This is a genomic window from Ruminococcus sp. D54t1_190329_F1, from assembly GCF_015551645.1.
GTDB lineage: Bacteria > Bacillota > Clostridia > Lachnospirales > Lachnospiraceae > Blautia_A > Blautia_A faecis.
Map to the genome: position 1 here is coordinate 1 of NZ_JADNDC010000022.1, position 57,528 is coordinate 57,528.

The window sequence follows — 57,528 nt, forward strand, 5'->3', positions numbered from 1 at the left end:
AAAAATATAATGGTACAATAGAATTTTTGGATCTAGGTGACTCCTTTGAAGTAAGTGCTGTTCTTTATGGTATTTTAAGTGAAGTTGAATTATAACCGTTTTAAATGAATATATCAACTTAGTAATATGAAGACATAAATAGGAGAATTTATAGATGCAAAATATTTTTCCAGAACATAAATCTGAAATTGTATTAGGAAATGGTAAATTTCAACTTGATCCCATGTCATATACTGTTATTTATGAAGAAAAAGAAATCAGCTTAGCTCCCAGGGAATTTGAAGTTCTGTATCTTTTAGCACAAAGACCAAATTGGGTTATTCCAAAGAAGAATATCTATTGTTCGGTCTGGGAGAGTAATTATTATGATGATCAGATTCCGTACAAAACAGTGGAACACGTAGTATGGAAGATACGAAAAAAGATGGGGCATGATATTATAGAAACATTGATCAATGTAGGGTATAGACTAAAAAAGATGTAAAGGCAGGATAGTGTGAGTAAAAGTTTGTATATTCTGATTGAATTTTTGGGAGATACGCCATATAATATTGGCAACTATAAGAAGGCGCGTACATACGTCATTTGACTAAATATCACGTTGTAACTAGAAATTGAGATAAACTCTTACAGAGCTTTTGTGGACTATCCAAAGAAAAAGGAGGCTGACTATGAACGTATATGAAGAAATAGATCAGGAAACAATGATGTTGCTTTTAGATTTCTTGTGTAAACGGACAGTGGAAGGAAAACAGATATGGGAAAATATGGAGTATAATCCTATTTCCTTTTTACAAAAAGATATTTATGAAAAAGAAGGTACCTGTATATCACAAATGTTTGAAGCAACGACAGTATTCAATGGTATTGAATATGAATTAGAGCTTTCAGAGTCAATCGAACTTCCGTCTGGCAAGGGAGATATTTTTGGAACCATTTCTTATGAAACAGAAGACGGAAAAGAGAATACGTATGATTTCTCTTTATTTTTTGATGTAGAGAAATATGATGATGCGAATGCGGAAGAATTGCAGGGTATTTTTGGAAACTCAATCATTGTACAGTTTACAGATGCAATGGTGGGAGTATTTGAAAATTCAGATGCGGTAGCGGAGGGATTTGCTTATGCAAGATACTTTCATCAAACAGGAATTAATCCGGAATGGGAAACCAATCCTCTTGTGAAATTGGGTGAGAAACTGATGCAAGAGCACGCAATGTTGGATTTTCATAAAATAGTATTGGATACAGATTATAGAAAAAGTTTATGGAAACGACCATGAACCTTCTATAACAGGATACAAATTTTGGGGAAACCATTGATATTTCTTAGGATATCACATATAATATAGTTAAGCCAAAAGGTTTCGTGTAGCGGCACGTAAAAGCTGTACTGCGTCTAGGCAGGGTAAATATTGGGACTATTTTATACTCGAAAGAGTATTACGCCCACACCAGGGAGATACGGTGAGTCCGCACCGGGGACTGAATGATACCGGCGACATTTCAGACATTCGGAAGGGTGTCGCGGCTGACAGCCAGCATAAAACCGCTTTTTAGAACAAAGAGAATGATAAGAGAAGAGGAGGTGCTTTTATATGGCTACATCAAGTATTCTTACCAATGTTGTAATTGAAGATCCGAAAAAAGCAGAAGCATTTGTAGATGCACTTGAAAAGTCCAGTCAAGATCCAGTATGGAAACCTTCTGCACCGTCTATTCCAATATTAGATAGTGTAGAAGAATTACGCAGATTCCTGGGTAGGAAAAGGAACTAAGAGAGATGTATTATGCAGTTGTAAATATTTTAGATTATATAGAACTTATAGGAGAGGAGTCAGTAGTTGATGTCCTCTCCGGTTTTTCGTGTCCGAAGAATAAAGAAATAGAAAATTTTGTCCGGAATAATGCGGTAGAGTTCGCAAAACGGAAGATGTCCATTACTTATCTTTTGTTAGATGAGTATAGCAGGGTTTTGGCAATTTTTGCAATCACACATAAAGCAGTGCAAATCTGGGGAAAAAATCTTTCTTCTACGTTGCAAAAAAAGATACAGCGGTATGCACAAAAAAATGAGAAGACAGATGAATATGCTCTTTCTGCTTTTCTGATCGGTCAGTTTGGAAAAAATTATCAGCATAAAGACGCACCCGTTCCAGATGGCGGAAAGATGATGGAAGCGGTATTGACCATTCTTAAACATGTACAGCGTGAAATTGGCGGTGGCGTTGTGTACTTAGAGTGTGAGGAAAAGCCGGAGCTATTGAATTTCTATCAGAACGAGAAAAACAGATTCCGGAAATTCGGAGAACGTTTATCAGAAAAAGAAAATGTGAATTATATTCAGATGCTACGAATTTTATAAAAAAAGAATAAGGATACATAAGGTGCAGGTGATTCTAAAATAGAGGAGTCACCTGTATTTTTTATGCCTAAATGAAGAGATAATGCAGTGCTTTTTCGTAAATAGTGCAAAAATCGTTTTCAAGGCGTTCAGATATAATAAATCTCTAAAACAAAAAAAGGAAAGAAATGGTAATGAAACAGGGAAATCTTGCCTCCATAGTCCATTACCAGGGAAAGGATTTGTAATTATAATAGAGCCTGTAATCAACGAGGAGATAAAAGAATGCAGAATGAACTTTATATTGTAGCAGATGCCATAAAAGCCTTGCGGGAAGCCAGAGGACTGACTCAGGAGCAGCTTGCAGAGAAAGCGGATATTTCTGTATCACATCTGGCAAAGATTGAAACACATGCCAGACTTATGGGGATGAAAACCTATATCCGTCTGCTGGAAGCTATGGACATTCCCATAAAAGAACACTTCATACACATGGGGACAGCAAAAAAAGATATGATGTTGAAGGAGAAGATCTGGTATCTGGTACAGGATTGTAATGAATGGGAAACCAGCCTTTTGATTTATTCCATAGAGGGAATTAAGAAGGGGCTAAAGGAATATCAGCAAGACAGCAGGAAGTGAGAATACAAACGGGGAGGAAAAGGGAAATGTTATCAAGAGAAAAGGTGGAAGCAGTATTATTTAAAATGGGAATGCCAGCCAATGTAAAAGGATTTGGTTATATCGTAGACTGTGTTCTGATCCTGGAGAAAGACAGCAAGATCAAAACGACATATCTGTACTTTAAGGTAGCTCAGCAAAATGGTACGACAGGGCAGCGGGTAGAACGGGCAATCCGTCATGCGTTTGATATTGTCCGAAGCTGCAGAGGTGATTATGATGTGGTGAACCATTATATCGGTTTTATTAACTGTGCCAATTCCCCTTCCTTATCCATGCTTACGATGAAAATACGGGAAGAAGCACTGGAAGTACAGGAACCAAAACCGGAAAAGAAAGAAGAAAATGTAATTACAGGAATTACCGAAGCCCGGCTTCTGGAGTTAATGCGGCAGGCATACACAGAATTCTGGGCAGATATGATTATCCGGTTAAAGAAATAAAGAGAAATGCAGACAGAAAACAGTCTGCCAAAACACATCAGGGTTATGGTGTCTTTTGGCAGGCTGATGTTTTCAGCCGGAGAGAACCTTGAAAACTGAATATCGGTATGGTGATATTTTTTTGAAACAAACGTGTCATTTCTGACGCTAAAATATAGAAATATCTTAAAGGACACAAAACATTTCGGCACATTCTATTTTGTGTGATGCAGGGTCATGAGCTGTGCGAAGATACATTTGTCCGCAGTGGCAGCAGGTAAGGCAGAAAAGAAGCGGATCAAACAAGGAATCGTAGAAGATGAAGGAAAAGTGTGAGCAGCGCCCAGACATAGGCTGTTGGTGGCAGGCAGCCTGAAAGCCGGATGATAATGATACCTTTGCATAAAAACACTGCAACCAGGGTAGCGTCTGGGACATGCTGCAGCGGGAAAGGGGGCTGCAGGGTGTCAGGCGGCCAGCCGGGCCGGTTCTACATGCTCCCGTTCACACCGGGGTGAGAAAATAAAAAAATCATGCTGGCAGGGAAAGCCCTGCCGGTATGGTGTGTGAAACAGGTTCATTTTAGGGCTATGGGGAAACAACAGGTTTCCTCATAGTCCTGGAATGAAAACAGGAGCAAAAGAAAGAGGAGGCAGAGCAATGAAGAGAGAGAGGTTACAGAAACTGTTTTCAGAAGATAAAGAGATCTTTCATGGAGGAATGCTGTTTCCTACATGGATCTGCAAAGGAAAAGAAGAGATAGAAAATAGGAATATTCCCCAGCGTGCAGCAGTGTATCTGGATATTCCCATTCCCTGTGCCGGGCTTTTGTATTATGAAAAAGAAAAAAGCCTGCATTACTGTGAACAGCAGACATACCATGTAGTTACGATCCTGGAAGGTGTAGGGTGTGGTAATTCCATAGAAAAAGAAAACTGGCAGAGGCTGGCAGTGCTTGCAGGAAAAGGCATGATTGACGTGATTGTGGTATCCGGGCTTAGCAGGTTATCCTATTGTCCGGAGGAAATTTTACAGACTATGGAACTGCTCCAGGCTTTCCAGGTGCAGATAGACTGTATCGGTTATGGGATTTTAGATTATGCCAGACTGAAACAATATTTAATGCACACCTGGGAGAAACAGGAACAATTTGAGCAGGACTTAGATGCGTATCTGTGCAGTTGCTGTACCAGGGAAGGGATATAATGTTCTCGCGGGAAGAACTGCTGAAGATGCGGGAAATGACGTTTGAGGACATTGACCCGAAAGAGATACAAGATGTAGAGAAACTGAAGATTGATGTAAAAAAAAGCAAACCGGAGAAGGTCCGGGAAATCCTGGAGTCCGGAAAGAACCCTTATTTTCTGAAATATAAAGGGATCACCATAAAGATTGGGTTTGCTTCTACCAACCGTACCATAGAGGAAGCCATGCAAAGCCTTGTGCAGATGAAATGGTAAAGCTACGACAGGGATAGGGAAGAAAGCGGATTGTTGGCAGATTACAGGGTGGACAAACCTTCTGGACTATGGTAGGATGATGGCAAGGACCCAGTAGCCTCTATCATTTAGGGAATCGGCTGACGAATCTAAATGATAGGAGCGAATACAATGAAGAATCAAATACTTAAAAAAATCTATCGTGCGGTTGTTTACCTACGCCTTTCTGACGAAGATGGTGATAACAGGGAAAGCGACAGCATATCAAACCAGAGGATACTAATCCATAGCTTCTTAAAGAGCCACCCTGAAATTCAGGTGGTAAAAGAATGTGTAGATGATGGATATACCGGCACAAACTTTGTTGAGGTAAGATAACGTAACCTTTTTTGCAGAGGGTGTTATCTTACCTCTTTTTGATGTATGTTAGATAGCATAACTCTTTACGTCGGCTCCAATCTGTCTGAAATAGGAGATACTTTCAGTAGGCTTGTCGCCTGTATCAACTCTGCCGACAAAGCTATAAAAGATTTCGATTTTGCGGGTGTTCGTTTCCTTATCCAGTTCGTGAATAAGAATGCGGTCAATAAATTCATGGACGTTTTCGTAGGTCAGTTCGGTAATGGCGGTGTATTTGCGTACCAGTGCGACAAACCTTTTCACGTCCGCGCTGCGCTCGGTGGCGTTGTCAATTTCCTGTGACAGTTCCGCAATCCTCCGGGTCAGCGTCTTTTTTTCTTCGTCATAGCCGGAAGTCAGAAAAGCAAATTGTTCATCTGAAAGTTTCCCTAAAGCGTTGTCCTCATAGAGCTTGCGGAACAAGATATTCAGCTCGCTAATCCGGCTCTGCGCCTTGTCAAGCTCTTTCCGTTGCTGCGTCAGCGTCTTTTGTACTGCCTTTGCGCTGCACTCGTTGGCGGTTTCGATAAACTCCTGTTCATGCTCTTTCACATAGGACAATACCCTTTGTAAATCGGCAAGGACAAGTTCTTTAAGGACGCTCTTTCGGATATAATGGGTAGTGCAAAGCTCGCCAGTCCTTATCCTGTTTCGATACTTGCCGCAAGTGTAGGCGTGTTTGCGTTCCAGTGTCCCGGCTCCCTGTTGCAGATACATTTTATAGCCGCAGTCCCCGCAAAAGAGAAGCCCCGAAAAAATGTCAATTTCATCAACCTTTGTAGGGCGGTGTTTGGTGGCAATCCGTTTCTGTGCAAGCTCAAAGGTTTCTTCATCAATCAAGGGTTCGTGTGTGTTGGGGAAGAAGTAACGCTTTTCCTCCGGGTTCTTCTTCGTCTTTTTCGATTTGTAAGATACCTTATAGCTCTTGCCTGTAATGGTATGCCCCAAATACTCTTTACGCGCCAGAATGTCATAGAGCGTCTTATCCGGCCAGTTGTAAATACAATTCGGGTGTGGGCGGGGGTGCCTGTGGCTTCCTGTGCGCCTGTACTGCAATTCTGCAACAGTCAATACCTCATGTTCCCGTAGCCAGTTCTGGATTTCGCAGATACGGTCGCCGCGCACATACATAGCGAAAATCTGTTTTACAATGTGCGCCGTTTCCGGGTCGGGCAATAGATGATTGCGGTCGTTGGGGTCAGCTATGTACCCATAAGGCACTTGCCCGTTGACGCGCTCGCCTTTCTGCGCCTTTGCCTGTTTGACAGCCCGGATTTTCTTTGAAGTGTCGCGGGCGTAAAACTCGTTGAACCAGTTCCGCAGAGGGGTAAACTCGTTATCTTCCCTTGCTGTGTCTACACCGTCGTTAATGGCAATGTAGCGCACTTCATATTCGGGAAAAACAATCTCTATCAGCTCCCCGGTTTTCAGATAATTACGTCCCAGACGGGAGAGGTCTTTTGTTATGACGGTCGCCACGTTCCCGGCTTCAACTTCGTGCAGCATGGCTTGAAGCCCCTCACGCTCAAAGCTCACGCCGGAAAATCCGTCGTCTACGAAAAAGCGCGTGTTGAAAAAGTGGTGTTCGTCAGCATACTTTTGTAAAATCATCTTTTGGTTCTGTATGCTCTCGCTTTCCCCGGCCTGCATATCTTCCTGGCTCAATCTGCAATATAAAGCGGTAATCTTGTCTGTCTGTAACATTTTGTCCTCCTTTCCGACGACAGACAAGCATGGCATTTGTACTGTCTATATTATACCACATACCGCTGCCTGTGTCATGTATAAAATGTGAAGAAACGCCCTATTTCCGGGCGTTTGCGGGGTTCAGTTCCATGTCTTTGCGAATGAGTTTTTTTATCTTTTTATCCAGTGTGTCCGTTGCGCGTTCACTTGCGGACGAACATACAAGGTAAGTAACTTTTCCTATTTTATGCTCCGTTGTGGTAACGGGCGTTTGGTTTTGCGTCAAAGAAAATCCCCCTTTCTTTCGCAAACATATAATACAGTCTATGAATAGCAGCAAGTCCACTATTCAATAAAACAAAGGCTTTAATCGGACGGTTATTAGCATAACCTCATGGGAATTTCACCCCGGCATGGTTCTCATGCAGCCCTACCCATTGCCTGCGACGCTCTTAACGCTCGGACTGTGGCTGTAAGGAAGTATCATTGTATATTCTGCGTGTCGTCGCCCGCAAGCCGCTACACTTGCTTTCCGGCGCGGTGTTGGTCGCTCGGCTGTCCGGGCGGGGATAACCTCACCCGGATAGCGTCATGGCGCACCCGCCGTATGGCTCGGCGCAAAAGGAACGTATCCGATTTGCCCTATGCTGCGCCGCCGTTATCTTGCGCCGCTTTCTTTGTCAAGGTTCAGAATGGCTTTGCTGCCGCGTCAGCAGCGGAACGGAAAAGGGGGAGAGAGAAAGCGTCCCGCCGCCGCTGCGGTTTATTCCTCTGCCTTAAAGGTGAGGACAGCCATCATCAGTTTTGCTTGCAGCCGTTCCCGAATGTCGTGGTCTACGCCGAAATAGACATTCCCGCGCTCGTCGTACAGCTTCCGCATGGAGAGGCGGGCTATGTAGCCGCTGAAATGCTGCAAGACAATCTTCATAGCGTCCGGGTCGCCCTTTGTCGCTACCACAATGACAGGATAGGGAACAAGGGCATTTTCCGGGTAGCCGGGTTCGTTACCATTCGTCCCATTCATCAGCATTTTCCTCCAGATATTTTCTTAATCTCTCAAAAGAGCTTGTCCGCCTGTACTGTATCGTGCTTCTCGACGTATTGAACAGTTCCGCAATCTCGGTATCGTTCATTCCCTCGAAGTAATACAGCAGTATGGCTTTGCGCTTTTCTTCCGGCAAAGTACGGATTGCTTCAAGAAGCAGCTTTGGCGTGATTTTCTTCCCGGCTTTCTCAAAGACGGTTTCAACAGTTTCCCGTTTGAAATATTCATCAAACGTATGAAGCTGTCGCGCTTCGTCTAAGGTCATGTCGGAAAAGGTCACTTCCTTTGCCCTGTGTCTGCGAAGCTCTCTATGAGTGTCGCACGCTTCATTGTGAAGTACCGTATTACAAAACTTCTGAAAAGCACACTGTTTGTAAAACTCCCTGCTGTTAGGTTCCACATTCTCACCTCCTTTCTCGTTGGAAAGTTGGTGGTGCTTCCCCCTTTTCGCGGGGCAATACGGCGGTTTTCAAAAACGCCGAAGATTTTTTGAAATTTCTTCAAAAAATTTTTTGAGCAGCAAAATGCGCCTGTCCGAAAAGCCCGGACAGGCGCATTGGTATTGTGAGTAGTATTTAGATGATTAGACAGTTCATATATACAAGCGTAATTTCCCCCGGTGGTGGTCGGGCTTTTTTTGATGTGTCAATGACCGTCGGATTTTGTCGATATGGTATGTGCTTCATGGCGGCTACCTCCTTTAGCCGCCGCTTTTAACAGTGATACCGCGTCATTTCTTGAGAAGATAAAAAGAAACGGCGGCTTTGATTTTTCAAAGCTGCTGCGGAAATCAAAGAACGACAAGCAACAGTTCTGATTTTGCTCCAATATGGTTATTGGGGGCACAAATTAAATCAAAAAAGAGCCGATAACAGCAGTATTTCAAACTGCATATTATCGGCTCTGCGTCTGTGCGTCTGGCTCTTTTAATTAAATTATTTTTGTTGTTTTTTGGCTTTATTATATGTATTAGCTAACTGTCCACAAGCTGCTTTAATCTCTCTACCATGAGAAACTCTCATGGTAACTTCAAGTCCTGTTTGCTCTAATTGATGTTTGAACGCAACCATTTCTTGTTTTTGTGGTGCTCTAATTTTTGAATTACTCGTCGGGTTGTATTGCAGCACGTTAATCATAACATTTTTGCCCTTAAACCATTTTGCAAGTTGCCTTATATCTGAGGAACGGTCATTTATACCTGGTAAAAGCAAATACGCAAATACCACTTTTCGATTATGCCTTTGTGAATAGGACAATGCTTGCTTAACAACATCTTCAATAGCGTACATGTGCATATGAGGAATGATACAGTTTCTCACAGCCTGTGTTGCTGCATGTAAAGATATTGTCAACTGAATTTTTAGATGTTCTTCGCGCAATTTTTTTAATTGATTAACTGGACCAACTGTTGATATGGTAATGCCGTCGGTTGGAAAGTTAAGTCCATTTCTATCTCGAAGAATATGGATTGCTGCAATCAAGTTGTCGTAATTGAATAAAGGTTCTCCCATTCCCATAAAAACGATACGATTTACTTTTTGACGTATCAATATGACCTGCTGCACAATTTCAGACGGTGTTAGATTACGAACGAAACCATTGCGTCCGGACTCACAAAAAATACAGCCAACAGAACAACCAACTTGCGTACTTACGCAAACAGTCCCACCATCTCGCCGTTTAATAAAAACCGTTTCGATATACCTGTTGTCTTTCAATTCATAAACATACTTTTCAGTATCGCTACTTTTATAGACTTTTTTTGTTGATATTGATAGATTTTTTTTGTGAAATGGCTGTTTATACAATTTCGCATATAAGGCTCTTGCTTTATCCTCTCCAATTACTTCCGACATTTCTTTGTAAGTAAATCCGTATGGGTCATTCAATATTTCCGTAGGTGTACTTTTAGGTAAGTGTTTCATTTAATATCCTTCCTTTTCAAAATTAAAAAGTTTGTTTTTCAGAGTTTTTGATTATGATTTCTAATTTTTCAACATCAACGATATGTGTTAATTTACATTTAGGGCAGAAAAGAGGAAAATTTCTTAATACCGTATTATAAAATACTTGAACCCTCGTCTTTCCGTTACAAATTGGACATTTTATCCAATATTTTTCAAGCATAATATTTCTCCTTTTGCGCAAAAAAATACAGGTCAATTCTCAACATGAGCATTGACCTGCATTTATACATATAACACTACAACAAAATTAAGGCATAGTTTTTATACTATGTCTATACATCGTTAGTTTTGTTGTATAGCATACGCAAAATAAGCATGACAAAAAAGCCCATATTGAAAATGGGAAAAATCTTTTTTAATTTCAATGCTTATCGAATACGCATGCTATGTAACATAAACATTTCCCCCCTTTTAATAATACTATACAAAAAAAGCGGCTAGTTGTCAACATATACATATGAATTATTTTAGTCAACTGATAGAACAGTGTAGACATATCCAAGAGGAAAGGTGAACAGTAAAATGTAATAGGGTGAATAATTATGGCAAAAAGACCAGTACCGAAATACGACTTCAAGGCTTTTGGGGCAGCGATAAAGGCGGCGCGGACAGGGCGCAAGGAGAGCCGCAAGAAAGTAAGCGACGAAATGTTTATCTCGCCGCGTTACCTTGCGAACATTGAGAACAAGGGGCAGCACCCAAGTTTACAGATTTTCTTTGAGCTTATGCTCCGCTACAATATATCCGTAGACCAGTTCCTTTTGGAAACGCCGCCGGAGAAGAACACGCAGCGGCGGCAGCTCGACGCGCTTCTTGACGGTATGAGCGATACAGGCATACGGATTGTGACCGCAACGGCAAAAGAGATTTCCGAAGTCGAAAAAGAGGGCGAATAGGAATGTCCGGCTTAAAACTGAACAGGATTTAGAAAGCGTTGCAATCTTTTTTGAATTGCAGCGTTTTTCTTTTGCGGAAGTTTGGCAAAATAGCTTTTTCTCCGTAGTAAGGGATAAGGGCATAAGGGATAAAAACATTCGTAGCAAGCATAGGAAGCGGGTACCCACTTCCGTATTTTCGCCCTCCCGCGCTGCGGCGCGTCGGTTGAAAATGGCTTGTTGGGAAGTGTCCCAAACCCTCGGAACGGAAAGGAAAGGAGCGAAGCAATGGACGGACGGAAAAGGACGGTGCAAATCAAATTCAGAGTGACGGAAGCGGAACGGGATTTAATACTGGAAAAAATGAAGCTCGTACCCACCCGGAACATGGCGGCGTATCTGCGGAAGATTGCCATTGACGGGTATATCATTCAGATAGACCACGCCGATATAAAGGCAATGACCGCAGAGATACAGAAAATCGGTGTCAACGTCAACCAGATAGCCCGCCGCGTGAACGCGGCGGGGAACGCATACCAAGAGGACATAGAGGAAATAAAGGGGGTGCTTGCGGAGATATGGCGGTTACAAAGATTAAGCCTGTTAAAAGCACCCTAAGCAAAGCCCTTGACTATATCGAAAACCCGGACAAGACGGACGGGAAAATGCTCATATCCTCTTTCGGCTGCTCCTATGAAACGGCAGACATTGAGTTCGGCTATACCCTCTCGCAAGCACTGGATAAGGGCAGCAATTTAGCCTTTCACTTGATACAGTCCTTTGCGCCGGGGGAAGTGGACTATGAGAAAGCCCACGAAATCGGGAAGCAGCTTGCCGACGCGGTGACAAAGGGGCAGCATGAATATGTTGTGACGACGCACATTGACAAGGGGCATATCCATAACCACGTCATTTTTTGCGCGGTGAATTTTGTAGACCATCACAAATACAATTCCAACAAAAGGAGCTATTACGGCATACGGAACATGAGCGACAAGCTGTGCCGGGAAAATGGCTTGTCCGTCGTCGTCCCCGGCAAGGGCAGCAAGGGAAAGAGCTATGCGGAGTACCAGGCAGAAAAGACGGGTACAAGTTGGAAAGGCAAGCTAAAGATTGCCGTTGACGCGCTTATCCCCCAAGTTTCCAGTTTTGAGGAATTGCTAACGCGGTTACAGGCGGCGGGCTATGAGATAAAGCCGGGGAAATATGTTTCATGCCGCGCCCCCGGACAGGAACGCTTCACCCGCCTAAAAACCCTCGGCGCAGACTATACAGAGGAAGCCATAAGGGAACGGATAGCGGGCAGACGGGCAAAGGCGGCGAAAGCCCCCAGAGAGCAGCGCGACGTTTCGCTGCTTATCGACATTGAGAACAGTATCAAGGCGGCGCAGAGTAAGGGCTATGAACAGTGGGCGAAAATCCACAATCTGAAACAGGCAGCTAAAACCATGAATTTCTTGACGGAACACAAGATTGAACAGTACGCGGATTTAGTCAGCCGGATTGAGGAAATGTCAGCGGAAAGCGGACAGGCGGCAGACGCATTGAAGAACGCGGAAAAGCGGCTTGCGGACATGGCGGTGCTTATCAAGAATGTTTCCACCTACCAAAAGACAAAGCCCGTCTATGACGCATACCGCAAGGCAAGGAACAGGGAGAAGTACCGCGCCGGACAGGAACAGGCGATTATCCTACATGAAGCCGCCGCAAGGTCGTTGAAAGCGGCGGGCATTGCAAAGCTCCCGAACCTTGCCGCGCTGCAATCGGAGTATGAAGCCCTCCAAGCGCAGAAAGAAGCCCTTTACGCCGACTATGGGAAGCTGAAAAAGAAAGTCCGGGAATATGATATTATCAAGCAGAACATTGACAGCATTTTACAGGCAGACAGGCAGCCGGAACGTGAAAAGGGAACAGAGCGCGGATAAGGATAGCAAAATCCCCGCCGCTGTGCTATGATAAGGCTATCAAATACAGACAGGAGCGTTGAAGCATGGAAAACCAGAAAATGCCGGAATATGAAACCATACGCGCCGCCGTTGCCGGGGAAAAATGGGCGGTGGAGAAAGTCGTGGAGTGCTACAAGGACGAAATCGACAGGCTATCGACGGTAGCGGTCAGACAGCCGGACGGAAGCACGAAACAGGAAATCAACGAAGATATGCGCCAGTCTATCACAAAGAAGCTGATAGAAGCCCTCCCGCAGTTCCCACTTGAAGAAATGGAAAAGGGAAATGTCAGATAGGCAAAAAAAGAACAGGACGCGGAAGCCGGTATATGACTTCCGCGCCCTGTCTTTTTATGGGTGCTGTTTTCGTGAATGTTACGCAGTAGAACGCCATTTTCGGGGATAAAGGTATAAAGTATCGCCTATCCGATTTTCACGCCCGGAAAGCCCTGTAAATCAAGGGATTTTCCGCGCCTACTGCGTAACAGGGGTGCGTCTTTTCCTCATGCGCTCGGCGGCTTGTCTGCGGGTGATACGCTTCCGGCAGACGGGGCAGTATTTGACACTGTTAGAGGTTGACGCAAAGAACGCGCCGCACTCGGTACATTTCTTCTTATCCCCTGTCTGGTAAAGCTCCGCATAGAGCAGCCTGTCGGCGGGAAGCACCGCAACCCGGAACCACTTGCAGAGAAGCGAATAGGAAATGAGCTGCGGACATACGCATTCGTCTCCGTCGTCCAGTAAGATACAGTTCCCGTTATCATAGTTGCAGCACGTCCGGCGCACAAGGGCGTTGACTTTCCGGCTCTGGGGCGGCGTCAGCCGCTTAACCCCGTTCATACTTCATCAGCGGCGTAAATGGGAAGCTCTGCAAATTCCGCTTCGGTCAAAGCGTCCACTTTGGAAAGGGTGCGCTTTGCAAGCTCCCGCATATCCGCGTCCATGTAGGGCAGCGCGGCGTTGACATTCTCAATCAAAGCCCGCTTGCCGCCCTCGTTGTAAATGCTCAAAAGGTTTGTTTCTTCAACAGTCAGTCTAATCATGCTCATACCTCCATATCGTGATTTTTTGTTTTTGCCGCCGCCTTTTTCGGGGCGGTCTTTGCCTTGTCTGCTTTAAGCTGCGCCCGGATAGAGGGGCGGGGCTTCCTTATCTCCCTGTCCCGGTTCTCCCCCTTGTCAATCAGCGCATACGTCCCATGTCTGCCCTCGATTTTGGAAAAGGAAAGAGTCTTATAGGGCAGCATGGAGAAAAGGCGGTCAGTGTCCTTTGTGGCTGCAAGCCGCATGAACGCCGGGGAAAGCTCTGCCATGAAATGGGTCTTGTTCGGGCTATTCGGCTCATAGTGCCGCTTCATTTCCCGCACAATGCGCCGCGCTTCCGTTTCAATCAGCCCGTCCCGCAAGGCTGTGATATGCGCCTTGAAGTCCCCCGGTGGAAGCTGCTCCCGGCTGCGCCGTTCTTCCTGTAAGAGTGATTGCAGCGCGTCCGGGTCGTCGGGTAGGGCTTCAAAGCGTTCAAACTTCCCAAGCTGCGGGTCTGGGTTGCCGTTGAAGAACCGTCCGGCGGGTATCTCCCTTTCCCCTCGCTCATAAATCAGCTTCACCGTATCGGCGGGCAGTTCCTTTTCCTTGACGCGCTCATAATGTTTAGCGTAGTCCAGTTCGTACAGATTGCCCTTAATTTTCCCGCGCTCCTTTCCCGTCAGCTCGATTGCATAGGCAAGGACGCGGTCGCTTGTCTGCTCCATGTAGAAACGCCATGTGTTGTGGGGCGCGGTGTCTTTGAGGAAAACGTCGCGCTCCCGGAAACAGTGCGTCCCGGACGGGCGGCAGAACCACAAAAGGGTCTTGTCCTCCCTGTTGGGGCTTGCCGCCGCCTTTGCGATAATCTCTTTGTCAATGTCTAAGTCGCTCTGGTAAAAGCCTGTGTTCTGCTTCATAATCGCTTCAAGGGAAGCGAACAAATCCACGTTTTCAAATTTACTCTGTTCCGGCATGGGTCAGCTCCTTTCCAAGTCCTGTGACTTCTGCTTTGCGTTTTTCTTCTGCGCCTTTTCCTTGTCGGCTCTAAGCTGCGCCCGGATAGAGGGCTTTTTTTCCGGCTTCGCTCCCTTGCCGCGCTCCTTGTCGGCTTTGACAGCGTTAGCCAGGTCAACAAGGGAAATCTGCTCGCCCGCCTTTACCTTTGCTTCCAGTTCGTCAACGGTGGGGGTGTTGTTGATGATACCGTCAATCATGTTTCCGTTCTGCTCTATGGTCTGCTCGGCGGTTTTCAAGGGATTGTCCCGCTGCGCCTGTTCTGCGGCAACGGCAAACGCCCGCGTCCCATTCCCCATAATCAGATACTTTCCGTCGTCCGACTGGTGGTGAAAGCCATATCCGGCGGCTTCTATCTGCTCCCGGCTCATAGCGGTTACATGGAAAGTCCCTCTCGGTGTTTTGACAGTTTCGCCCTTTTCCAAGTCGTCCGGGGTAAGCTGCTTCTGCTCCTGTAAAAACTCCGGCACTTCCCGGAAACCTACACTGTCAACGAAATGCGCCGCGTCCTGTCCGTCCTGATGAAGCACTACCACGTCCGAAACGGAAAGGCTGTGTCCCTTAAAATCTTTGGGGTGGTCGATATTGAAACGGGTGTAAATATCTTCAAGGGAAGTTTCCGGCGCAAGGGGCGCGGAATAGACAAGCTCATAGTTCGCCCTGTCAACCACATTTCCCGCCGCCTGCAGGCGGTCGTATGGCTCAAAGCGGAAATCCCTTGTTTCGTCCCCGCCTTTTATCTGGTAAATGGAAAAGGTGTCTTTGTCCTGTCCGGCGGTCTGCGCCGTTTCCTGTGCCTTTGCGTAAAGCTGCTTTACGTCGCCCTCGGTCAGCCCGCCGCTTTTGAGCTGCCCCATAAGCTCGCGGCATTTCTCCGGCGTTCCCGTATAAAGCACGTCGCCCATTTTCGCCCGCCCGTTCTCCTGTGTCACATAGGCTTGCAAGAGGTGGCTGTTTTCCGGGCTGTCGCCGTAAGGGTTCCGGCGCATCTTGTAAATCGTTTCCGGGGTAAAGGCTTCTTTCGGGGCTGCGCCCGCCTTTTCCTGTGCGCCGGATTTTCCCGGTGCGGCTGCTTCCGGCTTCTCTTTCCCGGCTGTATCTGCCTTTGCCGGGGCTTCCGGCTGCGGCTGTTCTTTCGGGGCTGCCTTTTCCTCTCTGGTGGGCTGCTCCTGTCCGGCGGTCTGCTCCTTGTCCTGTGCCTTTTGCAGCTCCGCAAGATTTTCGTCTATGGAATTGATAATCTCGGCGGCTGCGCTGCGTATCGTTTCAAGGGAGCTTTTCAGCTCGGACAGCTCCCGCCCGCTGCTCCACCCGGCGACATAGCCGAAAGAGTAGTCCGACGTGTCAAGCCCGTAATGTTGGCAGACAGTATAGGCGACGCTTTCCGCTTCGACTTCGCGGGTGCGGCGGTCAACGTGGGGCTGCTGCTCGTCCTTTGGCGCGTTGAGGTCAATGTCGTGCAGCTTCGCATGGGCGATTTCGTGAATGGCGGTCTTTAAGGTCTGTAATTCGCTCATGCCCTCGTTGATAGCAATGCGCTTGTCCTCCAAGTGGTAGTAGCCATGAGAGCCGCCCTCGATATTCTCAAAGGCGATAGGAACGGGGGAAGTCTTTTCAAGGGCTGCGAAAAAATCCTTGTAGCGGTCAACGTCGCCCGTCAGCTCGTCAACGGCAATATCCGGCAGCTCCTTTCCCTCGGTCTGGGAAACGTCAAAGACGGATACCACCTTGTAGGCGGGTATGGTGACTTCCTTTTCCTCGGTGACGGGCTTTCCATCCTTGCCGATTATGGGCTTCTGTGTGTGCGGGTCGATTTTCTGCATTTCCTGTTTGATTTTATAGGGCGACGGGGCAATGATTTTAATTCCCTTTTGCCCTTTCATCACGTTTCGCTCAAAGTTATTCTTCCAAGCGGAAAAGCCCGCCACAAGGGAAGCGTCCGGCTTCTGCATGGCGATAAGGACGGTGTTTCGGAAGCTGTAATTATGGAATTTTGACATGACTTTCAGATATTCCTTGTAACGCTCGCTGTCAAAGAGTTCCGCAATACCCTGTTCCAGACGGTCGGTAATCTCTTTTAATTTCTCGGCGGGCTTCTCGCTCGTCAGCACGATAGGGATAACCGGGCGCGGCTCCTGTGGCTGCTCTGCGGTCTGCGCGGTTCTCTGCCCCGGCGCGGCTGCGTCAAAATCTGCTTTTTCCGGGTCGGGGCGTGACCGCTGCGGGGGCTGCGGCGTTACCCGGTATTCCTGTGGAACGTCGCGCCCGTCGTACCATTCTGTAAAGGTGTTGCGGTTGTTGTAGATATAGCCCTTTTCGGTAAACATACCGTCGTCGTTAATGGAAGCGTCGCGCCCGTATTCCTCATACATGAAATACTTTTTCGCTTCTTCGGGCAGTTCGGGTTCTTCCAGTTCATCAACCAGATAACGCCCGTATTCTTCTTCATTGTGGACGGACGGATAAATCCAGTAGCAGTCAAGGTTTTGTGCAAGGTTGATGATGTCCTGTAAGCTGTCGGCATGGTCGCCGTATTCAATGGCTGCAATGAATTTCTCCCGGTCGTCGTCAAACTGCATTTCCAAGAGCTTCCCTAAATAGTTCAGCTCGTCGGGGTGGGAATACTCGCTTAAATGTTCCGCCAAGCCGGGGATAGGGGATTGAAATTCTGTGAAATGCCATTCCTCGTAATGCTTGAAGTCAATCCCGATACGGTCAAAGACTTCTTTCAGATGTTCGGCAGTCGTGGGGAACGTCACCCATTCGCCCGCGGGTCTGCCCTCGGTGTACTTCCCAAGATTGGAAAGATAGCCGCTTAAAATCGGTTCTGCCATTTGTTCGCTCCTTTCTTTTTCAATCATGCGGTGCATAAGCTCAAAATCCTCAATGCTCATGCTCCCGTCAAATACATAGGGGTTAAAATCCTCTCCGTCCCGGTAGGGCTTTTCGGAAAAGGGAAGCCCCGCTTCATGGGCGGCTGCCCTCGCTTCCTCGATAACCTCCGGGGGAAGCCTGTCGTCATGCGCCCCGATAAAACCGTCAATGTCGTTCATGCTGTTTTCGTAGTGGTAGCGCACTCCGGCGGTCAGCTCGTCAAGGCTCATGTCCTCGCCTAAATGCCCGCAGTAATAGCCGTTTAGGATAACGGCGGCGGGGTCGGTGCTTTTGATTTCCTCTAACCGGCTCCTGTCCTCCGGGTAGAGGGTGTCGTCCATATCAAGATGAAAATATTCCGCGTTCCATGAACGCCCCTGTTTCCAGAACGCCACCCATGCGATACCGTCCCTAAGCTCGTCTTGATAGTCCTTTACGGTGTCCCGTAAACTTGCCATAGTGAAAAACCTCCTTTCTTTGGGGCAGCGTCACAAGCTGCATTTTTGGGCTGCATGGTCTACTACGGGTACGCCCGCATTTCTGCCAAAGATTTCTCAAAAATTTTTAGAGGGTGAAGCCCTCCGCAAAAGAGGGTTTGGGAAACTTCCCAACAAGCAAAATCCCCGTCCGGCGCGTCAGCGTCGCAACGGGGATTTACGGAAGTGGGTACCCGCTTCCTATGCTTGCTATTCAAGTTTTTAGTTCTTCTGTACTTCGATACGGTAGTTGACGTATTTCCCGCCAGTGTCAGCCAGAACGATAGTTCCGTCATAGGTCTTGCCTGTTTTCGGGGAATAGAGCTTCTTCACATTCACTTTGCCGGATTTAAGGAGCGCGGCGGCAATCTTCGCGGAAAAAGCGGTCTTGCGTTCCTCGAAAAAGCGGTCATTCTTCCACATGACAAAGGCACATTCTTTGTTGCTGCAATAATAGTTTTTCTTCCCCTCATGGACGGGGGAACCGCAACGGGGGCATTTGCCGACAGAGGGCTTTTCCTCCCGGAACAAATCCTTTTTCCCGTCCAGTGCTGCGGCGTGTGTCTGCACAAGCTCCCGCGCCATAGCTTCAATGCCGGACAGAAATTCGCCGGGGTCTGCGGCTCCCTTTGCTATCTGCGTCAGATTGTTTTCCCATTCTGCGGTAAGCTGCGGGGAAGTGAGCATATCCGGCAAGACTGATATAAGGGCGGCTCCGTTCTGCGTGGGGATAAGCTGCTTCCCCTTGCGCTCTGCAAAGCCGCCCTTTACCAGTTTTTCAATGACGGCGGCGCGGGTGGCGGGAGTGCCAAGCCCCCGGCGTTCCGCGTCCGGGTCGGTGTCCCCGTTCCCGGCTCGCTCCATAGCAGAGAGAAGCGACGCTTCGCTGTGGGGCTTCGGCGGCGTTGTGGTATGCTCCGTTACTTTTGCGGCGGGGTTAGGAAAGTTCTGTCCCTCGGAAAGCTCCGGCAGCGTCACGCCCTCATTTTCCCCGTCCTCTGCTTCGGGCTTATCTTTCAGCGTCGCCCGGTATCTGCGTTCAAGCTCTTTCCAACCCTCCGCAAGTACGGTCTTTCCCCTTGCGGTGAAGTCTGTCCCGGCGCATGAGAAAACCGCCGTAACCGCTTCATAAATATGCGGCTCGGCGGTGGCAAAAAGCAGACGCGCCCCCGCAAGGGTAAGGATATTCTTCTCGCTTTCCGGCAGCGCGTCCGGGTCAGCCTTTGCAAGCTCCATAGTGGGAATGATTGCGTGGTGGTCTGATACTTTCTTGCTGTCTAATACCTTTGCAATCTCCGGCGTGAAGTCCGCGCCCGCCATAAAGGGGAGCTTTTCGCAAAGCAGCGCGATAATGTCCGCTGCGGTGCCGCCCATGTCGTCAGTAAGAAAGCTGCTGTCCGTCCTCGGATAAGTAAGGAGCCGCTTTTCATAAAGGGATTGTGCAAGGTCAAGGGTCTGCTTTGCGGTGTAACCGAAAATGCGGTTCGTTTCCCGCTGCAAAGAGGTAAGGTCAAAGAGCTTTGGCGGGGCTGCGGTTTTCTTCTCTCTGGTAAGGGAAACGCATACCGCCTTTCCCGCTTCGCAAGCCCCTTTCAGCGCGTCGGCTTCTGCCTTGTCCGAAATCCTTTCGCTTGCCGCGTCCGCGCCGGATAAATCAAGGCGAACATGATAATATTTTTCTTTCTGGAAATGGGAGATAGCCGCGTCCCGGTCGGTGAGCATTTTTAAGGTCGGGGTCTGGACGCGCCCCACGTTCAAGGTCTTTCCATACAGGCAGGAGAAAAGCCGGGTGGCGTTAATGCCGATAAGCCAGTCAGCCTTTGCGCGGCAGAGGGCGGACGCAAAGAGCGCGCCATAGTCCCGCCCGTCTTTGAGGGAAGCAAAGCCCGCCTTAATCGCCCCGTCCTCCATTGAAGAAATCCACAAGCGGCGCATGGGCTTCTTGCAGCCCGCCACTTCGTAGACAAAGCGGAAAATCAATTCACCCTCGCGCCCCGCGTCACACGCATTTACCACTTCGGAAACGTCGGCGCGGTGCATAAGCTCTTTAATGGTTTTGAATTGCTTCCCCTTGTCCGGGTCAACGGCGTACTGCCATTCCTCCGGCAGAATGGGTAAGCTGTCAAAACTCCATTTTTTATATTGCTCCCCGTAGGCGGCAGCTTCCGCAAGCTGTACCAAATGCCCGACGCACCATGAAATGAGGTAGCCGCCGCCCTCGATATACCCGTCCTGTTTCCCCTTAATGCCAAGCGCGGCGGCGATAGTCTGCGCCATGCTCGGCTTTTCTGCAATCACAAGTCTAAATGCCATGAAAAAATCCTCCTTTCAGCGTTCCGGCGCGGTGTGCTTCTTCTCCTGTGCCTGTTTCAGACAATAGCCGATACAGGGGGATTGCGCCTTATAAGGGCAACGCATACACGCCGGGGATTTTGGAACGGGCGGCGCACTGTCACGCCGCCCGGTGGGTCTTTGTACCATCATTTTTTCTAAAGGGTTTTCGGTGAAAAGCGTCATGCTTCCTCGTCCTCCTGTTCTTCATCAGAAAGCCCGTCCCCCTCGTCCTCGTCGTAATCGTCAAAATCGAAATCTTCAAGGTCGGTGTCGCCCTTGACGTTCTGCTTTGGCTTCATAAACTTAAAATAATAGAACGCGCCCCCGCCGCCAAGAAGTGCCACGACAAGGAAAAGCACAAGCCCGCCTGTATTGCCTTTCTCTTTGGGCTGCTCTGTTGGTTTCTCGGTTTCCGGCTCCGCTTCCTTGCCGCTGCAAGCGGTCATGTTGTCCTTGCAGACAGGGCAGCTCACATTTACCTTTCCGGCTTCGCATTTATCGGTGCAACTGCAAACGGCGGGCGGGGCTGCTTCGGTGCTTCCGTCCTCCATAAGTGCTAAGAGGTCGGCTTCGTCCACTTGATTAAGGAAATGTACGGTGTCCTCGCCCTCGTCGTCCCGGTCAATGAGGATATAAAAGTAATTGCCGTTTTTGGTCGTTACGGTGATAAGCTGCTTGTTGCCGCCGAAATCGTCTACAAGGGTCGCGTTCCCGTCCGGGGTAAGGGGTTCTTCCTTTTGGGGTTCCTCGTAGACAACGCCGCTGTCGTTGGTGTCGTCCTCTCCCTCCGGGGTCTGTGCAAAAGCGGTGACGGAAAAGCCGCCCATAAGTACAAGGGCGGCGCAAAGTGCGGTCAAGGTTCTAAGGATTTTCTTATTCATTCTCGGTGTCCTCCATTTCTTCGGTGTCATGGTCTGCGGGTTCTGCGGGGTAGCCCGGCGCGGCTTCCATACCCGGAATACCGCCCCCGGAAAGCATAGCGGAAAGCTCATGCGGGGAAAGGCGCATGGAGCGCACAAGCTGTACGATTTGCAGGTTTTCCGCTTCGGTTTTCTGCGCTTCAAGCCCCCTTAATCTGTTCTGGTACTCGGTGATTTTCTCGCGGGTCTTTGCAATCTCTTTGTCGATACGTTCAATTTTGTTCATAGCCATCAATAAATTTCTCCTTTCAGATTTTCATTTTTTTGTTGTCAGTTCCAATTCATTAAGCCGTAGCCCTTGATACAGGAGTAATTGACGGGGTAGCTCTTTATCTTGCAGGCGTCGCCGGAATTGCCCTCGACGGTATAGACGCGCTCCCCGTCCGTTCCGATAACAAGCCCCACATGGTCTGCGCTCCCGTCCCCGTCCCAGTCGAAAAAGATAGCGTCGCCGGGGGCGATATTCTCATAGCCCCTCGCGCCCCATTGCCCGCGTGACTGGAACCAGGGTACGCCCTGTGACTGGCACCCGGCAAAGCGCGGCTCGCTCTTTCCGGCTTGATTGTAGCACCATGAAACGAAACAGGCGCACCATTCCACGCGGCTGTTAAATCCGTACCAGCTCCAAAAGGGTCGCCCGCCCACGTTGCCGACTTGCCGCTTCGCAAGGTCTACAACGGCGGTGTTGCCGGGGCGTGTGCCGTTTACAAGCTGTACGCCGCTTAAATCCTCGGACGCGCCCATATCGGGGGAGCCGCCGCCGAAAATCAGCGGTTTGTTTCCGCTTGTTTCCAGATAGACGCGGTACATTTCAAGCTGCTGTGGCGTTAGAAGTTCCTCCGCAATCTCGGAAATGGGCTTGTTCGTCAGCTTCACGTTGAGGATATGGTACTCGTAGGGTACTTCCTCGGTGGTCGTTTCCCCTGTTTCCGGGTCTGTGCTTGTTTCTGTGCGGTAGCGGATTTCCGTTTCTTCTGTCAGCGTCAAAGTGTACTGCATGGCAAAGACGCGATTTAGCTCTGCCTGTGCGCTCTGCGGGGTGTAGGTCTGCAAAAGGGCGGTGAGGTAGGACGCTAACTCATGGGGGTTATGCCCGATACTGTCAAGGTCATAGCGGTATTCGTCATAGCCGGGGTGGGTGCTTTCGATATTGTCAATCTGCTGCTGAAGCTCGTTTTCCTTTGCGGCGTAATTGTTCTCCGTCGCCACAAGGTCGCTGTCCTCCGACGTGTAGGAAGTCCCAAGTATGCCGTTCATCAAGCCGGAGAACATGGAACCGCAAGAGGAAAGCCCCGCCGATACCATGATGAATAAGAGCAGCGCGGCAACGGCGATACATACGCCCGCCGGGTGCCGCCCTACAAAAGCGATTGCCTTTTTTGTTTCCTCGGCGGTCTTTTTTGCCGCCTTGCGGGTGTTCTCTGCGGCTTTCTGCGCCGTTTTTGCGCCGCCTTTCCTTGCCGACTTTGCATACTGCCGCTTGATTTGCTGCTTCTGCATGAAGCGGGAAAGGGGATTGCCCGCAATCTGCGGATTGTCATGCAGGGCTTTATGGTACTGGAAATCCACATTCGCCTTGAACGCCGCTTTCTCTGCCTTTGCCGCCGCCCGGTAGGGTTTGAGCTTGTGGCTGTGGTAGCCCTCCTTGACTTTCCGCGCCCCGTACTTTGCGCCGCGCTCTGCCAGTTCTTCGGATTTGTGCGCCCCCTCAACGCCGGAATTGTCCTTTTCAACGGAATGTATCTTGTTGTGGACGAAAATACCCGCTTCCTGTGCGGGGCGGGATAGCGGGTTATTGTGGGGCTTATTCTTTCCTATGGGCTTTTCCTGTTCCTCAAAATGTAGGCGGGTCTTGCCTTTCCCGGTGGCTTCATCAAAGGTGCGCTCCCGTACAAGTTTCTTTTCTTTGGGGATAGCCGCCTTTGCCGCGTCCAGACGGTCGGCTGCTTTGTCCGATTTTCGGATATACCTTTCAAGCTCCGGCGTTGCCCGTTCCTCGTCGGTAAACTGCAAGCGGGAAGATTTTTCTTTTGCTGTGGCTTCTGCCTGTGCTTTCCTCGCCGCCTTTTTGCTCGCCTTTCTGGTACGCGCCCCGTCGATACGTTCCAAGACGCGCTCGGCTGCTGCGGTGTCCTGTTCCCGTTCTGCCCCCGGCGCATGGGGAAGCGGCGGCGTGTCGGTTAAGGGCGGGGAAGTTGCGCCGCCCGGTAGGGGCTGCGCTGCCTGTTCCGGCTGCGGTGGGGCTTCGGTCTTTGCAAAGTCCGCGTCCCTTATCCGCTTGCTGATACGTTTCTTTTTCCCGGTAGCGGCGTTTACCTCGACAGCCCCCTCGCGGGTCATTTTCTGCGTGACTTTTTCACGCGCCTTATATTGTTTTATGTGTCTGTCCCTCCAATCCGCGCCCTTGCAAGGGCGCAATACTCGGCGTTTATCTCAATGCCTATATAATGCCTGTCAAGCTGCTTTGCGGCTGCCCCCGTCGTGCCGCTGCCGAAAAAGGGGTCAAGCACAACGCCGCCTTTCGGACAGCCCGCCTTGATACAGGTTTCGGCAAGTTTTGGCGGGAACGCGGCGAAATGCCCGCCCTTGTAGGGAACGGTATTGATAAGCCACACGTCCCGCCTGTTCCGCATGGTCGGCATGAGGGCTTCGTCGTAGTAGCTGCCGCTTCGCGCCCGGTTAAGCCCCTGTACGTTCCCCTGTCCGGGTACTTCGTCCGCATATTTCTGTCCCGCGCTGCGCCCGGTGCGGTACCGCGCCGCCGTTGTGGGGGCTAACGGCTCGGCTATGGCGGCTGCGTCATAAAAATACTTCTTTGACTTCGTAAGCAGAAAGATATGTTCATAGCAGCGGGTAGGGCGGTCTTTCACGCTCTCCGGCATGGGGTTTTCTTTCTGCCAGATAATGTCGCTCCTTAAATACCACCCGTCAGCGCGTAGGGCAAAAGCTAAAAGCCAGGGAATACCGATTAAGTCCTTTTGTTTGCAGCCGGAAACGCGGTTGTTTCTTGCAATCTGCTGTCCGTTTCTCCCTTTCGGGTTCTTCGGGTCTGCATGGTAGCCTTTATTTCCTGTGCCGCAGTAGGTGTCCGCGATATTCAGCCAGAGCGTACCGTCAGAACGCAGTACCCGGCGCAGTTCGCGGAAAACCTCGGTCAGCCTGTCAATGTACTGCTCCGGCGTGTCCTCCCGCCCAATCTGCATATCAAGCCCGTAATCCCTAAGCGCATAGTAGGGCGGGCTTGTGACGCAACAGTGTACGCTTTCCTCTGGAAGCTCCCGCAAGGCATAGAGCGCGTCCCGGTTGATAATGGTGTCTGTCCTTAATTTTGTCATGCTTCGCCCACTTCCTCCGGCTTCGTCGTCATTACCCGGTAAAGCTCGGTGTCTTTCGGGAAGCGGTCTACAAAGGGCAGCACCACGTTCCCGTAGAAGATAAGCCCCTCGCCCGCTTCGGTGTGGGTGACATACTTCATCTGCTGCGGGGAGATGTTGAGCTGCTTTGCAAGGATAGCCCGGTCGCCCGCCGCCTGATTGAGCATGAGGACAAAATCAGAGTTTTCAAAGATATTCTCCACTTCGCGGGAAGCAAGCAAATCCTTGACGTTCTGCGTAATGGCTGTGGGTATGCCGCCCCATTTTCTGAAACGCTTCCAGATTTCAACGGAATAGGCGGCGGTCTGTTCCTCTTTCAAGAGAAGATGAAATTCGTCCATAAAATACCGGGTGGATTTCCTTTCTGCCCGGTTGACGGTGACGCGGTTCCATACCTGGTCCTGCACAATGAGCATACCTAACTTTTTGAGCTGCTTCCCAAGCTGCTTGATGTCAAAGCAGACAAGGCGGTTAGAAAGTTCCACGTTGGTACGGTGGTTAAAGACGTTCAAGCTGCCGGAAACGTAAAGCTCCAATGCCGCCGCGATACGCGCCGCTTCCGGCTCCGGCTGCTTCAAAAGCTCGTCGTAGAGGTCGCCCAAGATAGGCATTTTCTCCGGGTCGGGGTCTGCAAGGAAAGGGCGGTACACGTTCCTAACGGCGCGGTCAATGACGGTCTTATCGACGGGCTGCAAGCCCTCCTTGCCGCCGATTACAAGCTCGCAGAGGGAGAGGATAAAGTCGGATTTCAGCGCAAGGGGGCTGTCGTCCTCGGAATAGTTGAGGTTAATATCCATAGGGTTCACATACTGGGGCTTCCCGTCAATGCCCTTGCCCGTAGGCGATAACCGTATCACTTGCCCGTCAAGCCGCTGCACAAGGGAAAAATACTCTGCTTCCGGGTCGCAGATAATTATGTCGTCGTCGGTAATGAGGAAAGCGTTTGTCATTTCCCGTTTGGCGGCAAAGGATTTCCCGCTTCCCGGCGTACCCAAGATTAAGCCGTTGGGGTTCTTTAGCTGCTTGCGGTCGCAGAGTATCATGTTGTTAGACAGGGCGTTTAAGCCGTAGTACAAAGCCGCGCCCGTCTGGAAAAGCTCCTGTGTGATAAAGGGGATAAAGATAGCGGTGCTTGACGTGGTAAGCCCTCTTTGAATGGGGATAAGGTTCTCCCCAAGCGGTACAGAGGACATAAGCCCCGCTTCCTGTTGGTAGTCAAGGCGGGTCAAGGCGCAGTTGTTCTTCTGTGCAATGCCCGCCGCCGCGAATACGTCATTTTCCAGTTTCCGCTTCGTGTCCGCCATGTTCACCACAAGGAACGTCAAGAGGAACATTCTTTCATTCCGGCTCTGCAAGTCCTGTAAGAGGTTCTTCGCTTCGCTGCCGAACGTGGCAAGGTCGGACGGGATTATATCCATGTCGTAGCCGCTGCGTACCGCTTTTTTCTGTTCCTCGATTTTCATTTTGTCAAGGTCGGTGATTTTCCGCTTGATTGTCTTTATGGCTTCGGTCTGGTCGATACTGTGGATATGCAGATTGACGATAACGCCCGTTTCCAAGTCCAGAATATCCGATAAGATACGGTCGTTTAATTCCGGCGCAAGGATTTCAAGGAATGAAACCGCGCCGATTTTGCGCCCCATGCGGAAATAACGCCCCTCGCCAAAACGGAAAGAGGATGGGGCGATAAAGTCCTTTGTGGAAAGCCCGGACGGGGCAAGCCATGAAAAATCAAAGGCAAACTGCCCGCCCTCCGGGTGGAAAATGCCATGCAGCATTTTAAGGCGTTCATAGCCTGTCATGGGGCGGGCAGACACGCCCAAGAGCTTAAAGTTGTTGAGTACGTCCGTTTCGATACGGGCAAGGCGGGATTTCGCCGCGCCCAGACTGTCGGCTTCAATGGCAAAGGTGATATATTTTGCTTTGACAAGCCCGTTGTTTCCCTTTGCAAGCTGGTTTTTCAGCATATTCCGGTATTCTGTGCGGATAGAGTTGAAAGCGTCCTCCTGTGCCGGGATATTGACCGCCTTTTCCGCTTCGCCCCGCTGCGTCCCCTGATTGATGAAAGAGAGCTGCACCGAAACGGAAGCGTCAAAGTAGTTGAGGAAGTCGCACCAGTTCTCAAAAATGGCGGTCTTGTCGTCTGCCTGTGCAAGCTGATAGTTAATATCTTCAAAGGCGACGGTCTTTGAGTATTTCCGTCCCGTAACCTTGCAGATACCGTCCGGGTACATCTGGATATAGGGGATTGTCTGCTGTGCGGTGTGGGCTTTCCCGTCGCCCTTTGCCTGTCTGATGATTTCCGCAATCTGCTTTTTCTCGGCGCGGGTGAGCTTGCGGGGCGGGTTAGGCTTTGCGCTTCCCGCCGCGCTGTTTCTTCGTGTTTCCTTTTGCAATCGCTGATACCTCCTTTTCAAGTTTTCTCTGCCGTTCTAAGACGGAATAAAAGTTGTCTGTCCTGTATGGTCGTTCTTTGGGGGCTATGAATTTCGTCCGTATGATGTTCTTCACCACCACTTCAAGGGGCTGTCCATGCTTTTCATACATGGCGAACAGGAAACAGGGCAGCATGACGGCAATCATAGCCATAGACGCAAGGCTTGTGCCTGTGCTGTCTTTGAGCAGAAAGAAAAGCGGAAGCCCTAACAGGAGAGCTACCGCAAAACATACAATCTGCCGTTTGGTAAGGTTGAAAGCTACTTTTGTCTTGACTTTGGATAAGTCTTTGGGTACGGGTACATACGCCAAGTGGAAACCTCCTTTCTCTGGGTTTTTTGCTGCTGTAAGTTCCCATAGGGGTAATCAAGGCAAAGGTCAATTTCTGCCCTTTGCCCGTCCCTATTCTATGGGGTTTTCCCGCGTCAAGGTCGGGTAGTATTTTCGCCGCTTTGCTCTGAAAATCTCCACCCTACCCTTGACACGCCGCTAATGCGCGGAGAAAATCGACTTCGCCAGTGCGCCGGATTTGAACAGGGAGAAACAGAGGATAACGGTATAGGCTGCAAGGGAAAAAATCGCGCTGTGCAGGTTGTCCGCTATTATCATGTTGTTCACCAAAACCGCGTAAATGCCGACGCATATCATTATGAGGAAGCCTTGAAAGCCAAGCGCGAACAGGGATTTTAGGTAGTTGTTCCCTATCTGTCCCCATTCCCGATTAGTCATTGTTGCGAACGGGATAGGCGATACCGAACAGTAAAGGTAAATTTCTATCATTCTGCCGTAGAGGATAACGGTTATCAGTACGGACATGATTTTCATGCACAAGCTCACAAGGCTTGTTTCCATGACAAGTAAGAGCAGTTCGGGGATTTCCATAGCGTCAAGCCCGCTTTGCATGGAAGCAAGGGCGGCGGCAACATCAATCTCTGTGCTGCCGCCGATTACCCCCGCCGCGCCGGAAACAACGTGCTGCGCCATATCGAACACCGCCATAGTGATGTCAAAGGTGTGCGTCACAAGGTAGACTGCCACAAACGCCTTGAACACCCACTTGAAGAACATGGAAGTGTCAACGTCGTGCATATTGTTCTTTTCCGTTACCATGCTGATAAGCTCATAGCATAGGACGTAGGTAATGACAAGCCCCGCAATGGGTACGATTACATTCTCACTAAGCGTCTGTATCATGGAGAATATATTTGCGTTCCACCCTTGCGGGGTCTGCCCTACCTCTGCGGCGATAGTGCCGACTTTCTCGTTTACGTCCCCGAACATAGTTGACAGATTACCGTTTATGGCTCCTATGAGGATTTCCTTTATCCATTCGTTAATCGCGTCAAGTATGCTCTGCATAAGCCTTTACCCGCGCTTCTTAACCGAACAAGCCGGAAAGCAGCGGTACAAGGGTCATGCCGATAAGGGCAACGCCGCCGCCCGCCATAAGCTGCTTCATGCCCTGGCTTTTCGCGCCCGGATTGTCGTTGCCGTAGCCTTCCATGAGGTTAATCACGCCCCAGATACCAAGCCCGGCTCCAAGTGCTACAACAAGGGTCTGCAAAACGTCTACTGCGCTATTGAAAAATGCCATAAATATATCCTTTCTGCCGCGTCTGCGGCTGTCCGGCAAGCGGACAAAAGGCGGTCAGCGTATGGTCGCCGCCGCATAAAAAAACCGCCCTCTGGTAAAGGCGGCTGTCCCCGCGCTGCGTAAGTCCTGCGGCGCGGCGGTATTCAGTTGTAAGGGGTGCGGCTCCTGCCGCTGTGTACTGCGCCGGAAAGTGGGGGCGCGTATCATGTAGCCGGTATGGATAGATGTGATTGCTTCAATCGCTCCTTTCTGTGTCCCGCTGTGCTGCCGGACGTTTTTTTCAGACTTGCGGGAAGTGAATAGCTTGCGTAGCAAGGTGTTCGCTTCCCGCAAGTTCACAAAGGGGTAGCTGCCGCAAGGCAGCGTAGGGGAAGTGTAGCTTCCCCTGTCCCCCGGCGGTCTGCCATGCTGTCACTGTTGCGGGATAAGCCCCCGGCGCGTGACATACTCCGTTGCAAAACGGCGGTGTTCCGCTTCCTTTTCCCGCCAATACTCCCATAATGCAGCGTCGGCGGCTTCCGCAACATTCATTAAAAACCGTTCAAGCTGCTTTTGTTTTTCCTCTGCGCTACGTTTCCTCATGGTCTGCGTCCTCCTGTAAGTCTGCTGCGTCAATCTCGTAATAGTCAAAAACCTCGTCGGGCTTGACAATGGCGGGGCGGCGTTTAAGGTGCTTTTCCATGTCAAAGGCGTTCTTCGGGTCTGCGTCGGATAGGTACTTGTATTTCGGGTGTTTCGTTATGTCGAATTTGTCCGAAAAGAACGGGCGCACCCCGCGTAGCTGCAAGATACATTTCCCTCCGTCCATGACTGCGATTTCATCTTCCGTCATAAGCTGCTTTCCCAATTTCTGATAGTTCAGCCCATGCGAAAGCTCCCGCCCTCTGGTTTCGGAAGTGTTGAAGCTGTCTATCGTTTCCTTGCCTAAAATCTCCGATATTTCTTTGAGGGTGGTTTTCTCCTTGCCGCCCAAGAAAAGCGTGGTGTCGCAGTTGCCGACTATGGTATCGGCGTTGTCCTTGTAGATTGCCTTTAGCTGTGACTGGCTCTGCAAGATGATTGACGCGGAGATTTCCCGGCTCCGTATCGTTGCAATGAGCTTTTCAAACTTTGGTATCTGCCCGATATTCGCAAATTCATCAAGTAAGCACCTAACATGGACGGGAAGCCGCCCGCCATATTCATCATCTGCTTTGTCGCATAAAAGGTTGAATAACTGTGTGTAGAGAATACTCACGACAAAGTTAAAGGTGTCGTCGGTGTCGCTGATAATCACGAAAAGGGCTGTCTTTCTGTCGCCTATGGTGTCAAGCTCCATTTCGTCGGTTTCCATAAGCTCCCGCAGCTCCTTAATGTCGAATGGGGCTAACCTCGCGCCGCATGAGATAAGTATGCTTTTTGCGGTCTTGCCCGCCGCAAGTTTGTATTTTTTGTACTGCTTGACTGCAAAATGCTCCGGGTCTTTTTCTTCCAGACGTTCAAACATGAGGTCAACCGGGTTCTGGAAGTCCTCGTCGTCCTCGCGGGCTTCCGACGCATTTATCATTTCAAGCAGCGTCGTGAAGTTCTTCTCGTCCTCCGGGGCTTCATACCAGATATAGCCGATTAGCGCGGTGTAGTAGAGCTTTTCCGCTTTCACCCAGAAATCCTCGCCGGATTTTTCCCCGTCGCCTTTGGTGTTGGCGATAATGGTATTGACTAACTTCAAAATGTCCTTTTCGCTCCGCAGATAGGCAAAGGGATTGTATTTCATGGATTTTTTGAAGTTAATCGTATTTAGCACTTTGATACGGTATTTGTACCGCTGTAACATTTTCCCGGTTTCCAAAATCAGTGTTCCTTTCGGGTCAGTGACGATATACGACGTTGGAAAATCCTTTGACGTACATTGCATGAGCGACGGTTTCACAAAGAACCGGGTCTTGCCGCTGCCGGAACCGCCGATTACAAGGATATTTTTGTTTCTTGCGTATTTCGGCTGCTTCGGGCGGCTGTTCATGGTAAGCCGTTCCGTCTGCGTTAGGGGGATATTGTTCTCAAATACCGGGTCGGTGTACGGCTTTATGTCGTCAGCCCCGCCCCAACGCGCCGAACCGTATTCTGTCCCGCGGCGGTATTTCTTCGCGTTCTTGCCTTTGGTGTAGATAATCAGCCGGACAATGACCGCCCCCGCAATGCCTAAAGCTAAGTCTGCTGGGTGGAAGCTCGGCGCGATACTGGAAAAGGCGGCGGTAAAACCGTCCCCAAGATGTAGCAGCTTTGCGCTCGCGTCCGCGCCGGGGGAGAGCCGGACAGCCGCGCCCACTTTATCAAAGAGCCAGACAAAGAGCAGATACGGGAGATTTAAGATAAGCAGCTTCTTGATTTCCGGCTTCATAGCGATACCTCCCTGTCTTTGTTCTTGACCTTTGCCCGTTCCGCGTTCTTGCCCTGTGCAGCTTCTTTGAGGGTAGAGAGCAGCTTTCGGATTGAGGGCTTTTTCTCCTGTGTCAGCTTTTTTGCGGAAAATTCCTTAAAGGCGGCGGTCAGCACGTCCGCGTCCCGCCCCTTGAAGAAAACCAGATAGCGGGGCGGGCTTTCCGTCGCGTCCTTTTTCAGCGCAAAGTCGATACCGTACTTTTTCGCCGTACTCTCAAAGGCTTTGATATTGCCCTCGGTAATCTCAATGTTGGAAACGCCCGCGTTCTGCTTCATAAGCTGCTTTAAGCTCTGCTTGCCCTGTGGCGGTTTTGCAAGCTGCTTTTTGCCCTTTGACAGTATGGCTTTCATTGCCTTTTGGAGCGTCTGCGCGGTCAGCTTCCCGGTCTTGATGTAAAGGGCTATGGTCTTTTCGTTTACTTCGTCCTGCAATTTGTCGCGTCCTCCTTTCGCGTTTCTTTATGGGGCGGCGGTCAGATACGCACCCGCAGCCCGTTCAAGTCCTCGGCTCTGATACCCACAAGATACCAGTTGTCGCCGTACTCAATCCGGGTCGGCTTCCACTTGCCCCGCACGAATACGTCAAAGCACTCGCCGCAATGCAAGCCCCCGTAGTAGCTGTTTAAGTCAAAGCGGATGTCGTAACGGTCGGTGCGCTCGTCAAATACCAATGCTCCTGTCATTTTCTGTGCCATAATAAAATCCTCCTTTTGTGGTTGTGGGTGGTTACAGGCTTTCGCCCTCGTTGCATGAATAATAGTCCGGGTCGCCGTACTGCGGCTTTTTCGGTGACAGTGCGCCGCTTGCCATGTCATGGGCGACAAGGGAAGTGTAATAATTGCCGATAGTGGACGGGGCGTTGAAAAGGGCTGCTTTCAGATATTGCTTGATGTTGCGGATTTTCGTTGTGTTCTCCCGCATACAGTCAAGCACAAAGCGGATATGCTCGCCGTCCAGTTTCATAAACTTAGATTTCACAAGCTCTGCCGGGTAGTCGTCCCCCGCAATCCGTACCCGCTTTCTGGCGGTGCATACGGTTTCAAGCATGAGGTCTACAATCTCGTCAAGCCTGTCACTGTCAAACTTCATGTCCTGTTTGAGAATGTCGTAGTCGATATTGTCCTTGATGATTTCCCGGTATATATCAACTGCGCTCTGTGCTGTCGCTTCCGTTCCTTTCCGTTCCGGCGGCGTAGCCGCTTCTCTGCAAGGAGAGGGGTTAGGGGAAAGGATAGGAATGGAATGGGTACTTTGTTCATCAGTAATTATTTTTTCTTTTTTTGGTAAGTCAGTTCTTTGTATATCTTTATTTAATTGCGTTGGATTTTCCAACGTAGGTTTTTCCAATGTTGGTTTTTCCTGTGTTGGATTATCCAATGTTGGATTTTCCAATGTTGGTAAATCCGGCGTAGGCGGCTGCGGCTGCTCGAATATCACATAGTCCGCGCCCCGCAAGCGTCCTTTCTCGTCGCGCTCCCTTGAACGGACGATATACCCGGCGCGTTCAAGCTCCTTAATGGCTTCGCGGATAGCGTCTATCTTCTCCCGGTTGATAAGGGATAAGCCTTTCAAGGTGTAGTCCCAATCTTCGGGGAGTGACAGCATTTGCGACAACAGCCCCTTTGCCTTTAGGGAAAGCTCCTTGTTGCGTAGGTGGTGGTTGCTCATTACGGTGTAGCCCTTGTTCCGTTCCACTCTGAAAACTGCCATAGTTCATAGCTCCTTTGCTTTGGATTTGTTACGCAGTAGAAGCGCGGTTTCGGGGAATAAGGTATAAATCCCTTGCCGCGCCAGATACACACCCGCAAAACCGCTTGTAGCAAGGCTTTTTCTGCCCCTACTGCGTAACAAAGGGCATGAAAAAAGCGGCGTTCCTGTTCTCCCATGTAGAGAGTAAGAAACGCCGCTTCTGCGTCGTATTCAGTTTTTAGTACAATACCCTGCTTGTCCGTCGCTCGAAAAACCTTGATTTTCCAGTGTTTTCAAAAGTATCGTTATCTAACGTCAGCTTTTGACCGCCCGGAATTTAAGCGCATGATGGGGCTGATTACCAGGAGAAAACGAATCTGTATCATTGTCAAAGATTTGAGCCGCCTGGGAAGGGATACCATAGAAACACAAAACTATATCGAAAAAATATTTCCGTTCCTTGGGGTGCGTTTCATTTCAATCAATGATTTTTATGACAGCAGCCAGAAACCTTCCGAAAGAAAGGATACGGAGATTAAATTTAAGAACCTGATCAATGGGATTTATCCCCAGATTTGTTCCAACAATATCAAAAAAGTTATGAGGAAACAGGCTGAAATGGGACAATATCATGGTTCAATCCCAACATACGGATATTGCTTCCATGACGGTGTTCATACAAAACTTCATCTGGATATGGAGGCAGCTTCCGTTGTAAGGGGGATTTTCGACCAAAGGTTGGAAGGAAAGACCTATGCAGACATTGCCAGGGACCTGAATAAAAAAGAAGTTGAAACACCTACCGTATACCTTCAAAGGAAAGGCTGGGCGCCGGAAGCAAAGAAATCTGTGAAATTCTGGGACGGAAATTTAGTAAAGCTGATTTTGTTTAATCCGGTTTATGCAGGACTGACGGTAAGAGGGAAAACAGAAACCAGGGTTCCGTCAAAAAGAGAGTACCGATATATTTCAAGAGAGGATTGGATTTGCGTAAAAGGAGGACACGAAGCGATTGTAACGGAGCAGGAGCTTCAGAAGATCCAGGACATGGTACAGAAGGACAGAAAATATTATGGGCGGACACCGTCTTCTGAGAATATTTTTTCAGGTTTGATCCGTTGCGGACATTGTGGTCGGAAAATGCGGATACGGACAGAATACAAAGAAAAGCCGATTTATTGTAAAAGTGTTACGACAGCCCCCAATGCTTCCTGTTATCCAAAGAAATATAAGCAGAAAGAGTTGGAAGAACTGGTGCTAATTATGATAAGACAGCAGGTAACCCTTGCAGAGGATACCATAAAGCAGTTAAAGAAAGCCAATCAGACTTTGAATATTCCGAAACTCCGATATCGAAAAAAGCAATATGAAAAGAAGCTGGCGCTTCGTAAACAGGAGAAAATGGAACTGTATGAACAATATGCAGAAGAACAGATTTCTTTGAAAGATTACCTGGCACGAAAACAAACCTGTATGGAGAAGACAGCAGTTTATCAGCAAAAGATACAGGAGATAGAAGCAAGAATTTTAAAAGGGGAGGAGAAAAAACAAAAGGAGAAATCAGAGGGACTGCAACTTTTTGTAAAATATAAGGGATTGGAAGAGCTGTCTTATGAAGTTCTGCATGAGCTGATTGAAGTCATAAATTTTTATGATCCGGAACATATTGAAATTGTATGGAAATACAGGGACGAATTTCTGGAAGCAATAGGATAAGAAAGAACCGGGAGAGCTTATTGTCTTGGATTCCAGTAGAGAAGAAGATTTCATAAAAGAGGAGGAAAACGCTGCGGTGTCTTCCTCTTCTTTGTATTAGGAGAAAATTAGGCAAAGAAGATGGGGGAGGAGCCATGTATCTTGAAACATATTCTATGGAAGAACTGATGGAGCTGATAGAAGAGAAAGGGTATTGCTCTGTGGAGGCAGTAGAAATCCTGAAAGAAATGGAACAGGCAAAAAAAGAGTATGATTTTTTACTCCGGGATTGTGAGGAAAAAGCGTGGAAAACAGACCAGGTGGTAGTTGATTATTACCGGCATCTCTTAGAAGAATTACGGAAATCGTTGCCCTATGATGCTATGGGAGGGCAGTACACAATTCCGATTTTGGTGTTACAGGAGTTCCGTAAACCGGACATTGTAGAAAAAATCAGGGATTTTATTGGTTGTCAGGCTGGATTTTCCGATCATGCTCTGTTACAGGAAATACAGAAATTTATGACCGTACATCTGGACCCGCAGGGAATTATCCTCTATATGGACGTATTGGGAAACCAGCCGGCGGCAAGGAATGTTTACAAACAGGGAGGACAAATGTGGTAAAAGAAAGAGTATTGGCGGTTCTCGACATCATTATGAAAATAAGATATAGGAAGATTATTGAAAAAGTGGTACAATAAAATATAAAGAAAAATAAGCATTAAAAGTAATATAAAAACCAAAGAAAATATGATAGGTTAATAATTTAACTTAGAAATAGAATACGAATGGAGATGTTTAAAATGGGTACATTGATACGTGAAAATAAAAGGAAAATAGCACTTAGTCTTAATATGGGTTTGTTGTTAATGGGATGTTTAATGTTAACGATTGGTGCATATCCAGCCTTATATAGTGGTGGAGCAAATGAAACACGTTTATCAATAGGAGCAACATGTATTGCATTTTGGTTTATTAGTTTTCCTGCTTTATCGAGAGAAACTAAAGAGAAAAAGATAGTTACAGTAAGCATCCATGCCATTACTGCATTTTCTGTTTTAATTATATTTTCTTGGGAGATACATTATATTCTTGTTAATTGGAAAAAAGGATCTCACTTGGGAGATATAGGATTTTGCATAGGGGGCATAATCGTGTGTTCCTATTTGTGTTATATACTTATCTCGTTCATTAAAACATTTTATTTTTTAATACAGAAGGTAAGGAGATTACTGTTTCCTAATAGTACAAATCAAAATGTTTCCAGAATTGTACATCTGCTAGAAATGGCTTCTTCGTTAATAGTATCTTTAACAGCTTTTATCGGAAGTCTAACAGCTGCTTGTGTAGCAGTGCAAACATTTTTGGAACATATTTACTAGGAGAGAAAAGAAATTGGACAGATTGGTTATTATAGGAAATGGTTTTGATCGGGCACACAATTTGCCCACTTCGTATTATGATTTTAAGGAGTATTTGAGAATATATGCTCGTGAATTTTATGAAGCTATATGTAAATATATACCAGAAGAAGAATTGTGGTTTCAATTTGAAATGGCTTTAGGCGAATTAGATAAATATCAAGTGCAAGAAGAAAATGCTTCATATTATCTTGATTATGGTGACGAAAATTGGAAAGACAGTGCTAATCATGACTTTCAATTTATGGTTGAGCAGGATTTGGCATTTGCATCTTATATTCCATATTATTTTAAGAAATGGATTGAGCAAATAGATACAAACGTTTTACCTTTGGTATCAAAGCGTATAATAAATAATACGTGTAAGATTCTAAATTTTAATTATACGGATACATTAGAAAGAGCATATAAAGTACCTGCTGAGAATATTTTATACATTCATGGAAAAGCCCTGAGCAGTAAGAAACTTGTAGTGGGACATCATGATATTTCTACTTTTCAGTACGGAGCTGTTTCTCCATTTAATGCAGCGGAAGAACATGGAATATATATACAAGATGATGATGAAGATTTTAGAATAACTGAAACAAAAGAAATCATTAAAGCCTATTTTCAAAAGACATATAAAGATACGTTTGGTATTATACAAATGAATCAAAATTTTTTTGACTCTCTTATAAATATAAATGAAATATTTATATTAGGTCATTCGTTATCTTCTGTAGATATGGATTATTTTGTTGAGATTAGAAAGAGAGTATTACATTCGTGTAAATGGTATATTTCATATTTCTCAGAAAGTGATTTAGATAATATGGAATATTTTGCAAAAAGGTTAGATATTAAAAATTTTCAGCCGGTAATGCTAAGTAATTTATAATACGATTATACAGTCAGAAAAGACTAATAAAAGAAGAGGAAAACGCTGCGGTGCCTTCCTCTTCTTTTATTTAGAAGAAAATTTAGAAAAGAAGGAAGGGGAGAAGAGCCATGTATCTTGAAACATATTTTACGGAAAGACTATGAAAAAAGCTAGCATATAATGCTATGGGAGGTCAGCACACGATTCCGATTCTGGTGTTACAAGAGTTCCGTAAACGGGATATTGTAGAAAAAATCAGGAATTTTATTGGCTGCCAGGCTGGGTTTTCTGATCATGATCTGTTACAGGAAATACAGAAATTTATTACCGTACATCTGGACTCGCAGGGAATTATCCTCTATATGGACGTACTGGGGAATTTGCCGCGTGCAAGAAATAGTTACAAGTAAGGAGGACAAATGTGGTAAAAGAAAGAGTATTAGCAGTTCCAGATACAAGCATTTTTATTGCGGAGTTGCCGGAAGCAACCAGAAATATCATACGGAAAGATTTAGAGGAACATGCAAGGGAACATCATTACCGGCTGGAATGGGACCGGGAAAGTAAAGATTATGTGGCAATGAGCCGGAGATTTTGCGATATGGAAAACATTTATACGGATACATATCTGCATTTCTGCGAGACAGGGGAAGATATAGAACCCTATGAAAAAAGCCTGCAGCGGACCATTTCTATCAGGTTATATCAAGACGAAGTAGAAGAACTCTGTATGAAGTCTGGAAAAGTTGGGTTATCAATTGGCGAACTGTTTGAAAACTTTGTTGCAGATTTGATTTGCGGTACACATACCAATGGTTCTGATGAACGCATGTATATTGAGCAATGGTTTGACCGGTGCTATTTCAGTATTATGCCTGAGAAAACGTTTTTATCTTATCTGCTTGAAATGCAGGAGATAGACAGTGTTTTGGAATGTTGGGAAACCTTACAGGAGTTGAAGGAATTGGAAGAACCGGATTGCTATGATAAAGAGGAACTGGAGATACAGCAGAACACTTTGGAAGAATATTTTCAGGAATATAGAACTTATACAAGAGAACCGGTAGAAGATCAGTTGGAAGCTGCTATGGAAAAGGTGTTGGAATGGAATAAAGAAAGAGAGCATTTATTGGAGGGAAATGTTCCAGAGAAATCTTTGGAACGGTAGCCAGATTGAAGAGAGGAAGAAAACAGTGATAAGTAATGCGGAAAGAATTGTGTTGAGAAATATGTATCCACCAGGGTGTCGGGTAGAATTGGAAGATATGGAGGCTGATCCGTATGTAAAACTGAGCCCCGGTGATTTAGGAACTGTACAGTTTGTAGATGATGCCGGACAGATTCATGTATCCTGGGATTGTGGACACAGCCTTGCTATGGTGTTTGGTGTAGATCATTGCAAATGTGTTATGAGAGAGGAACGTTTGCAGGAGATATTACAAAGGATACAGGCTATGCCATTTGAGAGCTTGGAAAAAATGGAACTGTATATTATGGAAAAATTATCAGGGGTTTTTCCTAAAATCAGTTTTCAGAAGAAAGAAGGGCAGGAGGTTTTTGTAGATATGGGAGTTGCCGCATTTATGAAGAAGGGTCTTGGTGTGGCAATTCAATATGAAACTGACAGTCAGCAGCACATCTTCATAAAAAAGATGGAAATGCAGGGACAGGAGTTGGAGAGGAAAAATCCTTTCCCAGTACAGAAGAAGCGATAAGAATGGTTTCTTTTAATTGCAAAAATCGACAATTTTTTTTGGATATTACTTGACAGGATAGGGTAAGTCCACCTTGCTGAATATGATGGGCGGTTTGGATACACCGACTTCCGGTAGCATTCAAGTAAAAGGAAAAGAACTCTCTGAATTCAAGGATGAACAGCTTACCATCTTCCGCAGACGTAACATCGGCTTTATCTTCCAGAACTACAATCTGGTGCCGGTGCTGAATGTCTACGAAAACATCGTGCTGCCTGTGGAACTGGACGGAAACAAGGTAGATAAGAAGTTTATGAAAGAAGTAGTGCAGATGCTGGGACTGGAGGATAAGCTAAACAATATGCCCAACAACCTCTCCGGCGGTCAGCAACAGCGTGTGGCAATTGCGCGTGCCCTTGTTTCCAAACCAGCCATTGTCTTGGCCGATGAACCGACCGGAAACCTTGACAGCAGGACAAGTAGTGATGTATTAGGACTTTTGAAAGTTACCAGCCAGAAATTCCATCAGACCATTGTGATGATTACTCATAACAATGAGATTGCCCAGCTTGCCGGCTGTATTATCCGTATTGAGGACGGCAGAATTTCCAAGTAAAGGAGGGCGAAAATATGACAGATATTTTATTTGGGAATAACAACAGACCTGTCCTGAAACTTCTGGCAAAGCGTTCTTTGAAAGCCCGGAGAAACACCATTGCTGTATTGGCGATTTTGCTTGCCACACTGCTTTTTACCAGCCTGTTTACAATTGCCATTAGCTTGCAGACTGCTATGCAGGAAAGTAATATGAGGACAACCGGCACTTCTGCCCATGCAGGTATCAAGCGTTTATCTTGGGAAGAATATGAACGGCTGTCATCGGATACAGGGGTGAAGGACAGCGGATACTCGATTATCATAGGAAATGCCGTGGGTGATAAGTTCAACAAGACACCCACGGAACTGCGATATAGTGATGAAACCTATGCAGAACTAACTTTTAACACCCCCGACACCGGATATCTGCCGGAACAGAAAAATGAGATTGCCACCAGCCGTATTGTTCTGGCAGCGATGGGATTACCTGATGAGGTTGGTACACAGATGGAACTGACCTTTATAACTGATACGGATACATTTAGCGATACCTTTACGCTTTGCGGCATTTGGGATGGGGATGCTGTGGCGTATCGTCAAACAATTCTATTATCCAAAGAATATACGGAACAGGTAGCTCCTGTCATCCACGGGGAAACGGACGGAACAACCCCACCTGTGGGAACCGGTTATATTGATGCTGTTATGATGATGCCTACGGCATGGAACATTGAAAAGCAGGCATTAGATGTGACTTCCAAATACGGTTTAGATGAACGGGTAAGTATTAACGACGCTTACCAAACGGCAACGGTCAGTTTTTCTTCCATGCTGCCCCTTGTAGCTGGTATTGCGGTTATCTTTATCGCAGGGTATCTTCTAATCTACAATGTGTTTTATATTTCTATCGCACAGGATATTCGGTTTTATGGAATGTTGAAAACACTGGGAACCACTGCAAGACAAATAAGAAAAATCGTTTATAGAAAAGCAATTAAGCTATCTCTTATGGGTATACCTATTGGTCTATTGTTGGGATGGCCAATTGGTCGATTGCTGCTGCCTGCGATTGTAAATATGCTGACGGATGATATAAGGGTCGTTACTACGGTAAATCCGTCGATTTTTTTGGTGGCGATTGTTTTTTCTATGATTACTGTTTTGATTAGCTGCCAAAAACCTGCTGCGATGGCAGCCAAGGTTTCCCCGATAGAGGCGCTACACTATGTCGAGCAGGCAGGAGAAAAAAAGAAAGACCGTCGCAGTAAACGTATAAGCACAGTTATGATGGCAAAAAGCAATCTTGGCCGCAATAAGAAAAAAGTAACGATTGTTACCTTGTCCTTTGCACTCAGCATCGTTCTTTTGAACAGTGTCTATACCTATGTGACTTCCTTTGATTTCGATAAGTTTGTGGCTGATTTTAGTCTTACGGATTTTACAGTGTCCGATACAACGGTAATCAACAGCTATGCCCCGTATAACACGGCGAATGTGAGCCAGGATTTCATTCGTGAGGCTGAAAGGTTGAATGGTCTTGAAGATATAGGCAATGTGTACCTGTGGACTTCCAAACAGCCGCTTTCCAAACGTGATCTTACAAAGTTGCAGGAACTTGCAGTTTCTTCCCGTGATATAGCAAATGAGCTGGGAAATTATAGGGTTCGACAGGAACATGGTGTCAATGTGTACGGGTTAGACGACTTTCCGGCAGAGTATGTGCGGGTTTTGGATGGAGAGCTGAACATGGAAAAATGGAGAGCTGGAACCGGCGTGTATGTAACACCGCTGCGGATGATGAGTGACGGTTCTCTCTGTTTGTATCAACCGGGAGACAAGATCTGTGTGCAGCAGCTTGATGGAACAAACAAAATATATGATGTATTGGCTGTGGTAGATATACCGAAAGCGTTAGAAACACCTTTACAAGTAGATATGGGACTGGATTATATTTTCCCGACAAATGAGCTGCTGGGAAATATGGTATCCGCCGACCAGCCGGCCATGAAAACCATCTTCAATGTAGATAATGAATACCAGCTTGCCACGGAAAACTGGCTGAAAAACTACACTACAAATACGGACACAGCTTTGGATTATCTGTCAAAAGTGACACTGCGGCAGACTTTTGATGGGATGATTAACATGTACCGTCTTGTGGGAGGTGCTCTTTGTGCGATTCTGGCGTTGATTGGCATACTGAATTTTATCAATTCCATGATGACCTCTATTTTGTCCAGATACAAAGAATTGGCCATGCTGCAATCGGTAGGTATGACCGGCCGACAAGTCAAACAGATGCTAATGATTGAGGGGATTGGGTATTCCGCATTGGGGCTTATATGTTCCCTGCTCATCTCTATCGTGGGGAGTCTGACAGTGGTTCGAATGATGGGGGCAGAATTAAGTTATTTTACATGGCATTTTACCCTGCTTCCTGTGTTCCTCTGTGTAATACCGTTAGTTCTCATTACCGCCTTTGTACCTTTGGTCTGCTATAACAAAATGGCACAGAAAACAGTTGTGGAACGGCTACGCATTGCTGAATAAGATACACAGACGAGAAACGGTCATCCGAAAGGGTGGCCGTTTTCAAATGTCACAAAATTGTGAGATTTCAGCTGATAAAAGGCACCTGTCTGTGACATTTCTGTGAGGATTATCAGTATAGAGCTAATTAATGAACCTCTATATTTTTTTATCATTTCCTTCATCGTCCGATGTTCCTTTCAAATCTGTGATCCACAGCATGACATCTTTCAATATGGAAGTATTTAATTCCTAATAAATAAACTTTTCTTCTCTTTGGTTTCGGATTAAATCAGCTTCCTTCAATATTGCAAGGTATATTATGTGTCAAGAACCAGTTACTTCAAAAAAACTGTTTTATTTTTAGAAAAAACTGTTTTGGGAGAACCGATTGATGTTCAAATGCATCTAATTAATGTAAAATAAAAAAACACGTGTATAAATGTCCGGACCAAAGGAGAAACAGGCTATGACAAAAAGTACATTTATTAAGGACGTCCACGATGCGGAAGCGATGCTGTATCATGTGGCCAAATCCATTTTAAAAAATGATGCAGATTGTTGTGATGCTGTTCAGGAAACGCTTCTCAAAGCATATGAAAAGCTGGATACATTAAAAAAAGAGAAATTTTTCCGAACCTGGATCACCCGAATACTAATTAATGAGTGTAACGGAATCATTCGCAAAAGAAAAAATATCATTTCGGTGACCACCTGTTATCCGGTGCGAAGATCGTGGCTCACCATCCGAACCTGTATGCCGTTTACCTTACCAACCACGGATGCGGTCCTGATACCCTTGTAAACCATATGTTCCGTGAAGAGATGGGGGATAAGCCGTACCTTCAGATCGAGGTGGATGAGCAGTATTCGGCAGTCGGTATTATTACCCGTATTGAGGCGTTCCTTAACAGTATCTCCCACAGACCGCCAGCCCAGATGCCAAAAGATTTTAACATCCTGGATGTGAAGATGAAGCCAGCCAATATTAAGTTCAAGCCGGATAAGGACAAGACACTTGTACTGCCGGATCTTGGTTACCACACTTGGTACTTGGAAAACTATTTTGAACAGTGCGGCTATAAAAAGAGAAAAACACTGCCAGACTATTCCCGTGAAGTATTGATGAAGGGACGTGCAGAGACCAACTCCAAGGAATATCTGCCGTTCCCAGTGATGTTAGGTCAGATTTTGACCTTGTTGGAAGAGACACCGAAAGAAGAGCAGAAGGATTTACAGTTCTTGATCCCATTTAACGAGGGTGCAGATGCAGATGGACAGTATGCAAGAGCCGTCCGGACGGTACTGGACCGCAAGGGATATGAGCATGTGGACATTATCGCGCCGATTCTGGAGACACTTCCAGTGACCGCAGATGATCCGGAGCTTCTGATGAAGGCTCTGGTTTGCGGCGACATCCTTTACAGTGCCGATCCGCATATGCGGGATCAGTGTTACCGCTCTCTGCTTCCAGATGGCAGCCTCCATGAGTGGAAAGACCTGCGCCGCTGGGCGAAGGAGATCGGAGAAGAAAGTACCTCAGCCAAATCACTGGGATTAGTTGGAACCTCTGCCAGCCTGACCAGCTTAAATGAGGGAATCCTGGAGCAACTGGAGTATGAAGGAATCCTGTGCCGCCGGGCACCGCTGTCTGAGATGATGCTGTTTCTGTGGAAAGAAGCCTCTGGCAATAAAAATGCGACAGAGTTTTTCCAGAAATGGGAAAAACGGCTGTTGGCAATCCATGAGCGCCTGGGAGATAGAAGCAGCTTCAGCCAAGACCTAAGTGGGCTTCAAAAACGTGCCGATGAGTATCTGTCAGACTACTCTGGTGCCAATGGACGATACCGTTATGCAAAAGCACTGGAACTGGGTGAGAACTGCAGCGGTATCCTGATGATGGCACCACGCTATGAAAACACTGCTATGGTGCTGAATATGAGAGGAATCCACGACCACTGCCAGGCACCAGTTTATGACCTGTCCCTGGATGGGGACTTCGACGAGGCAGGATGGGAGAAACTTAGATCCTTCTTGTATTATTGTGAAGTATAACAGGCACATTATGCTTAGTACAGCGAATATTAAGTAGCCACTATGTTGATTAGTTTGACTTTTCATATACTGCGTCAATATAGCAGATACTTAATTTTCACTGTACTGGGTACAATATAAATTAAAAAAGGAGACATAAAAAATGACAGGAATTAAGAACATCAACAAAGCAGAAGTCATGGCTTTAAAAGATCAGGTAGAATACCAGGACGGACAGGTAGTCAGCAAAACACTGGCGCAGAACGAACACGTAAGTGTTACTCTGTTTTCTTTTGACAAAGGCGAAGAGATCAGCACCCATGAATCCGGCGGGGATGCCTTCGTGACCTGTCTGGATGGTGTAGGAAAAGTAACTATTGAAGGCGAGGAATATATCCTAAAAGAAGGCGACTCCATCGTCATGCCAGCAAAACATCCCCATGCGGTATATGGACAGGAACAGTTCAAGATGCTGCTGGTAGTAATTTTCTAAGGCTGGCAGTAAAAGAAACTTACTTTCGTTTCATTTTTTATAAGAGACAAGGTCATTTAGGACGCATTATAGTTACATTGTTAATTTTGGAAAAGTAGAAGGGTTAGAAAAAGGCGTACTACGGTTGAAATGCGGAATAGAACTGAATGTTTCAAGAGCAAAGAAAGAAGAGTTTACCGAGGCACTGTTTGAATATCTGAGGGAAAGGAATGGTTGATTTGATGAGTTTGCTAAGTGATGCTTAGTACAAGAATGTGAAGAAAATGGAGAGAAGGTTTTAAAAGAACTCTCTGTAGAGGAAATCTATAATTATTACGAACAAGCAAATATCAAAGAGAAGGAGTGGATCAAACAATTAGTTTTTGAATACCAAATTGTGAATGTGAAATGAGTAAAGCCGAGAGTATTAATCTATCTCGGCTTTAGTATTTTTCCAAATTTTTGAATCGTCGATATTCTAAGGGTGATAATCCAAGCTGTTTTTTAAATACAGCTGCAAATTTCCCTTGATTAGAATAGCCGACCTGTTCGGATATTTCGGCAATCGGACGCTTTGTGTCCGAAAGAAGCCTTGCGGCTTCGTTCATACGGATTTCCCGCAGCCAGGTGGATATATTCTGTCCATATACGCCTCTAAAATAATTTTTCAGGCTGGTTTCACTGACCGAAAAGCGTTCTGCAATCTGCCGTACAGGAATGTGCTGGCGAAGATCATCTGAGAGAATTTGCGCTGCCCTTTTTGCAATTTCAACCTGCGTTTCCGTGTAGAAGCCGCAGGTTTTCGGAGGCCGGATTTCCATGTTAAAAAGCCGGTGGAGAAGTTCAAGCGTATAGATTTGCAAATGGAAGGCAGAGGGCTTTTCAGATAGCCGCCAGAGTTTTTGAAATATATTTTCCAGCTCACTGTCCGCTCCGTTGATATATGTCTTATGGTTGCCACAATAATTTTCTTCCAGCGTAGGGAGGTCAAGTGAAAAAGATTTCAAAAGTTCACCGCAGGACTGTAAAAGAAGTGGCAGGTCAAAGTATATTTTTATGCCCTGATATTGCCGTGTGGGAAAGATATATTCTTTCTGTGCGGTCTGTTCACTGACACAAAAATCATTTTCCTTCAGGTAAATGTAGGAGCCGTCATCCAGAAGCAATTCACTTCTGCCCGAAACGCAATAGTTAATCAGCAAAGGCTTTAGATTTGAATTTTCATCCGACTCCGGCCATACGGGAGCGTTTACAAAAATAAAAGCCAAAGTCAGCCCCGGAAAGAGCGTATGGAATGTCATGCGTCCCTTGCCATCTGCCCGATTCAAAAGCAATGTGCTGCTATTTGGACTGTTTTTCAAGGTCACACCAGAAACAGCATCGCTGTTTTCTAAAATGTTGTATATCATGTTACGCAACTGCTTCGCCCCTTTCATCACGCAAAATCGCTGATATTATTATACCTGCGAGAAAACTCCCGGTCAATGGATATTCTGGCAGAGCGAAAAAACTCCTTGCTATACGGGCTTAAAATACCGATATATGCATAGAAGCACAGCTGAATTTATGCTATCATTAGGTATGGTTAGCAAGAACTAACAAAGACGAAAGTAATCATGTTAGGAGGTTTCGCAATGAACAACAAATTGCAAGGAAAGGACTTAATCAACATCGGTATTTTTACGGCGATTTACTTTATCGTCATTTTCGCAGCGGCGTCTATCGGTTTTATCCCGATCTTTATTCCACTTATCAGCGTGATCGTGCCGCTTGTGGGCGGTATTCCGATGATGTTGTTCTTCTCCAAAATTAAGAAATTCGGTATGCTTACCATCTGCGGAGTGCTGCTGGGTATCATTATGCTGCTGACCGGCATGGGCTGGTGGTGCATCCCTACCGGGCTGATCTTCGGGCTGATTTCCGATTTTATGATGAAAGCCTGTGACTACAAAAATGCCAAGCGCGAAGTGTTGATTCACGGCGTTTTTTCCATGTGGGTAATCGGCGCCTTTATTCCCATCGTTGTGACGCGTGACGCTTACTACCAGAACCTGCTTCCCGGTTACGGTCAGGAATATGCCGACACGCTCATGGCTTATATGCCCGACTGGATTTTGCCGGTACTGCTTATTGCTGCTTTCGTCAGCGGTCTTGTCGGCGGCCTGATCGGACGGAAGATTTTCAAAAAGCACTTTGAGCGGGCGGGAATTGTGTAATGAGCTGCGAACTTCTTGCAAGTCAAAAAAACAATAGCGGAATTTTATTAGACCCCCGGACAAAACTGGCGGTACTGATTACCATAGCTGTCTTTATTTTAGGCGGTTCGTATGAAGGCATCATGCAGTATTACATCATCGTGTTGGCGACGATCCCACTGTTACTTTTGTCAGCGGCCAGAAAATGGAAAGGCGCTGTTCTCTATATCCTGATTTTTGGAGGCAGTCTGTGCCTGGAAATGTTCGGTCTGTCACGACTGGCTGGCGTAGCAAACTACATTGCAGTAGCCATTGTTGGCATTCTGCTGAGGTTCACCCCCAGCGTGATCATGGGATATTTCGTGGTAACGACAACCACGGTCAGCGAATTTGTTGCGGCGATGGAACGGCTCCACCTGCCGCAGCAGATTACCATTCCTATGTCTGTGATGTTTCGCTTCTTTCCCACGGTTGCGGAAGAATGGAGCGCTATTGGGGACGCCATGCGGATGCGTGGCGTCCGCTTTGGTGGTGGAAAAGTCGGTGCGATTTTAGAGTATCGGATTGTCCCCATGATGATCTGCTCCGTCAAAATCGGAGAGGAACTGTCCCAGGCAGCCCTTACGCGGGGATTGGGAGGCCCAGTAAAACGGACGAATATCTGTAAGCTGGGTTTTCATGTGCAGGATGTTATTTTCCTGCTGATCTGTCTGGGAGCATTTGCAGCGCAAATCTATGTGCTTGCCGCAAGGGGGTGAAGGAAATGATTGAATGTCAAGATGTATCCTTTTCTTATCCTGCCAGTACCCTTCCCGACAGTGAGAGGCAGGCCGGTGGCGCTTTAAAACATATTTCCTGCACTATTGAGGACGGTTCTTTTGTCCTGCTCTGCGGGACTTCCGGCTGTGGGAAAACAACCATGACCCGGTTGTTTAACGGCTTGATCCCCCATTATCATGAGGGGACTTATACCGGCTCCGTCTATCTGGATGGAAAGGATACCCGTGACCTGTCACTGTTTGATATTTCTCTGAAAGTCGGTTCTGTATTTCAAAATCCGCGTTCTCAGTTTTTCAATGTGGACACGACCAGCGAACTGGCTTTCGGCCCAGAGAATCACGGCATAGCGGAAGATCTTGTGCGTGACCGTGTAAAGCGTGTAGCTGCACAGCTAAAGTTGGAGCCGCTGCTTGATAGAAGTATTTTTTCTTTGTCCGGCGGTGAAAAGCAAAAAATCGCCTGCGGATCGGCAGCGGCAATTGACCCGGATATTTATGTGCTTGATGAGCCATCATCCAACCTTGACGCATACGCTATCGCTGATTTTCGACAGCTACTCTTTACTTTGAAATCGCAGGGAAAGACCATCATCATCTCTGAACATCGGTTGTATTATCTGTCCGGCCTCTTTGACCGTGTCCTGTACCTAAAAGATGGAGAAATCGAAGGTGATTATACAGCAGAGAAATTTTGCGGCCTGTCGGCAAGACAGCGCGATGATATGGGATTGCGCCCTCTTGATCTTGCGGGGCTTTCAGAAGTTGAAGGCACGCCGCAGAGAATGAATGAGGCGGTTTGGACGATAAAGAATGTGTCCTTTGCCTATAAGCATGAGCCGGAAACCTTGCATATAACGGAAACCTCTTTCCCATTCGGCAGCGCCACGGCCATCATCGGACATAATGGTGCGGGAAAATCCACCTTTGCCCGGTGCCTCTGCGGGTTGGAAAAGCACTTCAAAGGAACGGTGCAGGATCAGAGCAAGAACTATTCCAGAAAAGAACGATTGAAACTCTGTTATATGGTCATGCAGGATGTAAACCACCAGCTCTTTACCGAAAGTCTTCTGGATGAAATTCTGCTCAGTATGAGAACCGAGAATAAGCAAAGGGCAAGAGAAATCTTAAAGGAGATGGACTTGCTTTCCTTTGAGGACTGCCACCCGATGGGACTGTCCGGCGGTCAAAAGCAGCGCGTGGCGGTTGCCTCTGCGATTGCTTCGGAGCGCCCTTTGATTTTATTCGATGAACCGACCAGCGGTCTTGACCTGTTTCACATGAGGCAGGTTGCCAATGTTGTTAATCAGGTGGCGAATACTGGAAGAACTGCGCTTGTGGTAACGCATGACCCGGAATTTATTCTACGCTGCTGCAATTATGTCCTTCACTTAGAAAACGGGCAAATTCAGGAAAGTTATTCCATAGAGGACAGCGATGGCCGAAAACGCCTGCTAAAGTTTTTTCTGAGTGATATGAAGAAGGAGGTGTCCACAGAATGAAGGAGGAAAAGAAAGAGTCGCCCATAAGCGTCTTATGGGGATGGGGCAAAGCTTATCATGGAAAATTCATCGGCAGTATTATCCTTGCGGTATTAGGCGTGGCCTGCCAGATGGTGCCCTATTTCTGCGTGGCGCATATTGTCACAATGATGTTGTCTGGGGAACAGAATTATTCCTGCTATGTGACCGCTGGTATTATTGCACTGTGCAGATACTTTGGGAAGGTGCTGTTTTCCTGTCTTTCTACAACGATTTCCCACACAGCGACCTATTACACGCTGCGCGATCTGCGGGAGAACATTACCGAGAAACTTGCCCGTGTGCCAATGGGGACGATTTTGGATACGCCCTCTGGACAGTATAAAACGACGATTGTTGACCGGGTGGAGGGAATGGAGCCGACCTTTGCACACCTGATCCCGGAAATGACCGCAAATGTGCTGGTTCCCATTGTGATTGTCGTGTACCTGCTTATTCTGGACTGGCGTATGGCGCTTTTGTCCCTTGTCACTCTCGTGGTGGGCCTTGTGGTTATGTCCGCCGGTATGAAAAACTATCCCGTCAAATGGGAGGGCGCAGTCAAGGCGGGCAAGCAGATGGCAGACGCCATCGTGGAATATATCGGAGGCATTGAGGTGGTGAAAGCGTTCAGCCAATCCGCCGGTTCCTACAAAAAATATTCTGACGCGGTGAATTACAACGCCAACTACTATGTGGACTGGATGCGAGAAAACCAGAAAACCATGAGCGCCTATAACGCCATCCTGCCCTCAGTGCTGATCTGCGTGCTGCCCTGCGGTTTTGCATTTTGGCTCTCCGGCAGCCTGGAACTTTCAGCCTTCCTGTCCATTGTGATTTTCTCGCTGGGGCTGATCGGGCCGATTATCGCGGCCTTTACCTTTACGGACGATTTGGCCGTACTGGGGACAAATGTGGAAGAAATCAGCCAGCTTCTGAACGCCGAAGAACTGAACCATAAGGACACGCCGGTCAAGCTGGAAGATACTGGCATTTCTCTTAGGTCTGTGTCGTTTTCCTATGACGGGACAACAGAGGTTTTGCATGATGTGAACCTTGCCATCCGGCCCGGAACCATGACGGCCCTTGTAGGGCCGTCCGGCTCTGGCAAGTCCACGGTGGCGAAGCTGATTGCCGGATATTGGGATGTTACATCCGGCAGCATTACCCTCGGCGGTCATGAGCTGAAGGATATACCGCTGTCTGAAATTGCAGATCAGATTTCCTATGTATCTCAGGACAACTACCTGTTTAACCGCAGTATCCGGGAAAATATCCGCATGGGAAGACCCAGCGCCACAGACGCGGAGGTGGAACAGGCCGCCGAACAAAGTGGTTGCGACGCCTTTATCCGCGGGCTGGACAATGGCTATGATACGGTTGTCGGCAGCGCCGGTTCCCACCTTTCCGGCGGGGAGCGCCAGCGTATTGCCATCGCCCGTGCCATGCTGAAAAATGCACCGGTTGTCATTTTGGACGAGGCAACTAGCAGCGTTGACCCGGAGAATGAGGACGAATTGCAGCGAGCTATCGAGGCACTGACTCATGATAAGACCAGCACTCATGAAATCGCCAGGTATCTGAAGATTACCGAAAAGGCAGTTTACAGGTGCATGGACAGGCTGAAAGAAAAAGTGAAGAAGATCTTCGAGTAATTCATGATAATCAAAAAGCAGGGTGTGAGAACAAACTCCACCCTGCTTATCATTTATTAGAAAAAAGGAAACTTTTGTCAAAACCAGTATTTAAAAATTTTATCAGTAATAAAGTGCAGAATGATGTTTGGATTGCAGTTTTTATGCAACTATTTCTTGTTGCTATTGACAAAACCTTTTTCAGAGATTAAAATTATAACAGCGTTATATAGCACTGTTATATAGGAGGTGTGCAAAATAAACGGAAATGGAATGACTTTAGAAAATATCCACCGGGCAGCGAAAGCGGAATTTTTAGAAAAAGGATATAAAGACGCTTCCCTGCGGAATATTGTGAAATCCGTGGGAATGACTACCGGAGCCTTTTACGGATATTACAAAAGCAAAGAAGAACTTTTTGAAGCCATCGTTGGTGAACATTATGAATATATTCGTAACCGTTTTATAAAGGCACAGCAGGAGTTCGCCGAACTACCAGCTGCCCAGCAGCCGGAAGTCATGAGTGATATTTCGGGAATCTGCATGTACGATATTCTCTATTATGCGTACGAACATTTAGAGGAATGTAAACTGATCCTCTGCTGTTCGGAAGGGACAAAATTTGCCGGGCTAATTGATGAAATGGTGGAGATTGAGGTAGATGGGACGCATGCCTATCAGGATGTCTTAAGGCAGCTTGGACGGTCCTCTCCGCATATCGATCCTTCGCTGGAGCATATTCTGATCACCGGAATGTTTCATACTTTTTTTGAATTGATCATCCACGAAATGCCGCTCAAAGATGCCGAAAACTACGTTAGAGAAATGCGCGCCTTTTATACAGCAGGATGGATGAAAATTATGGGGCAGTAATGCCTTATAATTTTTGTTCGATAGTTAGCTACAGCTAACCTAAATTCGGATATTGTAAGAACATAGACGTGTTCTCTTTATCATAGACACAAAGAAAAGGAGGAATTTTTTTGAAAAAAAAATCTAATTTATCACGCCTGCTGGGAATTGCAGGCAGCCATAAGTACCTGACCTATGCTTCCTGGGTGCTTTCTGCCATCAGTGCCCTGATTGCTCTGGTACCATTCTATTACATCTGGAAAATGATCAAGGAAGTATTGGAGGTGGCACCGAATTTTGCCCAGGCACAGGACCTGACCAGTAATGGCTGGATGGCAGTATTGTTTGCGGTTATAGCGGTGCTTGTCTACATAGCCGGGCTGATGTGTTCCCATTTGGGAGCATTTCGTATCGCCACAAACCTGCGTATCCAGACCATGGAGCATATTGTTAAGCTTCCTCTTGGGTTTGCCGAGAGTTTTGGCAGCGGAAAACTGCGCAAGATTGTCAACGAATCCAGCGCAGCCACCGAAACCTATCTCGCCCATCAGCTTCCCGACAGAGCCAATGCCATTGCAACCCCCTGCGGTCTTTTGGTGCTGTTGTTCGTGTTTGACTGGAGACTGGGACTATTGAGTCTTGTTCCGGTTGTGCTGGGGTTTCTGATCATGATGGCAATGACCGGAAAGCAGATGCAGGAAAAGATGAAAGAATACCAGAATGCGCTGGATGATATGTCCAATGAAGCGGTAGAGTATGTCCGTGGGATTCCGGTGGTAAAAACCTTTGGCCAGACGATCTTTTCCTTTAAGAAGTTTAAAGACTCCATTGACCGGTATAAAGTATGGGTGATTGCTTATACCAGGCAGCTTCGGACACCGATGATGTTCTATACAGCTGCGATCAACGGCGTTTTTGCCACACTGATTGCCGGAGGACTGTTGCTTACGCAAGACGGTGTGACTTCCGGTTTCTTACTGGATCTTATTTTCTATATCATCATTACACCGGTTATTTCTGTCACACTGACACGCATTATGTTCCAAAGTGAAAACGCCATGATCGTAGACGACGCTTTACAGAGAATTGACAGCGTTTTGCATTTGAAGCCTCTGGAGGAAACGAAACATTCAAAGCATCCCCAAAACGCTTCCGTGGAACTGAAATCGGTTCATTTCAGCTATGATGGAGAAAAAGAAGTATTAAAAGATATTTCACTGACCATTCCTGCAGGACAGACGGTAGCTTTTGTAGGTCCATCCGGCGGTGGAAAAACAACCCTTGCCAACCTGATTTCCCGATTCTTTGATCCCCAGAGCGGAATGGTAAAAATCGGTGGTGTTAATGTGAAAGACATCCCGAAAGAGGAACTCATGAACACGGTGTCTTTCGTATTTCAGAACAGCCGTCTGATCAAGGCATCTATTCTGGAAAATGTGCGTATGGGAAAACCGGAAGCTACCCGTGAGGAAGTTCTGACTGCCCTTCATCACGCGCAATGCGATGATATTCTGGAAAAACTCCCACAGGGTGTGGATACGGTCATCGGTACAAAGGGTGTCTATCTTTCCGGCGGCGAGCAGCAACGAATTGCCATTGCCCGTGTGATGCTGAAAAATGCTCCGATTATCATTCTGGATGAAGCCACTGCCTTTGCTGACCCGGATAACGAAAGCCGCGTACAGGCTGCTTTCTCAAGACTTTCCGAGGGTAAGACAGTGATTATGATTGCCCACAGGCTTTCTACCGTAACAAATGTGGATCAGATTTTTGTCATTTGCGACGGACGGGTTGCCGAGTGCGGAAACAGTCGCGAATTGCTTGCAAAAGACGGTATATTCAGCCGTATGTGGAAAAATTACCAGACTTCCGTGCAATGGAAGGTAACAAAGGAGGTGCAGTAATATGATCAAAAAACTGCAGAAAAAATATGCCCTGTCTGAACAGGGAGCAAAAGACCTGATCAAAGGCTGCCTGGCCTGTGTCCTTCAGAATCTGTCTTTTATGTTTCCGGTGGGACTTTTATATTACCTGGTCAGCGATCTGATGAACGGGGGTGTTCCCGGCGGGAAAATTCCATTTTATGTGGCAGGCTGCGTGGTGTGTATTGGCTTGATTCTGCTGACCACTTTCTTTCAATACAATGCGACCTATTTTGCCACTTACAAAGAAAGCGGTATCCGCCGCATTACCCTGGCAGAACATCTGCGCAAAATCCCCCTTTCCTTTTTCGGGAAAAAGGATTTAGCCGATCTTACCAGTACCATTATGGCGGATTGCACCTTCCTGGAGCAGAGTTTTTCGCATTTTATCCCTGAGCTTGCGGGTTCGATCATTTCTACAGTTCTGATTTCCATTGGTCTGCTCTTTACGGACTGGAGAATGGCACTGGCTGCCTTATGGGTTCTGCCGGTTGCCTTTGCGATTGTGGGATTTTCCGCAAAGATTCAGGAAAATCTGAATCAGAAAGCCATGGATGTAAAGATGGCCTGCGCAGACGGGATACAGGAGTGCATTGAAACGGTTCGTGACCTGAAAGCGAACAATGCGGAGCAGGCATATTTAAAAGGTCTGGAAAAGAAGATCCGTGCCGTGGAGCATCGTTCCATCCTCAATGAATTCGGCCTTGCTGTTTTTGTGGTTTCCGCATCGCTGGTGCTGAAGCTTGGTATTGCAACGGTTGCGCTGGTGGGAGCTGTTTTGCTCATGCAAGGAAGCCTCTCCGTGCTTACATTCTTTATGTTCCTTCTGGTAGTATCCCGTTTATATGACCCTCTGCAGGGCGCACTCCAGAATCTTGCGGCAGTCATCAGTACACGAACCAATATTGCCCGTATGAATGAAATTCTCGATCATCCCATCCAGCAGGGCAGTGATAGGCTTTCCAATCAGGGGTATGATATTGTCTTTGACCATGTCGGGTTTGCCTATAATACCGGAGAAACTGTATTGAAAGATGTCTCCTTTACGGCAAAGCAGGGAGAGGTTACGGCTCTGGTGGGCCCGTCCGGCGGCGGAAAAACAACCGTATCCCGGCTGGCAGCAAGGTTCTGGGATATTAACAGAGGAAAGATTACCGTGGGAGGCATGGATGTATCCCGAATAGACCCGGAAACACTGCTTTCTCTGTATTCCATCGTATTCCAGGATGTTACGCTGTTTGACAATACGATTCTGGAAAATATCCGAATCGGAAACAAAGACGCCACAGATGAACAGGTCATTGCGGCTGCGAAACTTGCCAATGTAGATGAATTTGCAGAAAAATTACCAGATGGATGGCATACCAATATCGGGGAAAATGGCTGTGAACTTTCCGGCGGAGAGCGCCAGCGCATCTCTATTGCCCGTGCATTTCTGAAAAATGCGCCGATCATTCTTTTGGATGAAGCTACTGCTTCCCTGGATGTGGAGAATGAAACTCTGATACAGACAGCCCTTTCCCGTCTGATCGCAGATAAAACCGTTCTGGTTATCGCCCACAGGATGCGTACCGTAGCCGGAGCAGATAAGATCGTTGTCCTTTCTGATGGTACAGTTGCAGAAGAAGGATCACCAAAGGATCTGGAAGAAAAGAATGGTGTATATGCCCATATGGTAAAACTGCAGACAGAAAGCCAGAACTGGAAACTTGCGTGAAGAAGGAAAAGGAGGTAGTGCAATGAAAAGGAACCAATGGAAGCAGGAGAATATCCGCCTTGGCACCCACGGGGAAGACTATGGAAGCTGGATGTCCAATCCTGTCTTTTACATCATTGGCGGAATCGGAGTTTTGGCCGCTGTGCTGGCTGTCCTCTCTTTTTATGTATTTCATGTCGCTGTTCTCGGTGTGCTGTTTGCCATCATCACAATCGCACTTGTGGTTTTGCTGATCTGGATCACATGGATCAGGCGGCAGTATGCCTTTGGCGGTGGCAGAATCATGGAACAGGTTCACCGGGTTGTCCTCTCGCACCTAGACTATGACGGTGAGGGCAAGATTCTGGAAGTAGGTTGCGGCTCCGGAGCGCTGACAATCCGTGCGGCTCTGACATGGCCGAAAGCAAAAGTAATCGGTATTGATTATTGGGGCGCTGTGTACAATTACAGCAAGGCACTCTGCGAGAAAAATGCTGCAAGTGAGGGCGTGGCTTCCCGCTGTGTATTTCAGCACGGTGATGCGAAGCAGCTGGATTTTCCTGATGAGAGCTTTGATGTGGTCATCAGCAACTATGTCTATCACAATGTCATGGGTGCAGATATGCAGAAACTGCTGCTGGAAAGCCTGCGGGTATTGAAAAAAGGCGGCGTCTTTGCACTTAACGATGATATGAAACAAAAGATGTACGGTGACATGGAAGGTTTTGCGCAGAAACTGCGGGATATGGGGTATGAGGAAGTACGACTTGTTGATACCGCACAGGAAGCTTTTGGCGCCCACCGTCGGGCTGCCATGATGATGCTAGGTTCTTCCCGGTTGCTTGTCGGTAGAAAGTAATGTATCAAAACAGGAGGTTTGGCTATGTCCAAGTTAGGAGTCGTGGAGGATACACTGTTCGTCCCTATGCTGGGAAGAATTTATGCTAGTGAGCATTACCCGCAAATTTTATATGATAAAAAAGCATTGGAATTGAAAAAGAAGCTGCCTTCAGACTTGATTAAACAGAATATGCAGAGCCAGTATACCCTTTTGGCCTCTGCTTCCCGGTCTGCTAATATGGATCGGATTATTCGGACTTTTCTGGAACGCAGACCGGACGGTGTGATTGTCCAGTTGGGCTGTGGTCTGGAGACAACCTATCACCGATGTGATAACGGAAAGACACACTGGTATGCCGTGGATCTGCCTCATGTAATCGAATACCGGCGGGGACTTCTTCCCGAACCAGAGAGGGAATTATATATTTCCGGGGATGCCTTTGCAAAGGATTGGATCAAAAAAGTTCGCAATGATGTATTTGATGCTCCTATTCTCGTTACTGCAGGCGGGTTATTTCATTATTTTGAGGAACATAAGGTCATTGCCCTTCTGCGTATGATTGGGCAATTTGGAAATATGGAAGTTGTTTTTGATACGGTGAACAAAAGAGGAATGACCATGATGAAGAAAAAATATATGAAACAGGTCGGCCATGCCGATGCACAAATGTTCTTTTATGTGAATTCAGCGGAAGAACTGGCAGCAAAGATCGGGGGTAATGTGAAGGTGATTGCGGAGGAACCATACTATCGTTACATCCCTAAAAATGGCTTAAAGCTATCCACAAAGGTCAGTATGACAGTTTCTGATCAATTCAAGATGGTAAAGATGATACATCTAAAACTATAGTGGATATACAATATCAGAGAGAGAGAACTTTATCATTTTTTCGGACGCACTGATGAAACACCATCAAAAGCCGCTTTCTATCACCAGCGTGCAAAATTAAAAGATAATGCACTATGGGAACTTTTGCAAATCTTTAACCAGAAGCTTCAACCAACTCTATACAGAAACCGTTATCGTTTGGTTGCTTGTGACGGTTCTGTTGCTGATGAAGTCGATCCGGAACTTCTGGCAAAAGTATTGGCTAATCCAGAGATGTGGGCATTGCTCAATTCACTGGCGAAAACGATGAAGTAATGAAAAATAGTGAAAAAATAGTGTAATTTTAATGAAAAAACAATTCATAAAACGATATAATATATGGATAAAATGAGGATATTTATTGTGTATATGGATATTCTATCTCCATCAGTAAACTAAGTAAAATAAAAATTCTGCTTTACAAACAACAGATAAAGTATTAAAATAAACAAAAAGATATCTTCAGGGCAGGGTGAGATTCCCTACCGGCGGTAAAGCCCGCGAGCCGAGAGGCATGATCCGGTGAGATTCCGGGGCCGACAGTACAGTCTGGATGGAAGAAGATGATAGTACAGTTGATTTTTTGTATGAATGAATGTAGTATCAGAGCTCTGAGATGGTGATCCATTTCAGAGCTTTTTATATAGGAAAATCAGACATTCATTTATCAATCATATGTAACAGATCAATTCCACCCTGCAGATATTTCTGCAGGCTTTTTTTGTATCTGGTACATCGTTTTCGAAATAACTATACCATTCACTTGTCTGTGAATCCGATTGCACATGTTTAAAAGCCTCGGCGTAGCCCAGGCAAAGAACAGGAATAAGAAAGAAGGAATAGAAATGACGGATCAGGAATATATGCTTCGGGCTATTCAACTGGCCAAAAAAGGAGAAGGCTGGACGAATCCCAATCCTATGGTAGGGGCAGTGATCGTAAAAGACGGAAAGATCATCGGG

General features: G+C 47.0%; 57 protein-coding genes, 4 pseudogenes and 1 riboswitch (1 of these 62 only partly in view). Of the genes and pseudogenes, 35 read left to right on the forward strand and 26 right to left on the reverse strand.

Going from position 1 to position 57,528, the window contains the following annotated elements:
* Positions 1–154: 154 nt before the first annotated feature.
* From I2D69_RS11310 to I2D69_RS11350, 9 genes are all read left to right on the forward strand, one after another.
* Positions 155–484: a winged helix-turn-helix domain-containing protein gene (locus I2D69_RS11310; protein WP_117855217.1), complete on the forward strand. Its 330-nt coding sequence runs from the start codon at positions 155–157 to the stop codon at positions 482–484.
* A gap of 187 nt (positions 485–671) precedes the next feature.
* On the forward strand, positions 672–1,283 hold the full coding sequence (locus I2D69_RS11315) for a hypothetical protein (RefSeq protein WP_117855214.1): 612 nt from the start codon (positions 672–674) through the stop codon (positions 1,281–1,283).
* 315 nt (positions 1,284–1,598) lie between these two features.
* Positions 1,599–1,778 carry a hypothetical protein gene (locus I2D69_RS11320; RefSeq protein ID WP_055056077.1) on the forward strand — a complete coding sequence of 60 codons (180 nt, stop codon included), beginning with the start codon at positions 1,599–1,601 and terminating at the stop codon, positions 1,776–1,778.
* Between the two features lie 5 nt (positions 1,779–1,783).
* On the forward strand, positions 1,784–2,365 hold the full coding sequence (locus tag I2D69_RS11325) for a hypothetical protein (RefSeq protein ID WP_055056076.1): 582 nt from the start codon (positions 1,784–1,786) through the stop codon (positions 2,363–2,365).
* Positions 2,366–2,629: 264 nt separating this feature from the next.
* Positions 2,630–2,986: a helix-turn-helix transcriptional regulator gene (locus tag I2D69_RS11330; protein WP_055172436.1), complete on the forward strand. Its 357-nt coding sequence runs from the start codon at positions 2,630–2,632 to the stop codon at positions 2,984–2,986.
* Positions 2,987–3,012: 26 nt separating this feature from the next.
* Complete coding sequence (locus I2D69_RS11335) at positions 3,013–3,468, forward strand: sporulation initiation factor Spo0A C-terminal domain-containing protein (protein ID WP_195379929.1); 456 nt, start codon at positions 3,013–3,015, stop codon at positions 3,466–3,468.
* Positions 3,469–4,107: 639 nt separating this feature from the next.
* A complete protein-coding gene (locus I2D69_RS11340; RefSeq protein ID WP_182439023.1) occupies positions 4,108–4,653 on the forward strand; it encodes a recombinase family protein in 546 nt (181 codons plus the stop codon).
* Positions 4,653–4,907: a DUF6870 family protein gene (locus I2D69_RS11345; protein ID WP_055172445.1), complete on the forward strand. Its 255-nt coding sequence runs from the start codon at positions 4,653–4,655 to the stop codon at positions 4,905–4,907. The genes I2D69_RS11340 and I2D69_RS11345 overlap by 1 nt, the downstream gene beginning before the upstream one ends.
* A 150-nt stretch (positions 4,908–5,057) precedes the next feature.
* Positions 5,058–5,264, forward strand: a complete 207-nt coding sequence (locus tag I2D69_RS11350; RefSeq protein ID WP_195379930.1) for a recombinase TnpX — start codon at positions 5,058–5,060, stop codon at positions 5,262–5,264.
* A gap of 48 nt (positions 5,265–5,312) precedes the next feature.
* On the opposite strand, the gene I2D69_RS11355 is transcribed toward I2D69_RS11350, so the two are convergent.
* From I2D69_RS11355 to I2D69_RS11380, 6 genes are all read right to left on the reverse strand, one after another.
* Positions 5,313–6,989, reverse strand: a complete 1,677-nt coding sequence (locus I2D69_RS11355) for a recombinase family protein (RefSeq protein WP_019727566.1) — start codon at positions 6,987–6,989, stop codon at positions 5,313–5,315.
* 100 nt (positions 6,990–7,089) lie between these two features.
* Complete coding sequence (locus I2D69_RS20495) at positions 7,090–7,317, reverse strand: transposon-encoded TnpW family protein (protein ID WP_004607973.1); 228 nt, start codon at positions 7,315–7,317, stop codon at positions 7,090–7,092.
* Positions 7,318–7,734: 417 nt separating this feature from the next.
* Entirely contained in the window at positions 7,735–7,995 is a 261-nt protein-coding gene (locus I2D69_RS11365) for a helix-turn-helix domain-containing protein (protein ID WP_019727567.1), read from the reverse strand.
* Complete coding sequence (locus I2D69_RS11370) at positions 7,976–8,416, reverse strand: sigma-70 family RNA polymerase sigma factor (RefSeq protein ID WP_008978027.1); 441 nt, start codon at positions 8,414–8,416, stop codon at positions 7,976–7,978. The genes I2D69_RS11365 and I2D69_RS11370 overlap by 20 nt, the downstream gene beginning before the upstream one ends.
* A gap of 535 nt (positions 8,417–8,951) precedes the next feature.
* Positions 8,952–9,941 carry a 23S rRNA (adenine(2503)-C(2))-methyltransferase RlmN gene (gene rlmN, locus I2D69_RS11375; RefSeq protein ID WP_008978028.1) on the reverse strand — a complete coding sequence of 330 codons (990 nt, stop codon included), beginning with the start codon at positions 9,939–9,941 and terminating at the stop codon, positions 8,952–8,954.
* A gap of 22 nt (positions 9,942–9,963) precedes the next feature.
* A complete protein-coding gene (locus tag I2D69_RS11380; RefSeq protein WP_002588768.1) occupies positions 9,964–10,143 on the reverse strand; it encodes a cysteine-rich KTR domain-containing protein in 180 nt (59 codons plus the stop codon).
* Positions 10,144–10,525: 382 nt separating this feature from the next.
* Between I2D69_RS11380 and I2D69_RS11385 the strand changes: the two genes are divergently transcribed.
* From I2D69_RS11385 to I2D69_RS11400, 4 genes are all read left to right on the forward strand, one after another.
* A complete protein-coding gene (locus I2D69_RS11385; RefSeq protein ID WP_008978029.1) occupies positions 10,526–10,879 on the forward strand; it encodes a helix-turn-helix transcriptional regulator in 354 nt (117 codons plus the stop codon).
* A 267-nt stretch (positions 10,880–11,146) separates the two neighbouring features.
* Positions 11,147–11,476 carry a plasmid mobilization relaxosome protein MobC gene (gene mobC, locus I2D69_RS11390; RefSeq protein ID WP_008978030.1) on the forward strand — a complete coding sequence of 110 codons (330 nt, stop codon included), beginning with the start codon at positions 11,147–11,149 and terminating at the stop codon, positions 11,474–11,476.
* Positions 11,437–12,783, forward strand: a complete 1,347-nt coding sequence (locus I2D69_RS11395) for a relaxase/mobilization nuclease domain-containing protein (protein ID WP_008978031.1) — start codon at positions 11,437–11,439, stop codon at positions 12,781–12,783. The genes mobC and I2D69_RS11395 overlap by 40 nt, the downstream gene beginning before the upstream one ends.
* Before the next feature lie 65 nt (positions 12,784–12,848).
* Positions 12,849–13,100 (forward strand): helix-turn-helix domain-containing protein, encoded by a 252-nt coding sequence (locus I2D69_RS11400; RefSeq protein WP_002585088.1) that lies wholly within the window; start codon positions 12,849–12,851, stop codon positions 13,098–13,100.
* Positions 13,101–13,277: 177 nt separating this feature from the next.
* Here I2D69_RS11400 and I2D69_RS11405 read toward each other — a convergent pair whose 3' ends face one another.
* The 19 genes from I2D69_RS11405 to I2D69_RS11495 all read right to left on the reverse strand — a co-directional run bounded on the left by I2D69_RS11405 (position 13,278) and on the right by I2D69_RS11495 (position 32,978).
* Positions 13,278–13,643, reverse strand: coding sequence for a cysteine-rich VLP domain-containing protein (locus I2D69_RS11405; protein ID WP_067539660.1), 366 nt, complete (start codon positions 13,641–13,643; stop codon positions 13,278–13,280).
* Positions 13,640–13,846, reverse strand: a complete 207-nt coding sequence (locus I2D69_RS11410; RefSeq protein WP_002569181.1) for a transposon-transfer assisting family protein — start codon at positions 13,844–13,846, stop codon at positions 13,640–13,642. Before I2D69_RS11410 ends, I2D69_RS11405 begins: the two co-directional genes overlap by 4 nt.
* Positions 13,847–13,848: 2 nt before the next feature.
* Positions 13,849–14,802, reverse strand: a complete 954-nt coding sequence (locus tag I2D69_RS11415; RefSeq protein ID WP_008978032.1) for a hypothetical protein — start codon at positions 14,800–14,802, stop codon at positions 13,849–13,851.
* Positions 14,803–14,805: 3 nt separating this feature from the next.
* On the reverse strand, positions 14,806–18,174 hold the full coding sequence (locus tag I2D69_RS11420; protein ID WP_195379931.1) for an antirestriction protein ArdA: 3,369 nt from the start codon (positions 18,172–18,174) through the stop codon (positions 14,806–14,808).
* 240 nt (positions 18,175–18,414) lie between these two features.
* Positions 18,415–20,505, reverse strand: a complete 2,091-nt coding sequence (locus I2D69_RS11425) for a DNA topoisomerase 3 (RefSeq protein ID WP_008978034.1) — start codon at positions 20,503–20,505, stop codon at positions 18,415–18,417.
* A gap of 15 nt (positions 20,506–20,520) precedes the next feature.
* A complete protein-coding gene (locus tag I2D69_RS11430) occupies positions 20,521–20,709 on the reverse strand; it encodes a hypothetical protein (RefSeq protein WP_002569177.1) in 189 nt (62 codons plus the stop codon).
* Positions 20,706–21,407: a DUF4366 domain-containing protein gene (locus tag I2D69_RS11435; RefSeq protein WP_002585094.1), complete on the reverse strand. Its 702-nt coding sequence runs from the start codon at positions 21,405–21,407 to the stop codon at positions 20,706–20,708. The genes I2D69_RS11430 and I2D69_RS11435 overlap by 4 nt, the downstream gene beginning before the upstream one ends.
* Positions 21,400–21,678: a DUF4315 family protein gene (locus I2D69_RS11440; protein ID WP_002569175.1), complete on the reverse strand. Its 279-nt coding sequence runs from the start codon at positions 21,676–21,678 to the stop codon at positions 21,400–21,402. The genes I2D69_RS11435 and I2D69_RS11440 overlap by 8 nt, the downstream gene beginning before the upstream one ends.
* A gap of 38 nt (positions 21,679–21,716) precedes the next feature.
* On the reverse strand, positions 21,717–23,786 hold the full coding sequence (locus tag I2D69_RS11445) for a CHAP domain-containing protein (protein WP_002569174.1): 2,070 nt from the start codon (positions 23,784–23,786) through the stop codon (positions 21,717–21,719).
* Positions 23,787–23,821: 35 nt separating this feature from the next.
* Positions 23,822–24,781 carry a site-specific DNA-methyltransferase gene (locus tag I2D69_RS11450; protein WP_008978036.1) on the reverse strand — a complete coding sequence of 320 codons (960 nt, stop codon included), beginning with the start codon at positions 24,779–24,781 and terminating at the stop codon, positions 23,822–23,824.
* Positions 24,778–27,216, reverse strand: coding sequence for a VirB4-like conjugal transfer ATPase, CD1110 family (locus I2D69_RS11455; protein ID WP_067539662.1), 2,439 nt, complete (start codon positions 27,214–27,216; stop codon positions 24,778–24,780). Before I2D69_RS11455 ends, I2D69_RS11450 begins: the two co-directional genes overlap by 4 nt.
* Positions 27,167–27,568 carry a PrgI family protein gene (locus I2D69_RS11460; RefSeq protein ID WP_067539664.1) on the reverse strand — a complete coding sequence of 134 codons (402 nt, stop codon included), beginning with the start codon at positions 27,566–27,568 and terminating at the stop codon, positions 27,167–27,169. Before I2D69_RS11460 ends, I2D69_RS11455 begins: the two co-directional genes overlap by 50 nt.
* A gap of 177 nt (positions 27,569–27,745) precedes the next feature.
* The gene (locus tag I2D69_RS11465) at positions 27,746–28,615 is read right to left on the reverse strand and encodes a VirB6/TrbL-like conjugal transfer protein, CD1112 family (protein ID WP_016289915.1); all 870 of its coding nucleotides are present in this window, start codon (positions 28,613–28,615) and stop codon (positions 27,746–27,748) included.
* A 19-nt stretch (positions 28,616–28,634) separates the two neighbouring features.
* Positions 28,635–28,850 (reverse strand): Maff2 family mobile element protein, encoded by a 216-nt coding sequence (locus I2D69_RS11470; protein WP_002569168.1) that lies wholly within the window; start codon positions 28,848–28,850, stop codon positions 28,635–28,637.
* Positions 28,851–29,261: 411 nt separating this feature from the next.
* Entirely contained in the window at positions 29,262–29,432 is a 171-nt protein-coding gene (locus I2D69_RS11475; protein ID WP_002569167.1) for a hypothetical protein, read from the reverse strand.
* On the reverse strand, positions 29,419–31,227 hold the full coding sequence (locus tag I2D69_RS11480) for a VirD4-like conjugal transfer protein, CD1115 family (RefSeq protein WP_016289916.1): 1,809 nt from the start codon (positions 31,225–31,227) through the stop codon (positions 29,419–29,421). Before I2D69_RS11480 ends, I2D69_RS11475 begins: the two co-directional genes overlap by 14 nt.
* Positions 31,224–31,700: a PcfB family protein gene (locus I2D69_RS11485; RefSeq protein WP_002569165.1), complete on the reverse strand. Its 477-nt coding sequence runs from the start codon at positions 31,698–31,700 to the stop codon at positions 31,224–31,226. The genes I2D69_RS11480 and I2D69_RS11485 overlap by 4 nt, the downstream gene beginning before the upstream one ends.
* 41 nt (positions 31,701–31,741) lie before the next feature.
* Positions 31,742–31,963, reverse strand: a complete 222-nt coding sequence (locus I2D69_RS11490) for a DUF5348 domain-containing protein (RefSeq protein WP_002569164.1) — start codon at positions 31,961–31,963, stop codon at positions 31,742–31,744.
* Positions 31,964–31,994: 31 nt separating this feature from the next.
* Positions 31,995–32,978, reverse strand: coding sequence for a DUF6017 domain-containing protein (locus I2D69_RS11495; RefSeq protein WP_008978068.1), 984 nt, complete (start codon positions 32,976–32,978; stop codon positions 31,995–31,997).
* A gap of 255 nt (positions 32,979–33,233) precedes the next feature.
* Here I2D69_RS11495 and I2D69_RS11500 point away from each other — a divergent pair, with 255 nt between their 5' ends.
* From I2D69_RS11500 to I2D69_RS11555, 12 genes and pseudogenes are all read left to right on the forward strand, one after another.
* Positions 33,234–34,673 carry a recombinase family protein gene (locus I2D69_RS11500; protein WP_279311199.1) on the forward strand — a complete coding sequence of 480 codons (1,440 nt, stop codon included), beginning with the start codon at positions 33,234–33,236 and terminating at the stop codon, positions 34,671–34,673.
* Positions 34,674–34,807: 134 nt separating this feature from the next.
* Positions 34,808–35,278, forward strand: a complete 471-nt coding sequence (locus I2D69_RS11505) for a hypothetical protein (protein ID WP_044961779.1) — start codon at positions 34,808–34,810, stop codon at positions 35,276–35,278.
* Between the two features lie 179 nt (positions 35,279–35,457).
* Entirely contained in the window at positions 35,458–36,036 is a 579-nt protein-coding gene (locus tag I2D69_RS11510; protein ID WP_044961781.1) for a hypothetical protein, read from the forward strand.
* Positions 36,037–36,049: 13 nt separating this feature from the next.
* Positions 36,050–36,955: a bacteriophage abortive infection AbiH family protein gene (locus I2D69_RS11515; RefSeq protein ID WP_021651973.1), complete on the forward strand. Its 906-nt coding sequence runs from the start codon at positions 36,050–36,052 to the stop codon at positions 36,953–36,955.
* Positions 36,956–37,358: 403 nt separating this feature from the next.
* On the forward strand, positions 37,359–38,105 hold the full coding sequence (locus tag I2D69_RS11520; RefSeq protein WP_021651975.1) for a hypothetical protein: 747 nt from the start codon (positions 37,359–37,361) through the stop codon (positions 38,103–38,105).
* A 25-nt stretch (positions 38,106–38,130) separates the two neighbouring features.
* Positions 38,131–38,346, forward strand: a pseudogene (locus tag I2D69_RS20175) (DUF4314 domain-containing protein); the annotation flags it as partial.
* A 358-nt stretch (positions 38,347–38,704) separates the two neighbouring features.
* Positions 38,705–39,247, forward strand: a pseudogene (locus tag I2D69_RS11530) (ABC transporter ATP-binding protein); the annotation flags it as partial.
* Between the two features lie 14 nt (positions 39,248–39,261).
* Entirely contained in the window at positions 39,262–41,778 is a 2,517-nt protein-coding gene (locus tag I2D69_RS11535; RefSeq protein WP_195379933.1) for an ABC transporter permease, read from the forward strand.
* Positions 41,779–42,226: 448 nt separating this feature from the next.
* Complete coding sequence (locus I2D69_RS11540) at positions 42,227–42,562, forward strand: sigma factor (RefSeq protein ID WP_243243805.1); 336 nt, start codon at positions 42,227–42,229, stop codon at positions 42,560–42,562.
* Entirely contained in the window at positions 42,493–43,812 is a 1,320-nt protein-coding gene (locus I2D69_RS11545; protein WP_195379934.1) for a hypothetical protein, read from the forward strand. The genes I2D69_RS11540 and I2D69_RS11545 overlap by 70 nt, the downstream gene beginning before the upstream one ends.
* A gap of 142 nt (positions 43,813–43,954) precedes the next feature.
* A complete protein-coding gene (locus I2D69_RS11550; protein ID WP_195379935.1) occupies positions 43,955–44,284 on the forward strand; it encodes a cupin domain-containing protein in 330 nt (109 codons plus the stop codon).
* A gap of 61 nt (positions 44,285–44,345) precedes the next feature.
* Positions 44,346–44,501: pseudogene (locus I2D69_RS11555) on the forward strand (DNA-binding response regulator); the annotation flags it as partial.
* Between the two features lie 205 nt (positions 44,502–44,706).
* On the opposite strand, the gene I2D69_RS11560 reads toward I2D69_RS11555, so the two are convergent.
* Positions 44,707–45,672 (reverse strand): AraC family transcriptional regulator, encoded by a 966-nt coding sequence (locus I2D69_RS11560; RefSeq protein WP_187564906.1) that lies wholly within the window; start codon positions 45,670–45,672, stop codon positions 44,707–44,709.
* A gap of 225 nt (positions 45,673–45,897) precedes the next feature.
* On the opposite strand from I2D69_RS11560, the gene I2D69_RS11565 reads away from it, so the two are divergent.
* The 10 genes and pseudogenes from I2D69_RS11565 to ribD all read left to right on the forward strand — a co-directional run.
* Entirely contained in the window at positions 45,898–46,479 is a 582-nt protein-coding gene (locus I2D69_RS11565; RefSeq protein ID WP_044930260.1) for an MptD family putative ECF transporter S component, read from the forward strand.
* On the forward strand, positions 46,479–47,216 hold the full coding sequence (locus tag I2D69_RS11570; protein WP_195379936.1) for an energy-coupling factor transporter transmembrane component T: 738 nt from the start codon (positions 46,479–46,481) through the stop codon (positions 47,214–47,216). The genes I2D69_RS11565 and I2D69_RS11570 overlap by 1 nt, the downstream gene beginning before the upstream one ends.
* A 5-nt stretch (positions 47,217–47,221) precedes the next feature.
* Positions 47,222–48,736, forward strand: a complete 1,515-nt coding sequence (locus I2D69_RS11575; protein ID WP_195379937.1) for an energy-coupling factor ABC transporter ATP-binding protein — start codon at positions 47,222–47,224, stop codon at positions 48,734–48,736.
* Positions 48,733–50,286: pseudogene (locus tag I2D69_RS11580) on the forward strand (ABC transporter ATP-binding protein); the annotation flags it as partial. The gene I2D69_RS11575 and the pseudogene I2D69_RS11580, both read left to right, overlap by 4 nt.
* Before the next feature lie 375 nt (positions 50,287–50,661).
* Positions 50,662–51,261, forward strand: a complete 600-nt coding sequence (locus tag I2D69_RS11585) for a TetR/AcrR family transcriptional regulator (RefSeq protein WP_195379938.1) — start codon at positions 50,662–50,664, stop codon at positions 51,259–51,261.
* 110 nt (positions 51,262–51,371) lie between these two features.
* Complete coding sequence (locus I2D69_RS11590; protein ID WP_195379939.1) at positions 51,372–53,144, forward strand: ABC transporter ATP-binding protein; 1,773 nt, start codon at positions 51,372–51,374, stop codon at positions 53,142–53,144.
* 1 nt (position 53,145) lies between these two features.
* A complete protein-coding gene (locus tag I2D69_RS11595) occupies positions 53,146–54,879 on the forward strand; it encodes an ABC transporter ATP-binding protein (RefSeq protein ID WP_004844974.1) in 1,734 nt (577 codons plus the stop codon).
* A 22-nt stretch (positions 54,880–54,901) separates the two neighbouring features.
* Positions 54,902–55,717, forward strand: coding sequence for a class I SAM-dependent methyltransferase (locus tag I2D69_RS11600; protein WP_173719077.1), 816 nt, complete (start codon positions 54,902–54,904; stop codon positions 55,715–55,717).
* A 24-nt stretch (positions 55,718–55,741) separates the two neighbouring features.
* Positions 55,742–56,548 (forward strand): class I SAM-dependent methyltransferase, encoded by an 807-nt coding sequence (locus I2D69_RS11605; RefSeq protein WP_173719076.1) that lies wholly within the window; start codon positions 55,742–55,744, stop codon positions 56,546–56,548.
* Between the two features lie 472 nt (positions 56,549–57,020).
* Positions 57,021–57,135: riboswitch (FMN riboswitch) on the forward strand.
* Positions 57,136–57,411: 276 nt separating this feature from the next.
* A protein-coding gene (ribD, locus tag I2D69_RS11610) for a bifunctional diaminohydroxyphosphoribosylaminopyrimidine deaminase/5-amino-6-(5-phosphoribosylamino)uracil reductase RibD (RefSeq protein ID WP_009243651.1) crosses the window boundary here: on the forward strand, positions 57,412–57,528 show its start. 1,011 nt of this gene lie beyond the right edge of the window; the window shows 117 of its 1,128 coding nt (coding positions 1–117); it begins with the start codon at positions 57,412–57,414; its stop codon lies beyond the right edge, outside the window.

Bases quoted from the DNA above. Each gene is read 5' to 3' on its own strand.
- I2D69_RS11310 (WP_117855217.1), top strand. From the start codon at position 155: ATGCAAAATATTTTTCCAGAACATAAATCTGAAATTGTATTAGGAAAT.
- I2D69_RS11315 (WP_117855214.1), top strand. From the start codon at position 672: ATGAACGTATATGAAGAAATAGATCAGGAAACAATGATGTTGCTTTTA.
- I2D69_RS11320 (WP_055056077.1), top strand. From the start codon at position 1,599: ATGGCTACATCAAGTATTCTTACCAATGTTGTAATTGAAGATCCGAAA.
- I2D69_RS11325 (WP_055056076.1), top strand. From the start codon at position 1,784: ATGTATTATGCAGTTGTAAATATTTTAGATTATATAGAACTTATAGGA.
- I2D69_RS11330 (WP_055172436.1), top strand. From the start codon at position 2,630: ATGCAGAATGAACTTTATATTGTAGCAGATGCCATAAAAGCCTTGCGG.
- I2D69_RS11335 (WP_195379929.1), top strand. From the start codon at position 3,013: ATGTTATCAAGAGAAAAGGTGGAAGCAGTATTATTTAAAATGGGAATG.
- I2D69_RS11340 (WP_182439023.1), top strand. From the start codon at position 4,108: ATGAAGAGAGAGAGGTTACAGAAACTGTTTTCAGAAGATAAAGAGATC.
- I2D69_RS11345 (WP_055172445.1), top strand. From the start codon at position 4,653: ATGTTCTCGCGGGAAGAACTGCTGAAGATGCGGGAAATGACGTTTGAG.
- I2D69_RS11350 (WP_195379930.1), top strand. From the start codon at position 5,058: ATGAAGAATCAAATACTTAAAAAAATCTATCGTGCGGTTGTTTACCTA.
- I2D69_RS11355 (WP_019727566.1), bottom strand. From the start codon at position 6,989: ATGTTACAGACAGACAAGATTACCGCTTTATATTGCAGATTGAGCCAG.
- I2D69_RS11365 (WP_019727567.1), bottom strand. From the start codon at position 7,995: ATGAATGGGACGAATGGTAACGAACCCGGCTACCCGGAAAATGCCCTT.
- rlmN (WP_008978028.1), bottom strand. From the start codon at position 9,941: ATGAAACACTTACCTAAAAGTACACCTACGGAAATATTGAATGACCCA.
- I2D69_RS11380 (WP_002588768.1), bottom strand. From the start codon at position 10,143: ATGCTTGAAAAATATTGGATAAAATGTCCAATTTGTAACGGAAAGACG.
- I2D69_RS11385 (WP_008978029.1), top strand. From the start codon at position 10,526: ATGGCAAAAAGACCAGTACCGAAATACGACTTCAAGGCTTTTGGGGCA.
- mobC (WP_008978030.1), top strand. From the start codon at position 11,147: ATGGACGGACGGAAAAGGACGGTGCAAATCAAATTCAGAGTGACGGAA.
- I2D69_RS11395 (WP_008978031.1), top strand. From the start codon at position 11,437: ATGGCGGTTACAAAGATTAAGCCTGTTAAAAGCACCCTAAGCAAAGCC.
- I2D69_RS11400 (WP_002585088.1), top strand. From the start codon at position 12,849: ATGGAAAACCAGAAAATGCCGGAATATGAAACCATACGCGCCGCCGTT.
- I2D69_RS11405 (WP_067539660.1), bottom strand. From the start codon at position 13,643: ATGAACGGGGTTAAGCGGCTGACGCCGCCCCAGAGCCGGAAAGTCAAC.
- I2D69_RS11410 (WP_002569181.1), bottom strand. From the start codon at position 13,846: ATGATTAGACTGACTGTTGAAGAAACAAACCTTTTGAGCATTTACAAC.
- I2D69_RS11415 (WP_008978032.1), bottom strand. From the start codon at position 14,802: ATGCCGGAACAGAGTAAATTTGAAAACGTGGATTTGTTCGCTTCCCTT.
- I2D69_RS11420 (WP_195379931.1), bottom strand. From the start codon at position 18,174: ATGGCAAGTTTACGGGACACCGTAAAGGACTATCAAGACGAGCTTAGG.
- I2D69_RS11425 (WP_008978034.1), bottom strand. From the start codon at position 20,505: ATGGCATTTAGACTTGTGATTGCAGAAAAGCCGAGCATGGCGCAGACT.
- I2D69_RS11430 (WP_002569177.1), bottom strand. From the start codon at position 20,709: ATGACGCTTTTCACCGAAAACCCTTTAGAAAAAATGATGGTACAAAGA.
- I2D69_RS11435 (WP_002585094.1), bottom strand. From the start codon at position 21,407: ATGAATAAGAAAATCCTTAGAACCTTGACCGCACTTTGCGCCGCCCTT.
- I2D69_RS11440 (WP_002569175.1), bottom strand. From the start codon at position 21,678: ATGGCTATGAACAAAATTGAACGTATCGACAAAGAGATTGCAAAGACC.
- I2D69_RS11445 (WP_002569174.1), bottom strand. From the start codon at position 23,786: ATGACCCGCGAGGGGGCTGTCGAGGTAAACGCCGCTACCGGGAAAAAG.
- I2D69_RS11450 (WP_008978036.1), bottom strand. From the start codon at position 24,781: ATGACAAAATTAAGGACAGACACCATTATCAACCGGGACGCGCTCTAT.
- I2D69_RS11465 (WP_016289915.1), bottom strand. From the start codon at position 28,615: ATGCAGAGCATACTTGACGCGATTAACGAATGGATAAAGGAAATCCTC.
- I2D69_RS11470 (WP_002569168.1), bottom strand. From the start codon at position 28,850: ATGGCATTTTTCAATAGCGCAGTAGACGTTTTGCAGACCCTTGTTGTA.
- I2D69_RS11475 (WP_002569167.1), bottom strand. From the start codon at position 29,432: ATGAGGAAACGTAGCGCAGAGGAAAAACAAAAGCAGCTTGAACGGTTT.
- I2D69_RS11480 (WP_016289916.1), bottom strand. From the start codon at position 31,227: ATGAAGCCGGAAATCAAGAAGCTGCTTATCTTAAATCTCCCGTATCTG.
- I2D69_RS11490 (WP_002569164.1), bottom strand. From the start codon at position 31,963: ATGGCACAGAAAATGACAGGAGCATTGGTATTTGACGAGCGCACCGAC.
- I2D69_RS11495 (WP_008978068.1), bottom strand. From the start codon at position 32,978: ATGGCAGTTTTCAGAGTGGAACGGAACAAGGGCTACACCGTAATGAGC.
- I2D69_RS11505 (WP_044961779.1), top strand. From the start codon at position 34,808: ATGTATCTTGAAACATATTCTATGGAAGAACTGATGGAGCTGATAGAA.
- I2D69_RS11510 (WP_044961781.1), top strand. From the start codon at position 35,458: ATGGGTACATTGATACGTGAAAATAAAAGGAAAATAGCACTTAGTCTT.
- I2D69_RS11535 (WP_195379933.1), top strand. From the start codon at position 39,262: ATGACAGATATTTTATTTGGGAATAACAACAGACCTGTCCTGAAACTT.
- I2D69_RS11540 (WP_243243805.1), top strand. From the start codon at position 42,227: ATGACAAAAAGTACATTTATTAAGGACGTCCACGATGCGGAAGCGATG.
- I2D69_RS11550 (WP_195379935.1), top strand. From the start codon at position 43,955: ATGACAGGAATTAAGAACATCAACAAAGCAGAAGTCATGGCTTTAAAA.
- I2D69_RS11560 (WP_187564906.1), bottom strand. From the start codon at position 45,672: ATGATATACAACATTTTAGAAAACAGCGATGCTGTTTCTGGTGTGACC.
- I2D69_RS11565 (WP_044930260.1), top strand. From the start codon at position 45,898: ATGAACAACAAATTGCAAGGAAAGGACTTAATCAACATCGGTATTTTT.
- I2D69_RS11570 (WP_195379936.1), top strand. From the start codon at position 46,479: ATGAGCTGCGAACTTCTTGCAAGTCAAAAAAACAATAGCGGAATTTTA.
- I2D69_RS11575 (WP_195379937.1), top strand. From the start codon at position 47,222: ATGATTGAATGTCAAGATGTATCCTTTTCTTATCCTGCCAGTACCCTT.
- I2D69_RS11585 (WP_195379938.1), top strand. From the start codon at position 50,662: ATGACTTTAGAAAATATCCACCGGGCAGCGAAAGCGGAATTTTTAGAA.
- I2D69_RS11595 (WP_004844974.1), top strand. From the start codon at position 53,146: ATGATCAAAAAACTGCAGAAAAAATATGCCCTGTCTGAACAGGGAGCA.
- I2D69_RS11600 (WP_173719077.1), top strand. From the start codon at position 54,902: ATGAAAAGGAACCAATGGAAGCAGGAGAATATCCGCCTTGGCACCCAC.
- I2D69_RS11605 (WP_173719076.1), top strand. From the start codon at position 55,742: ATGTCCAAGTTAGGAGTCGTGGAGGATACACTGTTCGTCCCTATGCTG.